This is a genomic window from Clostridium sp. MD294 (assembly GCF_000364165.2).
Lineage (GTDB): Bacteria > Bacillota > Clostridia > Lachnospirales > Anaerotignaceae > Coprocola.
Genome location: NZ_CP097810.1, coordinates 634,387 through 692,057, shown reverse-complemented (window position 1 = coordinate 692,057; position 57,671 = coordinate 634,387). Strand labels below are relative to the sequence as shown.

The window sequence follows — 57,671 nt, the reverse complement described above, 5'->3', positions numbered from 1 at the left end:
CATTTGGCTTTACAATAACAGGTATAGAACTATAATAAAGCATTTGTTCTGCAAGAGATAGCATTTGATGAGGGCCTAAACCACAGTTCATACCAATAGCATCTACTCCAAGCCCTTCCAATACACTTACTACACAAGCAATATCACTGCCTGTTAACAACTTTCCTTTTTCATCAAATACTACTGTTACAAATACAGGTAAATTTGTATTTTCTTTTGCAGCAAGTACAGCTGCCTTTGTTTCATAAATATCGCTCATCGTTTCTATTACAATGATGTCAGCACCTGCTTTTTCTCCAGCAACAGCCATTTGTTGAAATGCTTCATAAGCAGCTTCAAATGTTAAATCGCCTAAAGGCTGTAACAATTTTCCTGTAGGGCCAATATCTAATGCAACATAGCCTTTTTTATTATGGCAGACTTGTTTTGCTGCTTGTTTAGCATTTTCTACTGCTGCTGTAATAATTTGTTCTATGGTGTATGGTATATCTTGTAATTTAATACAGTTTGCACCGAATGTATTTGTTAGTACAATATCACTGCCTGCTTCAAAATAATTTTTGTGTATATCAATAAGTGCTTGTTTTTTTTCTATATTCCAAAGTTCTGGCAATTCTCCTGCCTGTAATCCTTTTTCCTGTAAAAGTGTGCCAGTACCACCATCAAAAAAAATAATGCGATTTTTTAATAATTCCAATATGCTCAAATAGTATCATCCTCTCCGAAATGTACAGTTTGTTTTTGTACAGACTTCGCAGCCTTTTTTATTACAGTGCCTGTTTTGATTAGAAATTCCCATAACAGCCGTTACTGATTTGCAGGGAGCAAGCAACAAACTGTCTGTCAATGTTAAACCAATTTTTCTATTGCAGTCTAATAGTGCTATAATGTCTTTTTGATGTTTTAAATCAAAATCGCCATAGCCAGGACTAAAACGAGGTCTTAAAAAAAGGTTTTTGTTTTCAAGTTGTTGTTCAATATCATATTGACATTGGTCACAATATTGCTCTATTATTGCTGCAGCAGCTGCCTGCATTACAACAGCTTTACTCATATCCAAATGAGTATATTTTTGTATTAACATATCTGCTTGTATGCCTAGTGTTGCTGCAAAAAGTATCAATTCATTACATTCTGCTAAATTTTTAGAAAGATTTTTACTTTGTATTATAATTCTATTATCAATTACAATTTTTCCATTTTCTACAGTACAGCAAAATATTTTATAAGTATAATTCATGCGACAATTATTTAATAGTTCTGTAGTACAGTCTATAGCAATATTTTGTATAGTTTCATCTACTGTATTATTTTTATAGCCTAAATAACGAAATACTTCTTTTTGTGAAATATCTTTTAATTCCATAGCAGTTACCTTATAATTTCTGAAAGATTTTCCATTATTTTTGCTGCAACGTCTGGCTTATTCATAGAATATACATGAATACCTTTTACACCATTTGCAATTAAATCAATAATTTGGTCTGTGGCGTAGGCAATACCTGCTTGTTTCATTGCTTCAGGTTTATTGCCAAATTTATCTACAATAGAACGAAATCTTTGAGGAAGTATTGTACCAGAAAGCTGACAAATTCTTGCGATTTGTTTTCCATTTGTAACAGGCATAATACCAGCAAGCACTGGTGTAGTGATGCCAGCTTCTCTAATATGATATAAATAATTGTATAATATATTGTTGTCAAAAAACATTTGTGTTGTCAAGAAATCACAACCCATATCTGCTTTTATTTTTAAATGAGTAATGTCTTCTGTCCTTGTAGCAGACTCAGTATGTCCTTCTGGATAACAAGCACCACCAACACAAAGTTCGCTACTTTTTTTAATATGTTCTACTAATTCACTAGCATAATGATATTGATTTGGCTGAGGAAAATTACTTCCTTCTGGTATATCTCCTCTCAGTGCTAATACATTTTCAATGCTGCTTTGTTTGATTTGTTGTAGTACTGTTTCGACTTCGTCTTTTGTAGAAGAAGCACAAGTTAAATGTGCTAGTGCAGTAACACCTAATTGTTGTATATAAGAAGCAATTTTGATAGTATTGCTACTTGTACCACCTCCTGCACCATATGTTACACTAATAAAATCTGGTTTTAATTTTGCAATTTCTTCTGCGGCTTTTTTAACAGGTTCAAAGTCTGCACCAGGTTTAGGAGGAAAAATTTCAAATGACAATGTAGGTCTTTGTTTGCATATAATATCTTTTATTTTCATAGAGTAAAAACACCTTTCCTATTGTAAATTTATGTTACTTCATTATAGCAATATTAGCATAAAAATACAATAAATCAAATAAAGAAGTTGTTTTATGATTGCTTAATAGATAGACAATAATTGTTTATTATTTTATAATAGATATGATATGTATATAAATAGATAAGGAGATACCATATGGAAAAAAGAATACTTTATATAGCAAAACAAAAAGATTTAATACCTCAAAATGTTTTTTGTTTGATAGAAAAACATTTATATAATATAGAAGCTATAAAAAATCAAAATGTATATTATTGGCAGGGAACTATGGATACATTAGTGTCTGCTGTATCAACACTAGGAATAGAAAAGGCAATAAAAATACTTGATATATTGTTAGAAGGTATTGTAGCGGAAATAGAAAATAACCATTTGAATTATTATACTTGTAACGCTGTAGTGATGTACTGTTGTGTAGGGGCATATATTCGTATTGTGAATAAAAAAAGTATATAAAAACCTTCTTGCATGTCAATTTATACAAGAAGGTTTTTTAATTATTTTTGTAATACTCTATCTGCAATAGCTTGTCCTGTTGGTGTTGCTGCCAAACCACCTAAAGCAGTTTCTTTTATTTTATAGGACATTTCATGTCCAATTTCTCCCATAGCGTCTATTACATCGTCAGGAGGGATAACGCTTTCGATACCAGCTAATACCATATCTGCTGCTGCAACAGCGTTAATAGCACCAATTACATTTCTTTTGACACAAGGTACTTCTACTAAGCCAGCAACAGGGTCACAAGCCAATCCCAAAAGATTTTTTAATGCAATAGCTAAAGCATCTCCTATTTGTTTAGAAGTACCGCCATGCAATGCTGCTAAAGCTCCTGCTGTCATAGCGGAAGCAGTACCTACTTCTGCCTGACACCCTCCAGATGCTCCTGCAATAGATGCTCTTTCTGCAACGACTTTACCAATACCAGAAGCAACATATAATGCTTGTATAATTTGTTCTTTTGTTGCTTTTTCTTCTTTGTATAATGTTACAAATACTGCTGGCATAACACCACAAGAACCAGCAGTTGGTGCTGCGACAATTCTTTTCATACAAGCGTTGGACTCACTAACTTGTACTGCTCTTGTCATTACTTTATTTATAAAATCACCACAAAGTGTATTTCCTTTTTTACCATAGTCTTCTAATTTTTGTCCGTCTGTTCCTACAAGACCACTATTGGAACGCAATGTTCCGTCATATTGCTCTGAAGATAAAAGCATAGCGTCCCATATTTTTTCCATTTCTTTTAAAGAGTCTTCTCTTGAAACTGCTCTTTCTGACATATCATCTTCTAATACAACTTCCCATAAAGGCAATTTTTTTTGTTCTGCTATACTTATCCATTCTTTTATTGCATGATAGGACATATCAATCGACCTCCCTATTAAAATATGTTACTTTTATAATTCCTTCTACTCTTTTAAGCCAATCTAATCCAGACTGAGGCATTTGCTGGTCAATTTCAATTACCATACAAGCATATCCGCCACGTCTATCACGATACAAGTGCATATTTGCAACATTTACACCTTTATGTGCTAAAAGAGATGTTACTTCTGCAACATGACCTGGTTGGTCTACATTATGTATAATTAATGTATTGTATTCGCCACTGAAATTTACGTCAATATCATCAATTTTATTTACCATAATTCTTCCGCCGCCTAATGAAGAAGCTTGTATTTTTAATGTTCTTCCTTGTTCTCCTTCAATTTCAATGAGTGCTGTATTTGGGTGAGCTTCTTTTAAATTTTTGTTTTGTATGGAGAAAGCTAAGCCTTCTTCTTTTGCTACTTCAAAACTATGAGGTATTCTCATATCATCTGCTTGCATACCTAATATACCTGCAATAAGTGCTTTATCTGTACCATGTCCTACACCAGTAGCAGCAAAAGAGCCATGTAAATAAATATCTGCTTTAATAGGTTTTTCAGCAAGTAACTTTCTTGCAGTTAAGCCAATTTTAGTCGCACCAGCAGTATGAGAACTAGATGGACCAACCATAACTGGGCCTAAAATATCAAATATATTCATAATAATTACCCTCCTGTCTATTATTATAATAAAAATATAATAAATTCCTTCTATTATCATATTTGAAACTGTATAAAATGTCAATGTCTTGATGGTAAAATAGTATATATTATTCTATTTTATAGTAAAAATAGACAAAAAATGTCAAACAATACTATAATAATCATATATATAATGTATTTTTATGTTATAAAATTGGAATACATAATTCACAATAATGTTTATCTACTAATTTTTTAACATATCTTTCTATTATTGGTTTTGAAATATCTAATAAATAACCTAATTTTTCTAATTCAAAAAAACATTCTTGCCATGCTTTTTTAATTGCTTCATTTGTATGTTCTATTAAAAATATAACATATTTTCCTCCAGTAATTTTTCTCATTTTGACATTCTCAGAACTGATTTTATCACTACCAGAATAAATCATACAAACATCATATCTACATTGCTCAGCTTTTATGATATTAGGATTGTCTAATGGAATAGCTAAAATAACAGTGTTATCATCAAATAATTTATTTTCTTTTAACCATTTTTTAAAATTTTCCATCAATATAACATTCTCATGACCATAAGCACCTACTCTCCTACTATATAATACTGTTGCTGTATTTATATTTTCTTTATATATTTTGTTATAAAAGCACATAGTACCACTCCTTATAGTATGATGTAATAAAATAGTAAATCTAATTAAAATGATTTTCAAGTATTTTTTTATATATAAAAAAATAAGTGATGAATGAATTTTATTCATACATCACCTATATTTTTACAATACTATTTATTATATAGTATTTTATATTTCTTTACTTAAATTTATCATTTCAATAGCAGATAATGCACAATCATACCCTTTATTGCCTGCTTTTGTACCTGCTCTTTCAATAGCCTGTTCAATAGTATCTGTTGTAAGTACACCAAACAATACAGGTATACCAGTTTCTAATGAAACATGAGCAACACCTTTCGATACTTCATTACAAACATAATCATAGTGAGAAGTTGCACCTCTTATTACTGCACCTAAACAAATAACTGCATCATATTTTCCAGATTTTGCTAATTTAGAAGCAATCAAAGGAATTTCAAATGCACCAGGTACCCAAGCAAGTGTAATATCGTCATCACAAACATTGTGACGTTTTAAGCCATCAACAGCACCACTAATCAGTTTAGAAACAATAAATTCGTTAAATCTAGATGCTACTAATGCAACTTTGATATTTTGTGCTATTAAATTACCTTCTAAAATTTTCATAATAATATTTCCTCCTTAATAAGTTAATAAATGTCCCATTTTTTGTTGTTTTGTTTTTAAATAGGCTGCATCTTGTTCTCTCAATTCCATTTGTATAGGTACTCTTTCCACAATTTCTAAATTATAATTTGCTAATCCCTCTATTTTTTTAGGATTATTTGTCATCAAACGCATTTTTCTAATACCTAAATCAGCTAATATTTGTGTACCAATAGTATAATCTCTCATATCTGCAGGAAATCCCAATTTAATATTTGCTTCTATAGTATCATAGCCTTCATCTTGCAAAGCATATGCTTTGATTTTGTTAATTAAACCAATACCACGACCTTCTTGCCTCATATAAAGCAATACACCTCTGCCTTCTTGTGCAATTTTTTTCATAGCAGCATCATATTGCTGACCGCAATCACAACGAGCAGAACCAAGTGCATCACCTGTAAGACATTCAGAATGTACCCTACACAATACTGGTTTGCCATCTGAAATATCTCCCATAGTTAAAGCGACGTGATGTTCTCCATTTAATTTATTGATATAGCCATGTATTGTAAAATCGCCGTATATAGTGGGCATTTTTGCCTTTGCAACACATTCCACTAATTTTTCGTGATTTTTTCTATAAGTGATTAAATCAGCAACAGTAATCAATTTTAAATGATGTTTTTGTGCAAATTCTATTAAATAAGGCAGTCTTGCCATATAACCATCATCTCTCATAATTTCACAACAGAGTCCACAAGGCTTTAATCCTGCTAACTTCATTAAATCAACAGTTGCTTCTGTGTGTCCATTTCTTTCAAACACTCCCATAGGTTTTGAAACAAGAGGAAACATATGTCCAGGACGTCTAAAATCTTCTGGTTTTACATCATCTTCCACTACTTTTCTGGCTGTAATACCTCTTTCATATGCTGAAATACCTGTTGTAGTATCTATATGGTCTATAGAAACAGTAAATGCTGTTTCATGATTGTCTGTATTTTTTTTCACCATAGGGTGAAAATTTAATTTTCCAGCTATTTCTTCTGTCATAGGCATACAGATTAAGCCTTTGGCATAGCTTGCCATAAAATTAACTGCTTCTGTGGTAGCAAATTCTGCTGCGACAATAATATCTCCTTCATTTTCTCTATCTTCATCATCTACTACTACTATCCATTTACCTTCTCTTAAATCTTGAAGTGCTTCTTCTATGGTATTAAATACAAATTCACTCATGTTATTACGCTCCTTTTAATATCCATTATTTTGTAAAAATTCTAATGTAATCCCTTTTTGTGTTTTGTGTTCTGTTTGCTCTTGTTGTGTATGAAAAAGTAGTTTTTCAACATATTTTGCTAATATATCACATTCTAAATTGACACTGTCGCCTATTTTTTTATGCAAAAGTATTGTTTGTTCTGCTGTATGAGGAATGATAGAAACTTTGAAACAACTATTATCTATATAAGCAACTGTTAAGCTAATACCATCTATAGTAATAGAACCTTTTTCCACCACGTATTTTAGTATGCTTTGATTTGCTTTTATACTTACCCAAACTGCATTTTCTTCTCTTTTTAAATTACTTATGATACCTGTACCGTCTACGTGTCCTGAAACAATGTGACCACCAAAGCGACCATTTGCAGGCATTGCTCTTTCTAAATTTACAATACTACCTTTTTGTAAATTACCTAAATTACTGCGGTGCATTGTTTCTACCATAACATCTGCTGTAAAATGATTTTGTGTGATATGGCAAGCAGTTAAACAAATACCATTTACTGCTATACTATCCCCTAAATGAATATCTTGCAGTATTTTATTTGCAGAAATGGTGATTTTTGCAGATTGATTGTTTTTTTGTATAGAAACAATTTGTCCTATTTCTTCTATAATACCTGTGAACATATTATTCACCTGCCTTTTTGACATCATATTCTAATAAAATATCTTGTCCTATTGTTTTAAACTCTTTTAAACACAAGCCATATGCTTCATTTGCCATAGCAACGCCTTTGCCTGCTACAGGAGATTTTGATTGACTTCCTCCAAATATTTTAGGTGCAATATACACCAACAATTTATTTACAATACCACACTGTAATGCACATTCATTTAATATTGCACCGCCTTCTAATAATATACTGTCAATACCTTGTTTTCCTAATTCCGTCATAAGTGCAATTAAATCTACTTTATTTTGCTCATTTGGTAAATACAATAACTGTATGCCAGCTTTTTGTAATGTTATCTGTTTTTGTTCGTCTTTTTGTGCAAAAGCAATAATTGTTTTAATTTCATTTGCTGTTTTTACAATTTGACTATCTAAAGGTGTTTTTAATGTGCTATCACAAATAATACGAGTAGGATTTTTTCCACCCTCTATACGACAGTTTAATAGCGGATTGTCTGCTAATACTGTACCAATACCTACCATAATGCCAGAAACAGCATTTCTGATGTGATGTACCTGTTCTCTTGACTGTTCTGATGTAATCCATTTGCTATCACCTGTATGAGTGGCAATTTTGCCATCTGCCGTCATAGCGTATTTCATAACAACATAAGGCGTTTTTGTTTTGATATAATGAAAAAATATTGTATTTAATTCATCACATTGTGCTTTTAATATTCCTGTGTATACTTCTATACCATTTTGCTTTAATTTTTCTATACCCTTTCCTGCTACAAGAGGATTAGGGTCATCAGAGCCTACAAATACTCTTTTAATATTTTTTTCTATAATAATGTCAGTACAAGGAGGTGTTTTACCATAATGACAGCAAGGCTCTAATGTAACATATAAATCAGCACCAGAGGGATCTTCTACACAATTGGCAAAAGCATCTCTTTCTGCATGGAGTCCTCCATAATATTGATGATATCCTGCTCCTATTATTTTGTTATTTTTGACAATAACAGCACCTACCATAGGATTGGGATTTGTGTGTCCCCTGCCAAGCTGTGCAAGCTGTATTGCTTTTTTCATATATTTTTCACATATAAAAACCATAATATATACCTCCGAATAAAAAAGCCCTGCATATTTAATATACAGGGCAAAAAAATACAATATATTATCGTTAAAATTATAACAAAATAACAGCATATCAAAAAATATATTGACACACTTTTTATGTTTATAACGATAATAAAAAACCCTGAAACACACAATGTATTTCAGGGCAAATTTACAATATAATTTATTCTATGCTACACAAATAAAACATAGAACTATGGTATTGTTTTTCTTCTTCCTTCCAGACTATACTGTCGGTCATGGAATTACACCATGTCAGCAAATATCTATTCGCTCGCGGACTATACCGCCGGTCGGGAATTACACCCTGCCCTGAAGAAAATCATATTTAATTTTTTTATTATGATACACCTATTTTAAAAATTTGTAAATAGTTTTTTGAAAAAAATTTAACAGATTTTTTGTTTTAACAATATAATAAAAAATATAGAATGTATTTTTATACAATACTATTGTATAGCATCACAAATCAATTTTCCCATTTGTTTCGTGCCAACTGCTTTCATGCCTTCGCTCATAATGTCCGCTGTTCTATAACCAGCTTCTAATACAGAAGTAACTGCTTTTTCTATTGCTTCTGCCTCTTTGTCCAATTTAAAAGAATATTTTAACATCATAGCAGTAGAAAGTATTGCTGCAATAGGATTTGCCATATCTTTTCCTGCAATATCTGGTGCAGAACCATGTATTGGCTCATACATACCTGCTCCAGTTTCTCCCAAGCTCGCAGATGGTAATAATCCAATAGAGCCTGTAATCATACTTGCTTCATCAGAAAGAATGTCACCAAATATATTAGAAGTTACAATGACATCAAATTGTTTTGGATTTCTAACTAACTGCATAGCAGCATTGTCTACATACATATGATTTAGTTCTACTTCTGGATACGCTTTTGCTACTTCTGTTACAATTTTTCTCCAGTAACGAGAACTTTCCAAAACATTCGCTTTGTCTACGCTGGTTACTTTTTTGTTTCTCTGCATAGCAACGTCAAAAGCATTTTTTGCAATTCTTCTGATTTCCATTTCACTGTATGCTTCTACATCAAATGCTTCTTGTCCATATTTTCCTTCTCTATAACCTTTTTCACCAAAATAAATACCGCCTGTCAATTCTCTTACAATTAATATGTCAAGACTATCTCCTGTAATTTCTGCTTTGAGGGGACAAGCATTAGAAAGTGCTTTGTGTATAATGGCTGGGCGTAAATTTGCATAAAGTCCTAATCCTTCTCTTAAACCAAGTAATGCTTTTTCTGGTCTTTGGTCACCTGCTACAGTGTCCCATTTAGGCCCTCCTACTGCACCTAATAATACAGAATCTGCTTTTCTGCACTGTTCTAATGTTTCATCAGGAAGACATTTTCCTACTTCATCAATAGCACAGCCTCCTGCCAATACTTTGTTAAAATGAAATGTATGATGAAATTGTTCTCCAATTTTATTTAATGCTGCCATAGCTTGCTCTGTTACTTCTGGGCCTATACCATCACCAGCTACTACAGCAATATGAAATTCTGCCATAATGTTCTCCTTTCTAAAAAAGACATTAATAATAAATATATTTTTATTTTTCTAATCTCTTTTTAGTTTGTTGTACAAGTCCGTCGGCTTCCATAATTTTTTTAATAAATTCTGGAAAAGCCTGAGCTTGATATGTTTTATTTTTCGTAATATTTGTAATGACACCTGTATCAAAATTGATAGATACTTCATTTCCATTTTCAATATCATTTGCTGCTTCTTCACATTCTAATATAGGCATACCAATATTGATAGCATTTCTATAAAATATTCTTGCAAATGTGCTTGCAATAACACAAGAAACTCCTGCACATTTTATAGCAAGAGGTGCATGTTCTCTAGAAGAACCACAACCGAAATTTTTTGTTGCTACAATAATATCTCCTTTGTTCATATTATTTACAAAATCAGGGTCAATATCAATCATACAATATTTTGCTAGTTCTTCGCCACTGGATACATTTAAATAACGTGCTGGTATAATGACATCAGTGTCTACATTGTCGCCATATTTGAATACTTTTCCTTTTGCTTCCACAACTCAACCCTCCAATTCTTCTGGACTTGCAATTTTTCCTGCAATAGCAGATGCTGCAGCAACTGCTGGACTTGCAAGATATACTTCACTTTCTACGTGTCCCATACGTCCTACAAAATTTCTGTTAGTTGTAGAAACACATCTTTCTCCTGCTGCCATAATGCCCATATGACCGCCAAGACATGGTCCACAAGTTGGTGTGGAAAATATTGCTCCAGCATTTATAAAATCTTCAACATAGCCTGCTTTTACACAATCTAAATAAATTTTTTGTGTAGCAGGAATAATAATTGTTCTAACACCTTTTGCTACTTTTTTGCCCCTTAATATATCTGCGGCAATTTTCATATCTGAAAATCTGCCGTTTGTACAAGAACCAATAACAACTTGGTCAATTTTTACTTCTCCAGCCTCATCAACTGTTTTAGTGTTTTCTGGCAAATGAGGAAATGCTATAGTAGGACGAAGTGTACTCAAATCAATGGTATATTCTTCATCATATACTGCATCGGCATCTGCTTCATATACTGTATATGGTTTTGTGGAATGCTCTTTTGTATAAGCAATGGTTAATTCATCTACTGGGAAAATACCATTTTTTGCACCTGCTTCAATCGCCATATTTGCAATGGTAAATCTATCATCCATAGAAAGCTCTTTAATACCTTCTCCTGTAAATTCCATTGATTTATATAATGCACCATCTACACCAATCATTCCTATAATATGCAATATCACATCTTTCCCACTAACATATTTAGAAGGTTTACCAACAATATTAAATTTAATAGCAGAAGGCACTTTAAACCAACATTCTCCTGTTGCCATACCAATTGCCATATCTGTGCTGCCTATACCTGTTGAAAAAGCACCTAATGCACCATAAGTACAAGTGTGGCTATCTGCACCAATAATTACATCACCAGGTACAACAATACCTTTTTCTGGAAGCAATGCGTGTTCAATACCTACTTCTCCTACATCAAAAAAGTTTTTAATATTGGTATCATAAGCAAATTGACGACAGCTTTTGCACTGTTCTGCTGCTTTAATGTCTTTATTTGGTGTAAAATGGTCTAATACTACTACAACTTTGTCTTTATCAAATACTTCTTTTGCACCTGTTTTTTTAAATTCTGGTATTGCTACAGCAGTTGTAATATCATTTCCCATAACAATATCTAATTTTGATTGTATTAACTGTCCTGCACTTACACAGTCCATACCAGCGTGTGCAGCAAGTATTTTCTGTGTCATTGTCATTCCCATTATAATATACCTCCTTTGTTATTATAAATGTTTCAATTTATAAATTGCTATATTCGTTTCATATATAAAAGAGGATAGGGATTTCCTTGTTCATCATAATTACTTCTTTTATATACTTGAAATCCCATATGTTCGTAAAAGCTTTTGGCGAATGGATTTTGTTCATTTACAGCCAGTTCGTTAATAAAATGAATTTCAATGCCATATTCTATTAGCCTTTTACCAATTCCTTTTCCTCTTTGTCCATTTGAAACAAACAACATTTCTAATTTTTGCCCATCAATCCCCATAAAAGCAATAGGAGTTTCATTCTCATTTTCTGCAATGATTAAATAAGGTACTTCTTTTAATGCTTGAGGGACATATTTTTTAATATTTTCTATTTCATCATCTGATAAAAATAAATGTGTTGCTTTTACAGAACTTTCCCATATTTCTAATAGTTGCTGTAATAATAACAATGTTATTTGTTTTATTTCAACAATTTTCATATTACCTCCAAAACTATAGTGATATAGTATGAAATATTGTTTGTTTTAAAAATTTTTGAAATGATTAGGGCAATGCCCTAATCATTAAGCTTCAGCAGCCGTTAACATTTTATTTACTGTGCTGACTACGGCACGCAATGAAGATTTTCCTACACTGCTTGAAGTACCTGCACCATAATATTTTTTACCATCTTTTCCTCTTGCTTCAATATAAGAAATAGCTCTTGCTTTTGTACCATATTCCATAGAATGTCCTCTATAGTCCAATATATCTACTGGTATGCCAATAATTTCTTCTATTGCATGACAAAAGGCAGATACAACACCATTGCCTTCTCCTTCAATATAATATTTTTTGCCTTTGAATTCAATTTCTGCTGCAATAGAAACTAAATCCCAATCTTGGTCAACACTTTGTGTTTTATAATAATTTAATTGTAATGGTGTTCTAATATCAATATATTCTTTTTGGAATACATCATAAATTTGTTCTGGTGTTAATTCAGACTGTAATTCATCTGAAACACCTGTAATAACATCTCCTGCATTTCTTTGGAATGCCTTTGGAAGATACAAACCATAATTTTGTTCTAATATAAATGTTACGCCACCTTTGCCAGACTGACTATTAATTCTGATAATAGGGTCATAACTTCTGCCAACATCTTTAGGGTCAAGAGGTAAATAAGGTACTTCCCAATGCTCTGGGTGTGTTTTCATTGCTGTCATACCTTTTCTAATAGCATCTTGATGAGAACCAGAAAAAGCAGTAAATACCAATTCTCCAGCATAAGGATGACGAGGATGTACATTCATTTGTGTGGAGTCTTCATAAATGCTTACAATATCATTCATATGTGTAAAGTCTAATTCTGGGTCAACACCTTGTGTAAACATATTCATACCTATTGTTAAAATATCAGCATTACCTGTTCTTTCACCATTTCCAAATAATGTACCTTCTACTCTGTCTGCACCAGCCATCAATCCTAATTCAGATGCAGCAACAGCACAGCCTCTATCATTATGTGCATGAAGACTTACTAAAATGCTTTCTCTATTTTTTAAATTGCGACACATATACTCAATTTGGTCAGCATAAACATTTGGAGATGTCATTTCTACTGTAGAAGGCAAATTGATAATTGCTTTATGTTCTGGTGTTGGTTTCCACACATCTATTACAGCATTACAAATTTCTGCGGCAAAATCCATTTCTGTTCCTGTAAAACTTTCTGGAGAATACTCAAATGTAAAATTTGTTTCTGTATACTGTCCAGCAATGTCATTCATCATTTTTGCACCAAATACAGCTAAATCAATAGTTTCTTGTTTGGAATTGCCGAAAACAACTTCTCTTTGCAATGTAGAAGTAGAATTATATAAATGCACAATGGCATTTTTAGCACCTGTTAAAGCAGAAAATGTTTTTTCAATAATTTTTGCCCTGGATTGTGTCAAAACCTGTATTGTAACATCGTCAGGAATTAAATTTTGGTCAATCAGTGCTCTTGTAAATTCATATTCTGTTTCAGAAGCAGCAGGAAAACCAATTTCTATCGTTTTAAATCCCATGTCTACCAAAAATTGAAAAAATTGCAGTTTTTGATTTAATCCCATAGGGGTAATCAATGCTTGATTGCCATCACGCAAGTCAACACTACACCACATAGGTGCTTTTGTAATTTTTTGATTTGGCCATGTTCTGTCTTTTAAATTTACTGTGGGATACACTTGGTATCTGTTATAATTTTTCATATTATATTACTCTCCTTTAGTGAAATAAAATGCTATATTATAAAATATATTAAAAAAGCCTTTCATCTTCTTATATTAAAGAAGATGAAAGGCATATTCCTTCCACGGTACCACTTCTAATTTATCCCCTAAAAAGGGATACCCTCATACAGATACTGGTATAACCTAATATCCTGTTCCTGTAACGGGGAACATACGTTATCGCCTACTACTGTTCAGCGAACCACTCCAAGACCAGTTCAGTTTTATCCATCTTGTTATCTCACACCAACCGATAACTCTCTGTATCGTTTCAAAAACCTACTACTTCTTATCACTGTGTTTTTATTTATATACTTTTTGTTGAAAATAAATGTAACACAAAATAAATTATCTGTCAACGACTTTTTTTTATTTTTTATTAAAAATTAGCATTTACATTTTTTCAAAAGCCTGTTCTAAATCTGCAATAATATCATCAATATGTTCTGTACCAATAGAAAGACGTATTGTTGTTGGAGAAATACCTGAAGCTGCTAATTCCTCATCTGTCATTTGAGAATGTGTTGTACCTGCTGGATTGATAACAAGAGATTTTACGTCTGCAACATTTGCTAAAAGAGAAAACAGTTTTAAATTATCCACAAAACGGTTTGCATCTTCTCTTGTGCCTTTTGTTTCTATGGTAAATATAGAAGCTCCACCCTTTGGTAAATATTTTTGATACAGTTCATGGTAAGGACTGTCAGGCAATGAAGGGTGATTTACTTTTGCAACTTTTGGGTGTTTTGAAAGATATTCCACAACTTTTAATGTATTTTCTACATGACGCTCTACACGTAAAGAAAGTGTTTCCAGTCCTTGCAAAAACAAAAAAGAATGAAAAGGACTTAAACAAGCACCTGTGTCACGAAGCAATACCACTCTTGCTCTTGTAATATAAGCAGCTTTTCCTGCAAATTGTGTAAAGCTAGTACCATGATAACAAGGGTCAGGCTCTACTAAGTGTTGAAATTTTCCGCTTGCTTCCCAATCAAAATTACCGCTATCTACTATCACACCACCTATAGAAGTGCCATGACCACCTATAAATTTTGTAGCAGAATGCACTACAATGTCTGCACCATACTCAAATGGCCTTAATAAATAAGGTGTGGCAAATGTACTGTCTACAATAAGAGGAATATTGTGTGAATGAGCAATCTCAGCAACTTTTTCAATATCAATCATACTAGCATTAGGATTTCCTATTGCTTCGATATATACTAATTTTGTATTTGATTGTATTGCCTTTTCAAAATTAGAAACATCATCTGGATTAACAAAAGTAGTTGTAACACCATATTTAGGTAATGTGTGAGCAAAAAGATTGTATGTACCACCATAGAGCGTATTTGCAGAAACAATGTGGTCACCTAATTTTGTTATGTTTTGTATTGCACAAGTAACAGCAGCAGAACCAGAAGATAAAGCAAGTGCACCAACACCACCTTCTAAAGCATTGATACGAGCTTCAAAAACATCTGTAGTAGGGTTCATCATACGGCTATATATATTACCCTCTTGTTTTAAAGCAAATAAATCAGCACCATGTTGACAGTTGTCAAATACATAAGAAGTTGTTTGATAAATTGGTACAGCACGGGAATGTGTTGTAGGGTCAGCAGTTTCTTGTCCTGCATGAAGTTGTAATGTTTCAAAACGATATTGATTTTGCATAATAGTCCTCCTTTTATATTAAAAAATAATTTTATTTGCTGTTTTAATCATACTAATTTTATATAATTTTTTTAAAACAGTAGTATTTTTATATTTATATATTAATAACAGTCTACCACAAATATATAAAAAATAAAAAATTTCTTTTTTAAAAAATAAAAAAGTGATAAAATAAATTACAACATAGTATACAGTGTATTTTTATATTGGTTGATAAAAGGAGGTAATGATATGAACTTTGGTTTTATAGGTGCAGGCAATATGGTAAGTGCTATTGTAAAAGGTATGACAATAGGTACAAAAAGTTATAATGGAAATTGTATTTATATTACAAGCAAATCCGGCGTTACAGCAGAAAAGTTAGCAGAACAATGTGGTGCACAGTATTGCAAAACAGCACAAGAAGTAATACAACATTCAGATGTGTTAGTATTGGGGGTAAAGCCGAATGTATTAGCAGAAATTTTGCCTGATATAAAACAATATATAAAAAATAAAAAAACTCTTGTAATATCCATTGCAGCAGGGAAAAAATTAGAATATATTGCTTCTTTTTTGGGAGAAGATACAGCTATTGTGAGAGTAATGCCAAATATCAACGGCAAAATTGGGGCATCTACAACAGGCATATGTAAAAATGATGTAGTAACAGAACAGCAGTTTCAAACAGCAAAAGATATGTTTGCTACAATAGGCACTGTATTGGAAATTGCAGAACAACAGTTTTCTATGTTTAGTGTAATAGGGGGAGCTTCTGTTGCATTTGCTTATTTGTATATAGATGCTTTATCAACAGCAGCATTAAAAGCGGGTATGCCTAAAAAGCAAGCATTAGAAATTACAGCACAAACTGTTTTAGGTAGTGCAAAAATGATATTAGAAAGTGGAGAACACCCTTGGGAATTAATAGATCAAGTATGTTCTCCAGGTGGTACAACAATAGAAGGCATTTGTGCTTTACAAGAAAATGGTTTTGAAAGTACGCTTGTAAAAGCATTTGATGCTGTACTGGAAAAAGATAAATGGATTGCTAGAAGAAAATAATTAATTTAAAGTAGTTGCACATTACAGAAAAAAGAAATCATTTCATATAATAATATGTTTTATGACTTCTTTTTTTGTATTTGAAAGAATAGGAGGAATAATATGGCGTCATCATTAGAATATGTAAAATTTATAGCAGAACAATTATCAGAACTAGAAGAAATTTCTTATAAAAAAATGTTTGGAGAATATGCTTTTTATTATAAAGGTAAAGTATTTGGAGGAGTATATAACAATCGTTTTTTAATAAAAATTACAAATGCAGGCAAACAACTTTGTAAGGATTTTGAGGAACAACTGCCTTATGAAGGAGCAAAAATGATGTTATTTATAAGTGAATTAGATGACAAAAATTTTTTGAAAAATTTGGTAGAAGCTACATGGAAAGAATTACCTTTCCCTAAAAAGAAAAAATAATTTATTGTGGATATAAACAAATAAAAAGCATTTTTAAAATATTAATTGGATTTTTAGTATATAAAGTTGTCAGTATGTTTTTGTAAAGTATTGTCTTTTATACACTTTCAATTTTGTCATCAATATTATTTAAAACAATATACAAAATATTGGTAATAAAGTTATGCAGTTTCGCTAAATATTGTTTGTTTTTGTATACATAAAATTATAATAGTAAGTATATGCCTATAAAACATATTATTTTTTTCACAAAAATACTTTTAAATTTTTATGAAAAGATTTCATTCTTTAAAAATGTCACTAATTATTCTAGACAAATATGGAATATGAATTAGTTGAAAGTATGCTTATTTTATAGCATAATAATAACATCGAAAGGTTGGTTTTTAAAAATGTCACCATCAAATGAAAATGTAAATAAAAAAACAAATTTGACTGCAAGACAAAAAGCCATCATTGAGATTTTAACAAAATTTACAGCAACAAATCCTGTTACGATTTCAACCATTTCAGAAAAATTAAAATTAAGTTCTCGTACTATATTAAGAGAAATGCCTGAAATTGAACGCTGGCTTTCTGAAAATGAATTTAAGTTCATCAGAAAACCGGGAGTAGGGCTAGTATTAGACGAAAGCCTTGAAAATCAAAAAAAGATATTAAAACTTTTAGATGTAGAAGTTGTACAGAAGGTATATTCTAAGGAACAAAGACGCAAATTTCTTTTAGGGGAACTTCTTGCTTCAAAAGAACCAAGAAAATCATTTTATTTTACATCAAAGTTTAAAATATCAGATGGAACACTCAGTAATGATTTAGATATATTAGGAAAATGGCTTTCTACTTATCAAATCAAAATTATACGTAAACAAGGCTTAGGTATTTATCTGGAAGGAACAGAAGAAAATTATAGACAGGCAATAGCAAATGTAGTTTATGATTTTATGGAAGAAAAAGAAATACTCAGTTTATTAAGTGGGTGTCAAGCTGCCGAAGATACTCCTAAAATAGAAATATATTCTCACAATAAACTGCTTCATTTCTTAGATGAAAAAATTGTAAAAGTAGTAGAACAGCTTTTAAGTGAAACAGAACAGAAACTGAAAATTAAATATACAGATAGTGCATATATTGGTTTAGTTGTTCATATTTCTCTTGCAATAAAGAGAATACAAAATTTAGAAAAAATAGAAATGGAACAACAAAAATTACAAAAGCTTTTGCTCACACCAGAATGTTCTGTTGCAGAAGAAATTGCACAAGGACTTTCAGAGCAGCTAGATGTAGAAATTCCTGTTGATGAAATTGGATTTATTACAATGCACTTATTGAGTGCTAAAATTTGGTTTTCAGATGATAATGCATTACTTTTTGACAAAAAAAGCAGTGTCAAAGAACTTGTAAAGAATATGATTGTAATTGTAGAGCAGATATTGGGGTTTTCGTTAAAAGAGAACGAAGAGCTTTATGAGGACTTAGTACAGCATATTCTTCCTGCTATAAGCCGTTTATCTATGAATGTGTATATTAAAAATACACAATTACAAATCATAAAAGAAAACTATAAAGACATTTTTGATGCAACAGAAAAAGCCTGCGTATTGTTAAAAGAATTTACTTCTGTAAAAGAAATACCAGAAACAGAAATTGCTTTTATTGCTATGCACTTTGGTGCAGCAGTAGAAAAATTGCGTTCTAAACAAAAACAGTTTTGTATTGCTGTTGTTTGCCCAACAGGCATGGGTACTTCTCGTATGTTGGCAGCAAATTTAGCAAAAGAATTTCATAATTTAGAAATTTGTTGTATTTTATCTGCATTACATATTGATACAAAAAAGCTTGCTGAAGAAGAAATTGATTTTATTGTTTCTACTGTAGAGCTTGATGTAAATTATACTTATGCTCATGTTAGTCCTATATTAACAGAGCAAGACAAATTGCTTTTGACAGAAATTATGAAAAAAGTACAAAAAACAAAAGCAAAAAAGCCAACAGCTGTAAAATATACAAATACCACAAAATATGCAACAAGACAAGATATTATATACATAACAGATATAGGAACAGAAATAATACAATTATTAAATAATTTGCGGTTTTTGGTGATACAGCAAATAGCTGATATTTGGGATATTATTCCTTTAGCAGGCAGAATGTTTACAAAAGAAAAAAAAATGGCAGACGCAGTTATAATGGCACTAAAAAGCAGAGAAATGAAATCAGAAACTTATATTTCTAGTTTAGAAATCATGCTTTTTCATTGTAAAACAGATGTAGTCAATCATTGTCGCTTTGGTTACATTGGTTTGAGAAAACCTTTCTGCCGAAAAGATGGTACAGGGTGGGTAAAAGGTGCTGTAGTAATGCTGACACCTGAGTATGGAACAAAAGTTTGTTTGGAAGTTATAAGTACAATTAGTAGTGCTTTAATTGAAAATGAAAAATTGATTACTTATTTACATAGTATTCACCAAGAAGCTTTTGTTATTACATTAGAACAGTATTTAGGACAGTATTATCAAAAGTGTATTGACACATTGCATCAACCTAAAAAAATATTATAAAAGAGGAGAGATATTATGAAAACTGCAGTCCAAAAATTTGGTAAGTTTTTAAGTGCAATGGTTATGCCTAACATTGGTGCTTTCATTGCTTGGGGTCTTATTACTGCATTATTTATTGAAGCTGGTTGGCTTCCTAATGAACAACTTGCAAGTATACAAGGTCCTATGCTTACCTATATGCTGCCTATATTGATAGCATATCAAGGCGGTAGAATGGTAGGAGGCGACAGAGGTGCTGTTATGGCAGCAATTGCAACTGTCGGTGTTATATGTGGTACAGATGCAAAAATGCTTATTGGTGGTATGTTAATGGGTCCTTTTGCTGGTTTGATAATTAAACAATTTGATAAAGCAGTAGAAGGAAAAATACCAGCAGGATTTGAAATGCTTGTAAATAACTTTTCTGTTGGTATTATTGGTATGATATTAGCAATATTTGGTTACTATGTAATTGGTCCAGTTATGGCAGGTGTATTAGCATTCCTTTCTGGTGGTGTAGGTTTCTTAATTGACCATAAATTACTTCCTTTGGTTGGTATATTTATTGAACCTGCAAAAGTATTGTTCTTAAACAATGCTATCAATCATGGTATATTTACACCAATTGGTACAGAGCAGGCATTGGAAACAGGAAAATCTATTATGTATATGATTGAAGCAAATCCTGGACCTGGTTTAGGTGTTTTGTTAGCATATTGGTTATTCTCAAAAGACAAAACAACAAAATCTTCTGCACCTGGTGCAATCATTATTCACTTCTTGGGTGGTATTCATGAAATCTATTTCCCATATGTTCTCATGAACCCAGTTGTATTGATTGCTCCTATCTGTGCATCAGTTGTAGCAATATTGTTCTATTCTATGATGGGTGCAGGTTTAGTAGGTCCATCTTCTCCAGGTTCTATTATTGCCTTTATGGCAGTAGCACCAAAAGGAGAACAAATTACAGTATTACTTGGCGTTTTAATTGCAGCAGTCGTATCTTTCTTGGTAGCTTCTCCTATTATTAAAATGTCTGGTGCAAAAAATTTGGAAGAAGCAACATCTCAAATGCAAAATATGAAAGCAGAAGCAAAAGGTACAGCAGCACCTTCTGCTCCAATCAATACAGGTGCTATTCCTGCTGTAGTAAAGAAAATTGTATTTTCTTGTGATGCTGGTATGGGTTCTAGTGCTATGGGTGCTACAAAATTTAGAAACAGAATTAAATCTTTAAATTTAGGTATTACAGTTATCAATACATCAGTTGACAACGTACCTGCTGATGCAGATATTGTTGTATGTCAGGAAGTATTACAAGAAAGAGCAAAAGCTTCAGGACCACAAGCACATATTATTACAATAGGAAACTTCTTAGCTGACCCTAATTTAGATGCTCTTTACAAAACATTAGAAGAAAGAGCAAATGGCGGAGGAGCAGCTCCAGTAGCATCAGCTCCAGAACCTGCTCCAGTAGCAGAAGCTGCAACACCAGCAAAATCAGACGTAATTATAAAAGAAGGTATCAAAACAGGTTTGTCTAGTGTAACAAAAGAAGAAGCTATTCAAGCAGCAGGAGAATTGTTACATAAATTAGGCTATGTAAATGAAAGCTATATTCCAGCAATGCAAGAAAGAGAAAGAACAGTTAGCACTTATATGGGACTTGGCGTAGCAATACCACACGGCACAGCAGAAGCAAAGGGCGAAGTAAAGAAAACAGGTATAGTTATGCTGCAATATCCAGATGGTGTATCTTTTGGAGAGGAAAAAGCATATCTTGTATTTGGTATAGCAGGCATTGGTGATGAACATCTTGATCTTTTAGCAAAAATTGGCGGTATTATAGAAGAAGAAGCACAATTAGAAAAATTAAAAACAGTAACAAGTCCAGAAGAAGTTTTGGCTATGTTCCAATAAATGTAGTTATCCCACTTTCTTTTGAGGAAGTGGGATTTTTAAATGATATATTATATAAAAGAGGAGGAAACACATATGAAAAAAGCAATACAGTTTGGTGCAGGTAATATTGGTAGGGGCTTTATTGGTGCATTATTATCACAGGCAGGTTATCATGTAGTATTTGCAGATGTAAACAAAGATATGATAAATAAAATCAATGAAGATAAAACATATACTGTTCACATTATGGACGTAGAATGTGTTGATTTGAAAATTGAAAACATTTCTGGTGTAGACTCTACAACAGATGCTGTTTTAGATGAAATCAAAGAGGCAGAAATAATTACAACAGCAGTTGGTTTAACAATATTACCACGTATTGCACCAACTATTGCAAAAGGTATTACAATGAGACAGCAAGCAGGTTCTGAAAGTTATTTAAACATTATTGCTTGTGAAAACGCAATTAAAGCAAGTTCTCAGTTAAAAGAACACGTATATAGTCAATTAGATGATGCTGCAAAAGCATATGCTGATAAATATGTAGGTTTCCCAGATTGTTCTGTTGATAGAATTGTACCACCTGTAAGAAGCGAAAATCCTGTTGATGTTGTAGTAGAAAATTACTATGAGTGGAATGTAGAACAAGCTTCTTTTAAAGGAGAAATTCCAGAAATTAAAGGTATGAATTTAGCAGATAATTTAATGGCTTACATTGAAAGAAAATTGTTTACATTAAATACAGGTCATTGTATTACATCTTATTTAGGATATTTAAAAAAATATAGTACAATAGACGAAAGTATTGCAGACGAAAAAATATATAGCATAGTAAAAGCTGCTATGACAGAAAGTGGAAATGGTTTAATTAAAAAACATGGTTTTGATGCAGAAGCACATATGAAATATATTGACAAAATTATAGGACGTTTTAAAAATCCATATTTAAAAGATGATGTAGCAAGAGTAGGCAGAGAGCCACTAAGAAAACTAAGTGAAACAGACAGACTTGTAAAACCTCTTATGACAGCAGTTGGTTATGGACTTCCAGTAGACCACATTATTACAGGAATTGGTGCAGCATTACACTATGATAATAAAGAAGATAAACAAAGTGTAGAATTGCAAGAAAAGATTTCAAAATTGGGTGTAAAGGAAGCTATGGCAGAAATTTCTGGCATATCTGACAAAGATTTATTAGATAAAATAGAGAAATCTTATCAAGATGTTATAAATTTATAAAATAAATAGAAATCTTTCCCTTTTTTCTTTTCAAAATCATATAGAATGGTGTATAATATGTATATGTGTAACATAGACACAAAATAATAATTTTAACAAGAGAAGGAGAGAAAAAAATTATGGTATCTAAAAAAGTAACATTAACAAACAAAACAGGTTTACATGCTCGTCCAGCTTCCAATTTGGTAGCATTTGTAAAAAAATACCAGAGCACAGTAACTATTATCAATGGTGAAAAGAAAGCAAACGCTGCAAGTATTATTAATGTTTTGACATTGGGAGCAAAACAAGGCACAGAATTGGAAATCGTTGCTGATGGCGCTGATGAAGCAGTAGCAGTAGAAGAAATTGCAAAATACATTGCTGATTTAAAAGAATGATAAAATGTGCTACTAACTCATGAATTTTTCATGAGTTAGTAGTAATTAATACGTAGGTTTCAAAAGTGGTTCTCACAAAAGAAAGGAGAAGGCTTATAAATGAAAACAATTTCTGTGACAAAAGCTGCTTCAAAAGGTATTGTTATGGGGAAAGCATTCCTTGTAGTACAGCAAAATTTGGAAGCAGATAAGAAATTAATACGTGATAGCGAAAAAGAAATCGAAGTAAAAAAATTTGAAAAAGCAGTAAAAGATACTGTAGCAGATTTGCAGATATTGGCAAAAGATAATGAAATATTTGCAGCACATATGGACGTAGCCAGTGACCCTGACCTTCATGACTCTGCTGTAGATAAAATCAATAGTGAATTAAAAAATGCACAGTTAGCTTTAGAAGAATATATTGACGCAACTGTTGAAATGTTTGAAAATCTTGATGATGAATATTTGAGAGAACGTGCTGCTGATATGAAAGATGTTGGCAAAAGAATTATGTGTCATCTCAAAGGCATCAGAAGCAATCCATTTGAAGGCATTAATGAAGAAACTATTGTTGTAGCAGAAGATTTAGCACCATCTGATACTGCAAATATGGATTTTAAATTTGTAAGAGGATTTATTACAGAAGGCGGCGGTGTAACAAGCCACGTTGCTATTATGGCAAGAAATAGAGAAATTCCTGCAATTGTTGATGTGGCTGGATTTAGAAGCGAAGTAACAAACAGCGACTATATCATATTAGATGCACTAGGAGCAAAAATTATTATTAATCCAGATGAAAAAACAAAACAAGAGTACATCAAAAAAGCAGAAGAATATAAAGAAATGAAAGCAAAATTAGAAAGCATGAATGGTTTGCCTGCTACTACAGTAGATGGCAGAACAGTAGAATTGTTTGCTAACATTGGTAATATTCCAGATGCTGAAAATGCTGTTGCAAAAGGTGCAGAAGGCGTTGGCTTGTTTAGAAGTGAATTTTTGTATATGGAAAATACAAAATTCCCAACAGAAGAAGAACAATTTACAACATATAAAGCTGCTGTTGAAACACTTAAAAAACCTGTTATCATCAGAACACTTGATATTGGTGGTGACAAAGAACTTTCTTATTACAAATTTGATGTAGAAGAAAATCCATTTTTGGGTTGGAGAGCAATTCGTATTTCATTGGATTTAAAAGATGTATTTAAAACACAGCTGAGAGCATTGCTTCGTGCAAGTGCTTATGGTGACATCAGAATAATGTATCCAATGATTATTTCTGTAGAAGAATTTTTAGCAGCAAATGAAATATTGGAAGAATGTAAACAAGAACTGAGAAGGGACTCTATACCATTTAACAACAGTATACAAACAGGTATTATGATTGAAACACCTGCAAGTGTAATGTGTTCTGATGATTTGGCAAAAGAAGTTGACTTTTTCAGTATTGGTACAAATGACTTGACACAGTATTTGTTAGCTGTTGACAGAGGAAATCAGAAAATTGCTAAAATGTATAATTCATTCCACCCTGCAGTAATGCGTGCTATTAATAAAGTAATTGAGTCTGGACATAAATATGGTAAAATGGTAGGTATGTGCGGTGAATTTGCAAGTGACGAAAAAGCATTACCAGTACTTTTGGGTATGGGATTAGACGAATTTAGTATGACAGCAACAGAAATTGCTTCTACAAGATATAATGTTCGTAATTTGAATTACAAAGAATGTCAAAAATTGGCAAAAGAAATTTGTATTCAAAGTACAGTAGCAGAAGTAATGGATTTGATAAATAACTTCATGAATAAAGATAAATAATAGTAAAAAAGACGTCGAGTAATCGACGTCTTTTTTTGTGCTCTACTTTAGACAATATATCAACAAATATTACAATATTATTGTAATATTTTACATATTGACTATTGTTTTGTATAGTAGTATAATATAAAAGTAGTAAAAATTGGTAGAAAAACCAAAATAATATAAAAATTTGATATAATGTAATAAAAAGGAGTGTGATATTTTTTGAATAAATTTAAAACAATGACATTTATAGTTTATATTGTATTTTTAGCAATGTTTTATTTTTTAATACGATTGTTTATTATAGATGCTGGTTCATTTGTAAAAAATATATATAGTTTTCATAATACTTATAGTATAGAAATGTTTAATTTTGTACCTCTTAAAAATATTATTTATTATAGTTTAAATACTGGCAGAAAAGTAGGAAATTATGAATATTTATTTCAAAATGTTATATTTTATATTATTTTATGGCTTCCTATGGGATATTTTTTTGCAGATAGTAAAGCAAATTTTAAAAAAAGTTTGCTGTTTATATTTTTAGTTGTTACAGTAATTTCATTTATTAGAGTAGTACTTTTAATTGGATTTTTTGATATAGATAAAATATTGTTATCTTGTATAGGTTTTAGTTTAGGATATTATATTACAAAAAAACTACATAAAATAATATATATAAAAGATGTCGAGTAATCGGCATCTTTTTAAGTCTTTAAAATTTAGTAATTGCTATGTTCTTTTAAAAGCATATCTAATTTGTTTTTTACTGCTTGCTTTGCAATTTTGTCCATTTGTGTTACTGTTTTCGCACCACCAGATGCAGCTAAAGCATAAGGGTCATTTAATGCTACATGAGTATCTGTTAACATAGCATAAAGTTGATGATGTGTCCATTGTCTTTCTTTTTCTGGTATACTTGGGTCAAAATAATCTGACCAACTACATAAATATTTGCCAGAAATAAAGGATAAGCTATCAATAGTACTAGAAACCGCTTCATTGTAGGCATCAGCATAGTAATTTTTAATGCTATCTTCTTGTTTTATTAACTGTCCTATATAAGTTTCAAAATAGGTTTTACGAGCAATAGAACCATCAGGGTCAACTGTTCTATAGGGGTCTACTTTTAATTGATTTTTACTTTGTAATTGTTTTATTTGTTCCATAAAATCCTCTTTTGTTATAGTGCCGATTTGTGCTGCTACTTTATCTGCTAAAGTTTCAATATTGCTATTTGCAGCTTCTTGTCCTTTTGAAGAAAAAGTGACACGGTCGCTATTTGTAGTTGAGGCAGTTTTACCTTCCGTTTGTTTTGATGAAGCAAAATGAGCAGTGTGTAGTGTAGATATTTGTTTAGCAAGCGGATTTAGTTTAATGTTCATAAATTCCCTCTCCTTTCCCTTTGTTTGATTTTATTATCGACAATTTCAATAGAAAATTAATATAAAAAAGGAAGATTAAAAAACCTTCCTATTTTCTTTTTTATTCTGTTTTAATTGCAGATAATGCACTTAATTTCATAGCTCTTTTTGCAGGCAAATATCCTGCAGCAATGCCTATAAATGTAGCAAATACAAGAGAAGCACCACACAACCAAATAGGAATGGAGGAAAGCATATTACTATTAGTTCTGATGGCAAAAATATTGACAATTTTGGATGCTCCCAAGCTGACCAATATACCAGCAAGACCGCCAGCAAAACCTATAAATGCGGCTTCTGTCAAAAACAATTTTTTAATATCTGCCAAAGAAGCACCTATTACTTTCATAACTCCTATTTCTCTTGTTCTTTCATATATTGCCATAACCATAGTATTCGTAATGCCTATTGCTGCAACAATAAGTGAAATTGCTCCTATTGCTCCCAACATCATACGAAGCATTTTGGTTGTTTCTTTCATTGTTTCTAATTCATCTGTTAAGCTGGAAGCTCTAAACCCCATATTTTTAATACTTTCTTGTACCTCTTTTACATTATCCATATTGTCTACTTTTACCATAGCACTTTGATAAACGCCTTTTTTGATTTTTTCTGCATTTCTATTGTTATATTTTTTGGCTTCATATTCTGATTGTGCTATTTTAATTTTTTCTAATTCTTTAATGGGCATGAACACATTATATCCGTCAGAGCCTCCGCTGCTTACTGTTCCTACTACATCTACTTTAATGGGTTTAATTGCTTTGTCGGCGTGCTTTGTGCCATAATTCCAATCTGTTGTTATCATCACTTTATCATTTAATATATCTATTTCTGGAGAAGGAGAGTCATATCTCATTCTCCAGCTTAATTTGGGATTATAGAAATTACTTACAACATCACCGCCAAATACAAGTGTTTTGCTGTCACCTTCCTGCAATACTCGCCCTTGTTCTGCTTTATATCCCATAGCTTCCATACTTGCTGGGTCTATGCCCTGTACAGAAGCATCTGCTACATATTTTCCTGCAACAAAATATAGATATTCATTCATAACAGGCGTTGCTGCTTCTACATGGGGTATTTTTTTAAATTCTTCTATGGTATTTACTGTAATTTCTGTTGCTTTTTTATCATTTTTGCTGCTTGTGCTTTCGCTATCATCATAATAATAACTGTTATTGCCTGCAGTATAAACATTAATTACTTGTAAACTACCCCACTCTTCTACTTGTTTTTGAAAACTTTCATTCATACCAATACCAATAGAAACCATAACAACAATAGATGCTGTACCAATGATAACGCCAAGTATTGTTAAAAATGTTCTGAGTTTTCTTTTCCATAAATTTCGCAGTGCCATTTTTACCATATCAGAAACGCTCATTGTTATCACGTCCTTGTGTATCCTTATTTGGCATTTGTTCATAATAATCTACATCTTCTGGTGCAAAATCGTCATATTCTTCTTCCTCTGCTGCTAAAAATGCCTCTTCTGCTTTTTTCTTTTTGTGTTTTACTATCATTACTATTGCAATAATAAGTATGATTATTAATATACCAACTACAATACTAATTATAATAGGTTTTGATATGCCACTTTTACCTTCCATATCTTCCATACCCATCATGTCCTCCATAGGCATAGGCTCTATTACATTTAATATAAAATCTCTTTTTTCTTCTATGGTTTCTCCACTAGCATCGTCATAGCTTACCACAATACTTACAGGAACTTTTCCCATAGATGTAGGAGTAAAACTTGCTTCATAGTAATCACTAGAACCGGATTCCAAATTACCAATATATGTATTTCTGTTTTCTGTTTCCACATCTCCCTCAATACGTATCATTAAATTGTTGAGTGTGACTTTTCCAGTATTGTAATAGCTGAAATTTACTGTAACAGGCATACCCATTTCAATTTGCTGTGGAAGTGTATAATCGTCTATATCTAATTGTGTTACTTGTTTTACATTGATGCCTAAAAGTTCCTGAGAAGTATATTCATTTCCGTCTTGGTCTTCGTATTCAAAATTGACTGTTAATGTATATGTTTTAGGCTGAGCGTCTGGCACAACATATAATCGAAGTGCTTTGTCTACTTTTCCTTTTGGTACAATATCATCAAAATAAAATGTGTTGCTGCTATCTACTGGCGTAAATATATTTCCTGTTTTTGCAGTATCAGAAGTGGTTTCTTCTGCCATAGTTAAAAACATTTTGATATTGTGAACAGATTTATATTTATGGCTGTTCATGAGTGTCATAGTTAAATCAAATTCATTACCTGCCATAACAATAAGAGGGTCACAAATATAGTCACTTACAATAATTTTAGGTTTGCTTTTTTTCTCGTCTTCTTCGTCTTTTTCGTCTTCTTTGTCTTTTTTAGGATTAGAAACATTCACACCTGCATACTGTTTAAATGTTGTTGCAGTACCTGCTTCATTTTCATATTCTATAGTAAACTCTATAGGGTAATTTTGTGTAGAAGCAGAAGAAGTTCCTGCAAATGTAAATGAAAAATGGCTTGTTTCATTAGGAGTTAATACTTTTACATTTTTAATGCTTGTAGATTTTGGTACAACAGCACCACTTTCTCCCATACCTGAAGCACTTACTTTTATATTTTTGGCTTCTCCTTCTCCAATATTTACTAAATCAAAAGAAATTTCAAAGTTTTGGTTTACTGCATAAGTATCTGTAGGTTCTGTCATATTTCTAATTTCTAAACTAGGTTTTTCTGTGCTACTACTCCCTCCTACATTTATGTAATAATTTTGGGATTTGTCATAGGAACGTCCTGCATCATCTTTATATGATATTTTTAATGTAATAGGATAAGTACCCCCAGCGATTTCTTTTCCTGCAATGAGGGGAAATGAAAATTGCTGTGTAGCACCTGCTGCAATGCGAGAAAAATTTTGACTGTCTAAACTGTTGTTTACACTAATACCATCGCTGGAAAGTCCCTCTAATGTCAAATTAACTTCGTGCATAGTAATAAAATTGTTATTTACAATTTCACCAGATATTGTAGTGGTTTCTCCTGCTTCTATTTCAGAAGGTGTAACGACTACATTTTCAAATTTAAAATCTGGCTCTCCTGATAAATTATTTACTTTTAAATATATTGTATCTTTTCCTGTAAACTTAATATTATAAGTATTAAAATAGCTGTAGTTTAATGTTACAGGATAATTTTTAGTTGCTGCAGTTCTTTCTACGTCCACTGTTAATTCGATTTCTGTTTCACTTCTAGGAGCTAATGAAGAAATTCTATTTTCTTCTCCCGCAAAACCTACTGTAAAAGGAGTGTTGTCAATATCTGTAAATGTAGGTTGTATTACAATAGCTTTTGCACCATAAGCACTGCCATTCCTTAATTTAATTTTAATGGTGTTTGTTTTACCAGGTGTTACCTCATACACAGGGCCATTTATTAGTATAATTTCTGGTTGTGCTGCATTAGGGTTTATAATTTCGTCATCATCTTCAGCAAAAACAGTAGCAGGTAATGTTATCATTTGTAATAAAATAAACAATGTTAAAAAAATACTTGTAATTTTTTTTGTCATTTTATATGTTCTCCTTTCTCTTGATGAGGTTTTGACTGTCTTCTGTTTTTATTATGTTCTATTTTTTCAATTTTTCCATCAGAAAGATGTATAATTCTATCTGCATATTCTGAAATTTCTAAATCATGTGTAACAATAACAAGTGTCTGTTTATTTTTTTGTGCTAAATCGGTTATTAAATCCATCATTTCATATGTTGTTTTGGTATCTAAATTTCCAGTAGGTTCGTCGGCAAAAACAACTTGAGGGCTGTTTATAAAAGCTCTTGCAATACTTACTCTTTGTTGTTGCCCTCCACTCATTTCAGAAGGTTTGTGATTGGCACGTTCTGAAAGTCCTACCGCATTGAGCATTTCCATAGCTCTTTTGTTCCTTTCTGCTGTGGGTACTTTTCGAAATATCAATGGTAATGTTACATTTTCCAGTGCTGTTAATGTAGAAAGAAGATTGTAAGACTGAAATACAAAGCCAACATATTGCTGTCTGAATTTTGCTAATTGGTCTTCATTCATACGCTCCATATGGCATTTATTAAATATGATACTACCTTTTGTAGGTTTTTCTAGACCTGCAATCAAATTAAGAAGTGTAGACTTTCCTGAACCAGATTTTCCTAAAAGACAACAGATTTCACCATGTGAAATATCTAAACTTAAATTGTTTATTGCTGGTATTTTTTCATTGCCCATACGATATATTTTTTTAACATTTCTGATTTTGATAACTGTTTCTGCCACAAAAGTACCTCCTTACTAATACATAAGACGAGTAAAACCATAAAAATGTTTCAAAAAATTTGAATATTATAATGATTGTAAATACAAAAAATTACTATCATTATAAATCAATTTTGTTACATAATTATTAAAGCAGAGAAATAATATATTACATTTTTCTTAAAATTTCTATGGCATACTTATAAATATTGTTTTTATAAAAATAGTGATAAACATATTTCATTTTTTTACGTAAAATTTGTATAGATATATGTTGTGAAAATACTATAATAGAATTGACAGAAAAACAGTTTTATTATAAAATAATGTTTGTTTTTTATAATATATATATAAAAGGGGTATGCACATGAAAAGGGACTTGTCCCAAGATTTAGCCAAAAAAATGCTTGATTTCCAAATACAATGGGGACAATGGAATAAAAATGTGATAAATCAAGTATTTAATATTAATGGTAAAGGAGATAATAATTTAACATTACAACAGTTTATTATATTAATGCTAATACATAAAATGGACATTACATCTGTTTCACAAATGGCGTGTTTATTAAATTTGAGTAAAAGTAGTCTTTCTTTGACGCTTTCTAAAATGGAAAAAGAGGATTTATTACAAAAAACACCTGCTCCAAAAGGAGATGATGGCAGAAAAGTTTATTTATGTGTTACACAGAAGGGAATTTCTGCTTTAGAAGAAAGAGAACAAAAAACATTGCAATTTTTTGTAGAGTATTGTGACAGCCTTTCTCAACAACAAAGGAACGATTTAAGTATAGGTATAGAAAAACTAAGTCATGTTTTAAGTAAAGATAGTTAAAGGAGGAGCTATTGTTATGAAGAAAAATTATACAGCGTTATTACTAGCATTGGTAGTTACAATGTCAGTAGTTGGCTGCGGCAAAAAAGAAGTACCAGAAATGCCAGAACCAGAGCAGGCGGCACGTGCGGTAGAAGTAATGACACTTTCCAATGATACTATTGCAAGTGAATATACATATTCTGGAAAGGTTGCACCAAATCAGCAAGCAAATGTACTTAGTATTGTGGGAGGAAAGGTAGCACAAGCAAATTATGATATAGGACAAAATGTTTCAAAAGGTGCAGTAATGTTTCGTATGGATACAGCTGATGTAGAAAATCAAATTAATGTACTAAGAGCTTCTTTGACAGCAGTAGAAGCAGGTATCACTTCAGCAAAAACAAATTTAGAATTAGTAAATGGTGCATCTATGCAGTCACAAATAGAAAATGCAAAAACTGCTTTAGAAAATGCAAAATTGAATTTTGACAATATTAAAACAAATTATGAAAATAATAAAGTGCTTTTTGAGGCAGGTATATTATCAGAAACAGAAATGAACCAAATACAATTAAGTTATGATAGTGCAGAAGTAGCTTATAATCAAGCAGAACAAAATTATGATTTAGTGGCAAATAAAATGCCAGCTGAAAATCAAAGAAAAGCAGAAGATGCCTATAATTCTGCAGTAGCACAGCAAGCATCTATTAATGCACAGATTAAAAGTGCACAAAAAACAATATCAGATGCTACAGTAACAGCACCTATTTCTGGTGTTGTTACAACAAAAAATATTGTGTCAGGCACAGTACTTTCTCAAGCAAGTCCTGCTTATGTCATTACAGATATGAGCAAAGTAAAAATTAATGTTGCAGTAACACAACAAGTTATAAATACATTGTCTGTAGGGCAAGAAGTAGATGTAGTACTTTCTGCTATATCACAAGAACCTTTTAAAGCAACTATTACTACAATCAATCCTGTAGCAAATACACAAGGAACATATGATGTACAGGTAGAATTGAATAACTCAGATGGTATATTGAAAGTAGGTATGTTGGCAGAAGTATCTTTTACAAAAGAGAGTGCAGAAAATACCATTGTATTACCAAGAAGCTGTGTGATAGAAAAAGATAATGAAATTTATGTTTACATAGAAGAAAATGGAAAAGCAAAAAAAGTTTTAGTAACAACAGGCATTGATACAGGAGAAAATATACAGATTACAAGTGGATTAGAGGAAGGTATGAATGTCGTAACAAAGGGACAAACGTACTTAAATGATGGTGATGTAGTACAAATTGCTTCAGATAACAATACTGAAAGTAGTACCAAAACAGATACAACAGATGATGCTACAGACAGCACAATAGACACAGAACAACAAAATACAATTACTCAAAAAGAGAATTCTGCTGACAGTGCTTCTCTAAAGGAGGAATAATGAATGGGTTCTTTATCAAAAATATCAATACTCCGTCCTGTTACAACAGTAATGATATTACTTATGGTAGTATTAGGAGGAATATTGGGATATAGTGGGCTAAGTTTAGCGTTGATGCCCACAATAGATATACCGATTGCATTGGTTAGTACAACGTATATAGGTGCAGGTCCCAATGAAATTGAAACATTGATTTCAAAGCCAATAGAAGAAGCATTGTCTTCTATTAGTAATGTAGACACTGTTACATCAATATCTTCTTCTAATAGTTCTATTGTATTAGTACAATTTCAAGATGGTACAGATATTGATATGGCAGCAATAGACATGAGAGAAAAAATAGATATGGTGAAGGGCTCTTTGCCTGAAGATGCTAATGACCCTATGGTATTGAAAATGGACATTAATGCACAACCAATCTATGTAGGTGTTACAAGTGAAAATTTAGACTTGGCACAATTAAATGATTTATTAGAAGAAAATATTGTAAACCGTTTGGAAAGAATAGAAGGTGTATCTGCTGTTAATCTTTCTGGTGGTGATGAGAATGAAATACAAATTACGTTAAATCCAGATAAAATGGAAGGATATGGATTAACTGCACCACAATTAGCACAAGCATTATCTGCTGAAAACTTAAATTTACCTTCTGGAAGTATTTCACAAGGTGACAGTAAATTACAAGTTAGAACAATAGGAGAATTTAAGTCACTAGATGATATTAAAAATGTTATGATTACCACAGGAACAGGAGCAGTAATGCCATTGAGTGATATTGCACAAGTAGAAGAAGTGGTAAAAGAAAGAAGTTCTTACACATTAGTTAATGGTAAACAAGGTATATTAGTATCCATTGATAAAAATTCTACAGCAAATGTAGTAAAAGTCAGTGATTTGATTACAGAAACATTAAATAAAATTGAAAAAGAATATCCAGAAATTGATATATTGATGTTAACAGATACTGCAGAATATATCAAACTATCTATTAATAATGTTACACAGACTGCATTTCAAAGTGCGATTATAGCAGTAATTGTATTGTTTTTATTTTTGAGAAATCCGACAACATCATTGATTATAGGTGTATCTATACCAACATCTATATTAGCAACATTTGCATTGATGTATTTATCAGGTATGTCATTAAATGTTATATCAATGGGTGGTATTACTATAGGTATTGGTATGCTTGTAGATAACTCTGTTGTTGTTATGGACAATGTATTTAAGTATTGGAATAAAGGATATTCTGCAAAAGAAGCAGCAATGATAGGTTCAAAAGAAATCGGTATGGCAGTTGCAGCATCTACATTAACAACAGTAGCAGTATTTTTGCCTTTGACATTTGTAGAAGGAACAATAGGGCAGATGTTTAAAGATTTATCATTTACAATCTGTTTTGCACTTTTGGCATCATTGATTGTATCATTAACATTTGTTCCTATGGCTTGTGCACAGCTTTTAAATAGGAGAGAAAAAAATAAAAAGAAAAGAAAAGGCTTTATTACAAAAATATTAGATGTTTGGGGAAAAGGTCTTGAAAAATTAGACAATTTTTATAGAAAATTGCTTGTGTGGGTGCTTCGCCATAAAAAAAGAACAATTATTGTTGTAGTAGCTTGTTTTATAGCAACATTGGCTTGTGCACCTCTTGCAGGATTTGACTTTATGCCAGAAACAGACGAAGGTTCTGCATCTATTTCTATAGAACTGCCTAAAGGTTCTAAATTGGAACAAACACAAAATATTACAAATGAAGTTGTAGACAGAATAAAAACAATACCAGAAATTGATTATTATTATGGTATGGTAGGCTCTGGTATGGTTTCAAGTGGAACAGACTCCTCTACTGTTATGATTAGTTTGGTAGAATTGGAACAAAGAAAAAGAAGCACAGATGAAGTTTGTGATGAAATAAAAGAATTAATTTCTGACATTGCAGGAGCAGATATTACAGTAAGTGCTTCCAGCAGTGCTATGGGTTCTTTCGGTGGTTCTGATATTTCATTTAATATTACAGGATATGACTCTGATACATTGCGTCAAGTAGAAAATGAAATAGTAGATTTGCTTTCTACAGTACCAGGTCTGGTTGATGTAGAAGGTTCTTCAGAAGATGTTGTGCCAGAAGCACGTGTTGTATTGGATAGAAAAAAAGCATCACAATATGGCATTACTACATCTTCTCTAGCAAATACATTAAATACAGCAGTATCTGGTTCTGTTGCAACACAATATAAAGTAGATGATGACGAAATTGATGTTAGAATACGATATGACCAACAAAAAATGAATTACATTACAGATTTGAGAAATATTACAATACGTTCTAACACAGGTGCATCTATACCATTAACAGAAGTAGCAAATGTTGAAATTACAGATGGTGCATTACAAATTCATAGAGAAAATCAAAAAAATTATGTGAGTGTTAGTGCAAATACAAAAGATATTGATACTAGTACAGCACAAAAACTTATTGATGAAAAACTGTCAAGTTATGCTTTCCCTGAAGGCTATGAATATGAATATGGTGGTACAACGGAACAAATGATAGAAGCATTTACAAAACTAGGTATTGCATTGCTTGTAGCGATACTTTTGGTATATATGATTATGGCATCACAGTTTGAGTCATTAATATATCCTACTATTGTTATGTTTTCAATGCCATTAGCTTTAACAGGTGGTATATTTGGCCTTTTGATAACAGGAAATACTATTACAACAACGGCATTTATGGGATTTATTATGCTAGTTGGTATGGTTGTTAATAATGCTATTGTATTGGTAGATTATACTAATCAATTAAGAGAAAGAGGTATGGAATGTTTTGACGCATTAGTAGAAGCAGGACCAAGCCGTTTAAGACCAATATTAATGACAACATTGACAACAATAATCGGTATGCTTCCTATGGCATTGGGTGCAGGAGAAGGTACAGAAACACAAAAACCTATGGCGATTGCTATTATATTTGGTATGGCAATATCTACAATCGTTACATTGGTATTGATACCTGTATTGTATTTAGGAATTACAAATTTTAGAAATAAATTAAAAAGGAAAAAACCTCCTAAAGATATATATCAAGAAGAAGAACAAGACTATAGCAAATTTAATACTTCTGTCAAAATACCAGAAGATAAAGTTAGACCAGATACGAGAGAAAAGAAAAAAGACAAAAAAAGTAAAAAGTCTAAAAATAATGAGGGATATGAAGTATGAAAAAAATTGAAATCATTATTCGCCGTGAAAAAGTAGACGAAGTAAAAACAAAATTGTATGAAATGGGTGCAACAGGTATTATGCTTTCTAATATTGCAGGATATGGTCAAGATGAGGGCTATATACAAAAATATAGAGGAAAAGAATGTAAATTTCAAACAGTACAGAAAATAAAATTAGAAATGGTAGTAAAAGATGAACAAGTAGGTGCGATTGTGCAGGTAGCCATGGATTTAGCACGTACAGGTAAGCCTGGCGATGGTAGAATATATGTATATGATGTTTGTGAAGTTATTCGTATACGCACAGGAGAAAGAGGAACAGAAGCACTATAAAAATAAAAACACAGTCAATATAAATGATTGGCTGTGTTTTTGTTTTACTTGTAATAAATTTATTTATTATACTATAGATTGTTTTATTTGTTTTATATAGTCTTCTACATATGTTATACAGTTCTTTCCATACTTTTCACAAATTTTAACAATTTCAAAATCTACTATAAAACCATCTGCTTTATTTGCTATTTGTTTGATTTGTTCTGAAGTAGAAGTGTTAAAATTTATAGCACAAGGAATATCTTTCACTTTTTTTACAAGTTCTATCATGGCAGAAATATCTGATGCAATTTTAGAATGTATTTCTGTTACTCCCATAGAACAAATACAATATATAAAGCCATCTGCTTCTTTGGCTATCATAGATATTCTTTCATGAGAAGTAGGTGCAATAATTGAAATTAAATCTATATCATATTGTTTACATAAAGGTAGAAATTCTAATTTTTCCTCAAAAGGTAAATCAGGTAGTATTAATCCATCAATACCTAATTGTGCTGCTCTAGAAATAAATTTTTCAGCACCATAGCTAAATACAACATTGGCATATGTCATAAAAGCAAGTGGAATATTTGTATTTTGTCTTATTTTTTCTACCATATCAAATATTTTATCTGTTGTGACGCCACCTGTTAATGCTCTTAAATTTGCTGCTTGTATTACATCACCTTCTGCAGTAGGGTCAGAAAAAGGTATTCCTAATTCTATGAAATCTGCTCCTGCTTTTTCCATAGCATATACAATTTGTTCTGTTACTTCAATAGAAGGGTCACCACAAGTAATAAATGGTATAAATGCTTTTCCTTTTTCAAATGCTTTTTTGATATTACTCATTGATATTCTCCCCCCTAAATTTTGCAACAGATACACAATCTTTGTCGCCACGTCCAGACATATTTATTACAATAATATTATCTTTTTTCATATTTGGAGCAATTTTCATAGCATAAGCTACAGCATGGGCACTCTCTAAAGCCGGAATAATGCCTTCTACACGAGAAAGATATTCAAATGCTTCTACTGCTTGCTCATCTGTAATAGGAACATATTCTGCTCTGCCTGTATCATATAACCAAGCGTGTTCTGGGCCAATGCCTGGATAATCCAGTCCAGCAGAAATAGAATATACTGGAGCAATTTGGCCATAATTATCTTGACAGAAATAAGATTTCATACCATGAAATATACCTAATCTACCTGTTGCGATTGTTGCAGCAGTTTCTGCAGTATTTACACCTCTTCCAGCTGCTTCACAGCCTATTAGTTTTACAGAAGTATCTTCTATAAAGTGATAAAAAGCACCTATAGCATTTGAGCCGCCACCTACACAAGCTAATACTACATCAGGAAGTCTACCTTCTTTTTCAAGTATTTGTTGTTTGATTTCTTTTGAAATAACGGACTGGAAATCTCTTACAATAGTAGGAAAGGGGTGAGGACCCATTACAGAACCTAATACATAATGTGTGTCATTAATGCGGTTTGTCCATTCTCTCATTGTTGCTGAAACAGCATCTTTTAATGTAGCTGTACCAGAAGTAACAGCATGAACTTTTGCTCCCAAAAGACGCATTTTGTATACATTAAGTGCTTGGCGTTGTGTATCTTCTTTCCCCATAAATACTTCACATTCCATACCCATAAGTGCTGCAGCAGTTGCTGTTGCGACACCATGCTGTCCTGCACCTGTTTCTGCTATCACACGAGTTTTACCCATTTTTTTGGCTAAAAGTGTTTGTCCTAATACATTATTAATTTTGTGAGAACCTGTATGGTTTAAATCTTCTCTTTTAAAATAAATTTTTGCACCACCTAATTTTTCTGTAAGGTGTTGAGCATAATATAATGAAGAAGGCCTTCCTGTGTAATTGTGAAATAAATCTGACAATTCTTTTTGAAATTGTGTATCATTTTTGTAATGATTATAAGCCTCCTCTAGTTCTATAATGGCATTCATGAGTGTTTCAGGGATATATTGACCACCATGTACACCAAAGCGTCCTTTAGACATTGTATTCTCTCTCCTTTTTATGTTGGTGTGATAGTTTGTTTTGCTAAAAATTTTCTATTGTTATGTATTACTTTATCTGTTATTATGCTTCGCCACGCAATAATTTTAATGTTTGTTCTTTGTTTTCCGCTTTCATGAGTACTTCGCCTACTAATACAGCATTTGTACCAATTTGTTTGAGTTTTATAACATCTTCAGGTGTTTGTATACCACTTTCTGAAACAAATATACAGCTATCTGGTACAAGATTTCTAAGTTGCTGACTTTGTGTCATATCAATACGAAAAGACTCTAAATCTCTGTTGTTTATACCTATTATTTTAGCACCAACTTCTACAGCTTTTTTCACTTCTTCTGCTGTACGAGCTTCTACCAATGCAGAAAGGCCTAAACTATGTGCTAATTCTAAATATTCCTGAAGTTGTCCCTCTTTTAATATAGAGCAGACCAAAAGTATAGCAGAAGCACCTAACAATTTTGCTTGATATATCATATATTCAGATACTGTAAAGTCTTTTCTAAGTATAGGAATAGACACATTTTCAGAAATTTGTTTTAAATGTTCATCTCTACCTAAAAAGTAATAAGGCTCTGTCAAACAAGAAATAGCATTTGCTCCTGCTTTTTCATATTGTTTTGCAATATTTATAAAGTCAAATTCTTCTGAAATAATACCTTTGGAAGGAGAAGCTTTTTTTACTTCGCATATAAAAGCCATATTTTTTGACTGTAATGCTTTGTAAAATGGAAAACCTGTGTTAGCATTCATAGCTTCAGCTTTTTGTTTTAATTCTACAAGAGGACAAATTCTCTGTTCCTCTGTAATTCTGGTTCTAGTTGTTTTTACAATAACTTCTAAAATATTTTCCATAATTATCACCTCATGTTATTTTTTATTGATTGGTATATTTTATAAATCATTACTATTGTAATTTTGTTTTTGTACTGTCTATAAACTCCTTTCTAATATTTATTTGAAAAATAAAAAAACGCCCAAGACAATAAAAAATATTGTCAAGGGCGGGCAAATCTGTCCGTGGTACCACCTTGTTTTACAGCAATAAAAACATTACTAAAATACTATTTATGGAAAAAAATGTCAATGTTTTATAAAAGCTGTACACTCTTAGAAATACTATCATATTTCCGACAACTAACGTATGTCTTACGTTGCAGAATACTCAACAGCAAAAAACTGTTTTTGGCTGCACCCTCAGCGACCCATTTAACAAACTGCATACTATTTGGTTTCCAGCAACCCAAACTCTCTGCAAGTGCAAATTTTGTTTTTATTTTCGCATCAACGGTTTTACTTATATTATTGGGTATTATTATAGCACTGGTAAAAAGTTGTGTCAATAAAAATATAGTTTGCATAATAAAAAATTAATTGTAATAGATGGTGTTTTATGCTATTTTTATACTAGAAAATGAAAGGCTGTGAACAAAATGACAAAAGAAATAATAAAAAATAATATTGAGAAATTGTTGTCAAAACAATATTGTTGTAGTTTAGAAGAATTACAGGGAGATAAAATAGTATATACTGTTCATGATAGTATAGAAAAACCATATATTAAAATATTAGCTTATCAAAATTGTGTAGTGGTCTGTACATCAAAAAATTTACATTATAAAATACAAAAACTTTTAAAAGGAAAAAATAGAGATGAAATTTTTGAAAATCCATTTGTATATGGTCAGACAATACATTATGTTGCAAATACAAATAATATGTGTGATATATCACCATTACTAGAGTGTGAACAGGAATATCTTTTTGATAAAAATATTTTATTATTGAATGGTTTGACAGGTTTTGAAAATTCTTTAACTTTTGATAGTAATGGTTTTACATCAACAAAAGCAACTTATATTGCAAAACATAATAATACTATTATTGGAATTGCAGGTGCATCTCATTCTTCTATAGCAACTGTATGGGAAATAGGTGTAGATGTCATAAAGGAATATAGAAATGCTAGAATAGCAAGTTGCTTAGTAAGTAAATTAACAAAAGAATTGTTAACACGAAATATTGTTCCATTTTATTCTGCTTCTGTTACAAATATTGCTTCACAAATGGTAGCAAACAAATGTAATTATGTGCCTTTTTGGGTAGATACGTTTGGAACAATACTTGATGGAAGTTCTGTATATCATGATGTTGTTCAAAATTTAATATTATAATATGTTAGGTAGTTATAAAAAAATAAATGACTGCCTTATTTTTATTTTATAAAAAAATAAACGAAAAACTACTTGACAAAAAATTTTTAATATACTAGCTTTTGGTCAGTAAAAATTGATGTTTAAAATAAGGAGGAAAAGTTATGAGTATATGGAAAGGAAATCGTTATCAAGCTGCTTTAGAATATGGTAGTCATATTGTTAAAAATGATATTTTAAATATGATGTTAAGTGATGAAAAAAAGGCATTTACAAAAAATTGTATACCATTATATCAAGAGTATTATCCTGAAATATTAGAGGAGATAAAAGGAACTGCAAAAGGAATGTCTGTTGATTGGGAAAATATTGCTACATTTTTATTTAGTATGTATTGTTTTGATGTACAGAATAGGTGTTCTAGTTTTGCCTTTTACGATAACGGTAAAACAGTACTTGGTAAAAACAGTGATTTTTTGACATTTATAGAAAATATATGGGATAGTGTATATTATGATATAGAAGGAGGCTATCGTTTTGTAGGAAATACTACAGCATGGACAGAAATAGAAGATGGTATGAATGAATGGGGACTTGGTGTAGCTTTGACATTTGTATATCCTACTAAAATAGATTATGGACTAAATGGAGGTATGCTTTTACGTTATATTTTGGAAAAATGCCAAAATACACAACAGGCAATACAAGCAATACAAAAATTACCTATTGCTTCAGCACAAACAATTACAATAGCAGATAAAAAAGGAGAAATTGCACTTGTAGAATGTAATTGTGAAAAAGTGATTGTAACAATACCACCAAAAAATAAAAAAGCTGTTTTTGCAACAAATCACTTTGTTTCAAAAGAAATGTACTCTTATCAATATAAAGGAGAAGATGATTGTTATTCTCATAGAAGATGGCAGACACTACAAAAAGCATTTGAATATGAAAATAAATATACTATACAATATGCAATGGATTTGCTTTCAGGAAAAAAGGGATTTTTATGTCAATATGACAGACAAAAAGGTATGGATACAATATGGTCTGTAATATATGATTTAACAGAAAATAAAATGTATAGAACAAAAGGAAATCCTTCTAAAAAAGATTTTGAACAGTATAATTGTTTTTGAATAAAATTGCGAATATATGTTTCTAATATATTTGTTTTATGTTATACTAAATATTATAAATATTTTTCACTATTGTAAGGGGGGCAATATTAATGAAAAGAATAATTACATTTACTATAGCATTTGCAACGCTTTTAAATATACCAACTTATGCACAAATACCACAAGCATATTGGCAATATCAGCAACCATTTCAAAATGCAGTAGCATCAAACAACAAAGAAGAAATATTAAAAACATCAAATGCTATAATAGATATATTTAACAATTTGCCTATGGATAATGACAAAGCTGGCATACTTTTTATAACATATGAAGCATTGTATCCTATTTATGAGAGTATGGGACAATATGATAAGGCAATAGAATGTTTGAAAGAATATGTGAAATATGGGCAATATCTCAATTTTACAGATGCTGTAAAAATTGGTACAAAAAGAATAGAAAAAATAAATCCAAATGTAGAGGTATATGCACTTACAAAAGATACTTCAAAAACACCTTATTATGGTATGAAAAATGAACCAAAAAGCGGTACTTATTGGGGAAGAGTACATTCTGAAGTATCTGATGAGCCTATGAATGAAGAGAGTGCTGTTAGTTTTTATGTAGAATGTTTGCAGGAAAATATAGCAGATTATGATTATATGATAAGGCCATATGATGATGGAAAAAGAATAATACATATTGCATTGAATATGCCAAATGAAAATAGTACATTAAATAGTGTGCTACAATCTTCTTCTGATGATTATATTAAAAGCACTATGAAATATCTTTCTACATTAAAAAGCCCTGTGCTGCTTAGAATTGGTGGTGAAATGAATGTTTGGACAAATTTAGCTGACCCACAAACATTTAAAAATGCCTATATTAAAATTGCAAATATAGCAAGAGATATTGCTCCAAATGTAGCACTTGTATTTTCACCAAATGATGTTTCAAATTGGAATACAGAAATACAAAATTATTACCCTGGAGATAGCTATGTAGATTGGGTAGGTGTATCACTTTATACAAATAAATATCAAAGTGCAAATAGTGCTAAAGCAAATGAGGATTTTAGCGAAATGTTTTATGGAAATGGAGCATATTCTAATCCTATTGCAAAATTAAGAGAAATTGTAACACTTTATGGAAATAAAAAACCAATTATTATTACAGAAGGTGGCTCAGGACATACTATAAAAGGAGGAGAAAATTTAACAGACTTCGCTAAAAATAGAATAAATATGCTTTATACTTATGTAAATATGGTATATCCTCAAGTAAAAGGTATTATTTATTTTGACCAAGATATGAGTAATTCACTTTATGACTATGCACTCAATCACAATCAAATAGTAAAACAACAATATATTACTTCTGGCACAAATAATAAGGCATTTATTTCAAATCACCAAGTAAATTATGCTTATGTCAAAGCAGAACAATATAAAGATAATTTGTCAGAAATCAATTTGTATACCTATTGTATATTGCCTGGAAGTATTATAGCTTGGACAAATTACTATTTAGATGGCAATATTATTGCTTCTCCTAGAACAATTCCATTTTATTGCACAATTTCTTCTACTTCTTTAAATGTAGGAGTACATGATTTAAAAGTAGAAATAAAAGGAGAAAATGGATTTTTAAAAGTAAAAGAATATACCATTGAAAAAAGTGCTGATGGTATGATAAATATTCATGCAAAATAAAATGTATAAATAATGTAATATTGTTTAAAGTATCAATACTTTATATAATATTGTAGTTAAAGAAAACACACTATTTTATTAAAAAATAGTGTGTTTTATATTTTACAAAAAAATAAAAATGGCTGTCACTCTTTTAAAACATGTACATATATTACAAGTATAATATATCTCTCAAAAGGAGGAAAAAAGGAATATGCAAAATTACAATGATAACAGATATCGTGTTAATACTTCTTGTGGTTGCTGTGGAAATCAAAATAATTGTCGTCCTAATTGTACAGGTGGTATTCCTTGTCCTGGACCACAAGGTCCGCAAGGCCCACAAGGTCCAGTAGGCCCAGCAGGGCCACAAGGTCCAAGAGGATTACAAGGCCCACAAGGGCCACAAGGCATTACAGGAAATACAGGCCCAGTAGGAGCAACAGGACCACAAGGTGTACAAGGTTTACAGGGAGCACAAGGCCCAGCAGGAGCAACGGGGCCAGCGGGAATATCGGGACCAACAGGACCAGCAGGAGCGACAGGAGCAACAGGAGCAACAGGACCATCAGGGCCAACAGGAGCAACAGGACCATCAGGACCAGTAGGACCAACGGGACCAGCAGGAGCAACAGGACCAACGGGACCAACAGGAGCAACAGGGTCAACAGGAGCAACAGGGCCAGCAGGAGCAACAGGGCCATCAGGACCAACAGGGCCATCAGGGCCAACAGGACCATCAGGGCCAACAGGGCCAGCGGGACCAACGGGACCAGCAGGAGCAACGGGAGCAATGGGACCTGGATTAACAGCTGCTACAAATTTTGTGGCAGGAACGTCATATGTACAAGGTGATTTATTATTTTATAATGGTTCTTTATATCGTGCTAATGTAAATAATCCTTCAGGTATACCAGACAGTTCAGCAGATTTTCAACTTGTTTCGGTGGCAGGAGCAACAGGGCCAGCGGGAGCAACGGGACCAACAGGAGCGACAGGACCAACAGGAGCAACGGGACCAACAGGAGAAATAGGACCAACAGGAGCAACAGGAGTAACAGGACCAACAGGAGAAATAGGGCCAACAGGAGCGACAGGGCCAGCAGGAGCGATAGGACCAACAGGAGCGACAGGACCAACAGGAGCGACAGGGCCAGTAGGAGCAACGGGACCAACAGGAGAAATAGGGCCAACAGGAGCGATAGGACCAACAGGAGCGACAGGGCCAACAGGAGCAACAGGACCACAGGGAGCAACAGCAACATATATTTATGCAAATTTTAAAAAAATGTAGTGAATTTATATTTGAATTTATACATTATCAGTAGTATAATATTATTAAAAAAGGAGTATGACAGATATGGATATAGAACAAAGAATAAACATAATTATGAAAAAAATAGACAAGCTTTCTGATAAAAAGCTACGATTTTCTGGCGGAAAATTTCCTCCAGTATGGGAAAAACCATTGACAGAAGAACAAGTTTCAGCATTTGAAAATATACATCATATTACACTACCTCAAGACTATAAAACATTTATTACAAAAATAGCGAGTAGTGGAACACAGCCATTTTATGGACTTTATAGTATTGTTTCGGAAATACAGCAAGATGTTGCTATAAATGAAAAGTTCAAATATACTGTGAGAAATCCTTTAAATATTGCAGCACTTTCTGATGAAGAGTATGATGAATTATTTTGTGATGAAGATGAAGAACTGTCTGAACAAGAAAACGAACAACAAATTACTTTTGATGCAGGATATATTTATTTATGTCATGAAGGTTGTGGTATGTACAGCATATTAATTGTGAATACAGAGGACAAAAATACTTATGGTACCGTTTGGTATTTTGATATGGCAAATGATGCGGGAATATTTCCTCTTATTGATCCTATCAAAAAAACAACAATGAATTTTTTGGATTGGTTGGAATATTATGCAGATAGAATACTTAAGTCAGAATATTCTGAATATTTTAGTTATGGACAATTAGCTGGAATGATAGAATAATCAGATGTAAACAATAAGGAAGTGAGTATTTATAATGTACTATAAATATATTGGTATAGCAGGTATATTACTTACTGCAATGCTGTTTTCGCTGGAACTTTATGGATTACAATTGATACAAGTAATAGATAAAAGTTCTGGTACAGATTTTCGCCCTGACCCATTTGGATATTTTTCAGAACCATGTATACGAATTGCATTTATTATTACAATAATTGTTATGATATGTAATATTATGCTCTATTTGTATGGTAAAGAAATCTGTACAAAAAAACAGCAATGTGAAAAGGAGAAAGAGTTATGAAAAAAATAGCTATAATGATATTATGTTTTAATATAATGTGTATGAATGTTGTTACAACATTTGCACTAACAAAACAAAATGACATAGAATACCAAAAAATAATACAACAATTAGAAACTATGCCAGAATTATATAGTGGAGTATATATTGAAAATGATATTTTACATATTATTCCATTCAACACTGAAAAAAGTATCAAGACAGTAACAGATATAAAACAAAATGCAAATGTTGATATTGTAATAGATGAAGCAAAAGTGTATTCTTCAGAAGAATTAAATATTGCTTTTGAAATATTAAGAGAAAATAGAGAAAGTTTGGACATTACAGCATATTCTATAGACACTATAAACAATGGATTAAAAGTAATGGCAAAACAATGGACAGACGAAAAAAAGAAAAATATTATGGAAATTACAAATATTAAAAATATTCAATATATTACAGATTTAGGGTCAAGAGATACTATACTGGAAAAACAAGTACATTTTGAAAATAACCAGCCATATCACATTGTGCAGTATACTGTAAATAAACAAATGTCATATCATTTTAAAAGAGAAGAATTATATATTATTGCAGATTATATCAAAAATAATATTGATGAAAAATTTGATAGAAATCAATATGCTGCAAGGCTAGTAAAGAAACAACAAAACACCATAATACTTAGTTTCAAAGACAAACAAAAAGAACAAATAACAACACAAGGTTATTATATTTTTATAGAAAATGAAGAAGTAATTCATATTTATGCTGTTACTGAAGTAGTATAATTAAGTAGACAAATCGAAAGTCATATAAGGAGGCTATCATGCTTGATATAATACCTAATACAGAACAAATGATAACTTTAGTTGGAAAACCTTTATATGAAATATGGAATAAATTATGTGCTTTAATTGATGAAAAATATGATATGGATTGTTTGTGGAATAAAGGTGGTAAAGCCTGGACATATGAATATAAATATCGTAGAGGCGGTAAAACGTTATGTGCATTATATGCAAGAGAAAACTGTATAGGCTTTATGATTATATTAGGAAAAGATGAACAATTGAAATTTGAAAAAGATAGAGAAAATTACTCAAATGAAGTTCAAAGAATTTATGATGAAACTCAAATTTATCATGATGGAAAATGGATAATGTTTGAGCCAATAGATACTTCTTTGTTTGGTGATTTTATCAGGTTATTGAGAATTAAAAGAAAACCAAATAGAAAATAGAAAAAGTGCTGTTATACTTTAGGAGATTTTGAATGTTTATTTTATAAGGGTTTTAGTATATAAAAAATAATGATTGCTGTATTTTATGTCAGTAATGCGTTACATAATAAAAATGACTATATGTCTTATTGTTATTGTAATGATTATATGGTACTAGTACTATTTTGATAGGCTAAACAAATGAAAAGGCACGACTCTATTTGGCTTTAAAAATCTTGATTGACAAAAAACGAGAGTGGATTTTAAAGAATAGTATAATAAATCTATTAGAAATCATAGAAAATAGCCAGCTTAAGTTATTTGCTAAGGAATAAGTGCAACGAAAAATAGAAAAGAGTAAAATATGACAACAAAAAAACGTTATAAATTTATATTTTTAATAATTGCATTATTATGTATTGTAATCATAATGTATTTAAAATATATAAAAAGTCATTATAATGGAGATAATGAAGAAAATATTAAAAATACTATTTATATCATGAAGGAAAATATTGAAAAAGAAGATATTGAAATAGTAAATACTACAATAATAGAAAATTATAAAATTGTGGGATTTTGTGAAAATGAGTATATGGGAATAATTACTTTTCAAAAACAACAAAACCATTATCAATTTTATACCATACAATATCATAAACGTTATAAAAAATATGCAATATTTTCTTTTTGCTATTTTGATAAATATGATAAACAACATGATTATGATATTCTATTTAATTGCAATAAACAATTAGCTTATTTTTACAGAAGTAAAAACAATGAAAAACCACAAAAATTTGTAATAGAAAAATGTCCTGATATTATTTTTATAGATAATGGAGAGGCTAAAAATGGTGATCATGTATCGTACCAGTTTTATGATAATATGAATAAAGAATTATAAAAAAGCGGAAAATAATTTGTTTTCCGCTTTTGATATTATAAACATAATGTATCATTGCCTGTATAGTTTTTCCAAGCAGTTACAAAATCTTTTACTGCATAATCTGTATTTTTATTGTGTATTAGTTTTTCCATTAAATCTACACTAACTGTTACAGCATCAATGCCATTTATCATAAGTTCTTTTACTTGCATCATATTTTTAAAGCTTGCAGCAAGTACTTTACAATCTGTGTTATTTGTTCTGAATGTTTTTTGTATTTCCAAAGCTGCTTTTACGCCGTCTATTTCTAAATCACATATTCTATTGACATAAGGCGCTACATATGCTGCACCACAGTTTGCTGCCATAATTGCCTGCTGTACAGAATAAATACCTGTAGCAAGTGTTTTAATGCCTTCGTCTTTTAATAATTTAATTGCTTTTAGTCCATTTGGAGAGGCAGGAATTTTTACAATAATATTATTTGATAATGACATCAATTTTTTAGTTTCTGTTATAATACCTTCTACTTCATCTGATATAACTTGTACAAAAAGGTCTTTGTGTTTTGGTACAATTTCCACTAATTTCAATATATCTGCTTTGTCTTTTACGATAATAGTAGGATTGCTTGTAACCCCTTTTATGTTGTATGCTTCTACATATTCTGTAATTTTTTCATAATTTGCACTATCTAAATAAATATCCATAGTATAGCCTCCTATAATCATAATTAAATTTTATTAATACTTTCTGCTGTAATGCTGTCTGTAATTAATACATTTATAATGCCTGTAGAAATTGCTGTTTGTATAGCTTTTACTTTTTGTTCTCCAAAAGCAACACCTACTCTAACAGGTATTTTTTTTGCTTCTTCTAATGTGAGCCCTATTATTCTGTCATTTAATTCGCTTTGTATGGTATTGCCATATTTGTCAAACACTCTGCCTAATATTTCGCCTATACCGCTTTGTTCAGATAATTTTAAAAGTATATTTTTAGCATCGCTTTCTAATGCAGCAATAGAAGAATTTTCTGTTAAAGCACCTATACCAAATATACCAATATGACAACTTTTTGCTTTTTGAAGTACTGCTTTAATTTGTGGTTCTTTTAAAAGCATATTTTTGACTGTAATATCTTTAACATATAAAGGAGCTGCAAAATGATAACTGATACCGTTTACCATTTCTGCCAATTTAGAAGATAATAAACTTGCATAACTTAATCGTAAATCGTTTTTGTATGCAGTTTCTGGTATCATTGTTCCTAGTAATGGTACAACTTCTATATTTTTTGATGTTATTTGACTTCCTATTTTATATCGTTCAAAAGCATCAACAACTTTTTTCATAGTATGTCCCCAAGCAATACCTAGCGTCATATCACTTTTTAATATTCTAGCAATATAGTTTGCAGCTTGTTTTGCTACTAAAATATCTATGTCTTTTATATTGTTTACTTTTACAGCAATGACTTCTTTTAGATGATATTTTGTTTCTAGTTCTTTTTCTAACTCAATTGCGTTTTCTGCTGGAAAGTCTATAATGATTTTGATATATCCTTCTTTTTTTGCTTTTGTTAATGCTCTAGAAACTGTAGTGCGAGATACATTTAATTTTTTAGCAATTTCATCTTGAAGCATTTCTTGTTGGTAGTACATATCTGCTATTCTTAATAAAAATCTTTCGTCATTTTTTGCCATAACATACCCTCTTATTTTGCACATATAACACATATTGTAATTATGTTCATAATTTTATTATATTTAAAAAAGTATTTTTGTCAATAGCTATTTTTTATTTATCATAACAAAAAGTGATTTTACATATTTTTAATAATAACAATAATAAGAGATATAGGGAGAAGTAGTCATAATAGAAAGAGGAGAAAAATATGGCACGTATTAGAAAACAGAAGCAACAAAAACAACATTGTAATATAGGAGTATATATTAGAATTTCTAAAGAAGATGGAAATGAGCAGAGTTTAAGTGTAATTAATCAAAAAAAAATTATATTAGAATATTTAGAAAATAATTTTAGAGAAGAATATAAAATAGTAGATATTTATATTGATGATGGTATAACAGGCACAGATTATTATCGTCCAGAATTTCAAAGAATGATACAAGATATGGAAAAAGGAAATATTAATTGTATTATTTGCAAAAATTTATCTAGAATGTTCCGTAATTATTCCGACCAAGGGTATTTTTTAGAAAAAGTATTTCCTTTTCATGGTGTTAGATTTATTACAATAAGCGAACCTAAAATAGATAGTTTTTTGTATCCAGATGTTTTAAATGGCTTAGAAATTCCTATAAATGGTTTAATGAATGACCGTTTTGCAGCAAAAACTTCTCGTGATATTAGAGATACTTTTGACACAAAAAGAAGAAAAGGTGAATTTATAGGTGCATTTGCTCCTTATGGCTATCAAAAAGATGTAAAAGATAAAAATAAACTTGTCATTGATGAACAAGTGGCAGATATTGTAAAAAATATTTATAAATGGTTTGTTTATGATGGTATGAGTAAACAGGGTATTGCAAAATATCTCAATGAACAAGGAGTGTTAAATCCATCAGCATATAAAAGAAATAAAGGTTTTCATTACTATAATCCTAAAAAAGAGATGTGTGATATTTATTGGAGTGCTTCTACTGTTTCTGCTATATTAAAAAATGAAGTGTATATTGGTACTATGGTACAAGGAAAACAAAAAGTAATAAGTTATAAAGTACACAATGTAGTTTCTGTACCAGAAAAAGACTGGTATATTGTACCACATACACATCAAGCAATTATTGAAAAAGAACTCTTTCAAAAAGCACAGCATTTGCAGCTGAGAGATACAAGAGTTGCTCCAAAAAATAAAAAAGTACATATTCTGGCAGGACTAATATATTGTGCAGATTGTAAAAGAGCAATGACAAGACAAAAAACGAAACAAAATGTGTATTATTATTGTAGAACGTACAAAGAAAAATCAAAAAGCTTGTGTACAAAACACAGTATAAAAGAACAGATGATACTAAAAATTGTTTTAACAGTACTTCAAAAGCAAATTTCATTATTTTGTAATATAGATGAAATTGTAGAAGTAATAGCTACTACAGAAAAATATAATACAATGTATACTCAGAATATAATAGAAATTAAAAAAAAGGATATTCAAAAATACAATTATGCCATTGATATACTTTATGAAGATTGGAAAAAGAAATATATAGATTTTGAACAATATAATAGATTAAAATTAAAATATGAAATGCAAATAAAACAAATGGAACAGAGTATACAAAATGCTTTGAAAAATAGTAGTACTGTTCAAAAAGAAATAGAAAAACAAAAACAATATAAAAAAACATTTTTAAAATATCAAAATATTACTAATTTAAATAGAGGAATATTAGTAGAACTAATTAAAAAAATTTTGATATATGAAAACAATAAAATAGAAATTGTATTTTGCTTTACTAATCCTTATATTACAAAAGTAGAGTAAAATGTTTTGCATAAATAAATGTTTCAACAGGGGCAACGGGGGCAACAGGTGTTATCTCAACAAATGTATTAAATGCTATAAATAATGCAGAACAGACACCAACAGCAGCAAATACTGCTTTAATATTTGACACAAATAGAGCAGAAGCAGGTACGGGCATACAACATACTGCAGGTACAGGAGATTTTGTGTTAAATGAAACAGGAATTTATGTAATACACTATGATACTACAACAAGTGATGCAGCAGGAGTAACACCACCTATTACAGCAACACTGCATTTAGAACAAGATGGCGTTAAAATACAAGGAAGTTCTTCTTCTGCAACAATTACTGAATTAAACCAAGCAACAACATTAGCAAGTAATGCAATTGTTACTGTAGTAACCCCTCCTTCTACTATTAGGTTAATTGCAAGCAATACGAGTGCAGATTATGCAGAAGCAAATATAACAATCATGAAATTAGACTAAACAATAATACTCCTTATAAAAATAAATAAATGCCATATTATATGCTATAAAAACCTCCTATTATATAAACAATAGAAAAGAGATACAACGAATTTGTTGTATCTCTTTTTGACTTAGTTAGAATACTATATTTATTTTAATTTGTGAAGATATTTTTCTTTTGTGGCTAAACCACCTCTGATATGTCTTTCTGCTTTATTAACTTCTAATACTCTACGTACATCTTTTGCTAGGTCAGGGTTAATTTTTTCTACTCTATCTGTAATATCTTTGTGTACAGTACTTTTGCTAATACCAAATTTTTTAGCTGTTTCTCTTACTGTAGCATTAGAATGTATCATAAAATTTGCAATTTCAACAGCCCTTTCTTCTATATATGTTTTCAAAAATCAGCACTCCTCTATACTTTATCATAATTATGTATATGCCTGAAATAAATGGAATATGAAAATATATGATTTTGTGATATGTTATTGAAAAGAATAGAAAAATGTGTTTTAATAATATTATGTATAAATATTATATTTTGAGGAGGAAATATACATGAAAAAAAGAGTATGTAGTTTATTACTTACAACAGTGCTTGCACTTTCTGGCACTGTAAGTGCATTTGCCTGTACAGGTACTATTATAGGCAAAAATATGTCTGAAGACGGCACAACGCTTGTAGCAAGAACAGAAGACATAGGAGGGGGACACACAAAACGTTATTTAGTACAGCCAGCAATGCAGTATGCACAAGGTGCAGTATTTCAAGACAGAAACACAGGATTTACTTATCCTCAACCAGCAAATGCTTATAAATATACATATGTACCAGATGCAGATGTAGAAGGTGATGGCATTTATGGTGAAATTGGTTTTAATGAATTTGGTGTATATGTAGATGCTACAATTTCTGCTTCTCCAAATGAGCAGGCGGAAAATGCAGACCCATTTGTAGAAGATGGATTTAGAGAGGCAAATATGGTTTCAATATTGTTGCCAAGAGTAAAAACAGCAAAAGAAGGTGTAGAATTAGTTGCTTCTATTGTAGAAGAAAAAGGTGCGGCAGAGGGAAATATACTTGTTATAGGTGACAGTAATGAAGTATGGTATATTGAAATTTATACAGGACATAGATATGCAGCGATAAAAGTGCCTGATGATGCTTGTATGGTATTTCCAAACTGTTTTATGCTGGGAGAGGTAAATTTAGAAGATAAAGAAAATGTTATGGCTTCTGAAGATTTGATTACATTTGCACAACAAAATGGTTTTTATAAGGAATATAATGGAAAATTTCATGCAGCACTTTCTTATGGAGAAGAACTGACAGAAGGAAATAGGCAAAGACTTTGGGGAGGCCAAAACTTTTTAGCACCTAGCAAAAATATTTCCTATAATACAGAGGTATTTGATTTGTTTATGACACCAGATGATAAAGTATCATTACAAGATGTTATGGAATTACAAAAATATCGTTATGAAGGAACTGAATATAATGCAAATTTAGAAAAAAATGCAGAAGTAAGAGAAATTGGTACAGAAAGACAAGCAGAGTGTCATGTATTACAAATAAAACCAAATTATCCATCAGAATTAGGTGGCATTATGTGGCTTGCTATGGGAAATGCAGAACATTCTGTTTATTTGCCAACATACGGAAATATTACAGACACTCATGAAGCATATAAATCAAGTTCATTGAACTATAGCCCAGATTGTGCTTATTGGATATTCCGTAGTGTTGCCACATTGGCAGAATTAGATAGAGAAAAATTCGGTTCTTCTGTAAGAGAATACTGGACAGAGTATCAGCAGAATTTAATAAATAATCAACAAGAAGTAGACAAAAAAGTATTAGAATTGTATGCACAAAGTCCACAACAAGCAGCACAATATACTACAAAACAAGGTATTGCTATAGCAGAAGATGCTATGCAAAAAGCAAAAACAATATATGAAGAATTAATGACATATGTTGCGGCAGAAGGCGGCAGACCAAATAAAGAGGCATTTGTACCTTCTATAGCAAAATAAAATAATAACAAAATATAAAAAAGCCAAACATTGAGGACAATACCTTTTAGAGAGAACATTGTCCTCAATGCTTTTTTATTTATGGTATATTTTTGTAGTCATCAGTATTGGTAGAAAGTTCTTTTTTCTGCAATGCTTTGTTTACAGCTTGAGAAATAAGATGATATGCTACAGCGAAGAAGGGAACGCCTATTATCATACCAAAAAATCCCATTAAACCGCCAAAAAACAATATAGAGAACAATACCCAAAAACTACTTAATCCTGTAGAGTCACCCAATATTTTAGGGCCTAAAATGTTACCATCAAATTGCTGCAAAACAAATATAAATATTATAAAATAAAGGCTTTGCATAGGAGAAACTAATAAAAGCAATATAAAACTGGGTACAGCACCAATAAAAGGACCAAAAAATGGTATAATGTTTGTAATACCAATAATAACGCTGATTAACATAGTATAAGGCATTTTCATTAATGTTAGACAAATATAACAAATGATACCTATAATTAAAGAGTCAATTAATTTGCCTATAATAAAGCCGCCAAATACTTGATGAACAAAGCGAATTTCGTGTATTATGGCACTGCCGAGTTTTTTATTAAATATACTGTATATTATTTTTTTTGCTTGTGAAGCAAATGTTGTTTTGCAATTGAGTACATAAACTGCAACAATAATGCCTATTAAAAAATTTTTCAAAAAAGAAAATATCCTATAAACACCTGTGGAAACATTAGAAACAAGTGTCTGTATTGTTTGTATAGTTGGTATCAAAGAAGTATCAAACCATTGCTGTAAATTTTGGCTAGCTTGATTGTAATAATCAGAGAAAATTTTTCGTGCTTGAGGGTTATTTTCAAAAATTGTATCTAGCCAAGAATATACTTTATCAATACTTTCTGGAACTAAGTCCACAATACCTAATATACTTTTGTAAAGCTGTGGTACAACCATCCAAAAAAAACCCGTTAGTACAGCTATCATAAGAAGTAGTGTAATAAATGTACTGAGTGCTTTTGCAAGAGATTTTCCTTTTTTGATTGTCATTTTTTGTATTAAAAAAGGCTCTATTCTTTTTTCAATTTTGTTATATACAGGCGTCAAAAGGTAAGCCAATATAAGGCCATAACTAATAGGTGATAATATATTCAATATAATTTTGATACCATAAAAAATATTTTGGAGTTTAAAAAGGAAAAAGAAAAACAATATAGAAGCAGAAATTGCACCAAATAATGTAACACCTTTCCAAAAATAACTCATCTTTTCGTCATTATGCAATAGAAATACCTCCTATGAAAAATATTTGTATTATTCTACCAAAATAAAAACAAATATGCAATAAAAAAGCTATACTGGAACCACAGTCTGGAAGTTTTTTCAGTGCCTCCAGACTGGGTAAAAAAAAAGCCAGTAGAGGCAGAGAAAAATGATATATTTTATTTTATTACATTATTTTAAATAGTGATTTGTAAAAAAATAAAAATCTCTCATAGCTTGTTTATAAATACCCACAGTTAACAATATAATGTAATCTGTTTCCAGTTCTTCATAAACAAAAAATGCCTCATTAGACTGTAACTGCTCAGCAATAGCTGCTTTTTTAGCAATTAAGTCTTTATTCTGTTGACGAATTTGATGTATTTTCTCTGCTATGTACTCATTTACAAATTTTTCTAATTTTTGCTCGAATTCCCTTTCTACCAAAATATCAATTCCCTTCTAATATTTGTATTGCGTAATATTGTCATGTAACTATGCTGCCCTCCTTTCTTTTTTTGTGCTACACAAATATTTAGCACGGCATTCAAAAAAGTTTTCACCTCCTTTATATAGCTACCATGTACATAGGGAAAGATAAAAATAGTGTTACTGTAAAAAAACAAGGCTTTTGCTAATAAATGCAAAAGCCTTGTTGGTGTCAATTTTTGTCTGTTTGCTTTATTTCGACACGAGGTTTTATAAATTTAATTAAAGACAATATAAAAAGAATTTCGTCTTCCGTAGAATTATACAAATAGGCATTTAGGGCATCTAAAGCAGAATTATTTTGTTTTTGGGGCGATGTGTTAATGTCTTGACTGCCTTTGATGAGGTAATCTGTAGATACATGAAAAATTTCAGAAAGACGATATAATTTTTCAATACTTATGCCGCTTGTACCACGCTCTACCAAACCAATAAAGGAAGGAGAAACATCTAAAAGCTCGCAAAGTTTTTCTATAGTTAATTTATTTTTAAGTCTTTGATCACGTATTCTTTTGCCTATTTCTTTTTGACTGAATGAAAATGACATAATATAATTCACCCCCATTGTGAACATTTTATTAAAAAAAGGGGTCGTTCACCATATAGTAAAACAATTAAAAAAAATAATAGTAAAACTATTAAGTTTTAAAATAGTGAGCCGATATAATAAGCAAGAGGGAAAAAAATAGTAAAATTTAAGTAATTTTTTTTACCCTTTAACAATAGTAACACTATTATTTCAAATTCAAGGAGGACTATTCATGTTATCAGTAGGAAGGAATCCCGGAGAGTACATTGTCATAGGAGATAACATTATTGTAGAAGTTGTTTCTATAGACAACTGCTTGCGATTAGCGATAGATGCACCAAAAGAAATGAGTATTGAACGTGGTGAGAATTATGAAAAGACGCACGACGTACCAGAATGTATTAAAAGAACAAGGGCATTAGGAGGAGCGAAACGCAAGCGTTAAAAAGTGATTTTAATCTATGTAGGAGAGAGGGCCCCTTTACTACAGAGATTGAAATATAACGTGGGACAGTGTCCCACAATCAAATAGAAAACGAAAATAAAAAAATAAAAACAATGGGGGAGAAAGGATACTCCCCGTCAAATTCAAGGAGGTCGTATTTATGATTATTCAACATAATATTCCAGCTTTAAATTCTTATAACAGATTAGGTGCAAACAATGCAGCAGTAGCTAAAAACTTGAAAAAATTGTCATCTGGTTACAAAATCAATAGTGCAGCTGACAACGCAGCAGGTTTGGCAATTTCTGAAAAAATGAGAGCTCAAATCACAGGTTTGGAAGCTTGCCAACAGAACTCTAAAGATGGTATTTCTTTAGTACAAACAGCTGAAGGTGCTTTGACAGAAGTTCACTCTATGTTAAACAGAATGGTAGAACTTTCTACATTGGCATCAAACGGAACATACTCTGACAGTAACAGAGAAAAATTACAAGACGAAATCGTTGAACTTCAAAGTGAAATCGATAGAATTGCAGACTCCACAAATTTCAACGGTATTGATTTGTTAAATGGTAACTTATCTGACACAGCTGTAACAAGCTCAAAAGGTGCTACTGATGTAACAACAAAATTCCATACAAGTATATCTGTAGAAGATTTTGATGCTACAAGAGGACAGTACAAAACAGCAGCTGTTACTCCAGCTCCTACTACAGGTGGTAGTGGTACAGGTGGTGCTTTAGCAAGTGGCGATAAAATTACTTACAATTTTGA

The 57,671-nt window shown here is 31.2% G+C and carries 57 protein-coding genes, 1 riboswitch and 1 other annotated feature (2 of these 59 only partly in view); of the genes, 27 read left to right on the top strand and 30 right to left on the bottom strand.

The genetic code is table 11. The features are described 5' to 3' along the window. The 3 genes in view from C820_RS03370 to metF are tightly spaced (at most 6 nt apart) and all read right to left on the bottom strand, a layout consistent with a single transcriptional unit that may run on beyond the window. Positions 1–706: the 5' end (the start) of a homocysteine S-methyltransferase family protein gene (locus C820_RS03370; RefSeq protein ID WP_004035283.1), read on the bottom strand. Its footprint begins 1,685 nt before the window's first position; only the first 706 of its 2,391 coding nucleotides appear in the window; its start codon is at positions 704–706; the stop codon falls past the left edge of the window. 6 nt (positions 707–712) lie between these two features. Further along, complete coding sequence (locus tag C820_RS03365; protein WP_004035285.1) at positions 713–1,366, bottom strand: vitamin B12 dependent-methionine synthase activation domain-containing protein; 654 nt, start codon at positions 1,364–1,366, stop codon at positions 713–715. A gap of 5 nt (positions 1,367–1,371) precedes the next feature. After that, positions 1,372–2,235: a methylenetetrahydrofolate reductase [NAD(P)H] gene (gene metF, locus C820_RS03360; RefSeq protein ID WP_004035287.1), complete on the bottom strand. Its 864-nt coding sequence runs from the start codon at positions 2,233–2,235 to the stop codon at positions 1,372–1,374. A 177-nt stretch (positions 2,236–2,412) separates the two neighbouring features. On the opposite strand from metF, the gene C820_RS03355 reads away from it, so the two are divergent. Next, positions 2,413–2,733, top strand: a complete 321-nt coding sequence (locus tag C820_RS03355) for a hypothetical protein (RefSeq protein WP_004035295.1) — start codon at positions 2,413–2,415, stop codon at positions 2,731–2,733. A gap of 41 nt (positions 2,734–2,774) precedes the next feature. Here the strand turns inward: C820_RS03355 and sdaAA are convergent, their stop codons facing one another. The 13 genes from sdaAA to C820_RS03290 all read right to left on the bottom strand — a co-directional run bounded on the left by sdaAA (position 2,775) and on the right by C820_RS03290 (position 15,889). Next, positions 2,775–3,647, bottom strand: coding sequence for an L-serine ammonia-lyase, iron-sulfur-dependent, subunit alpha (gene sdaAA, locus C820_RS03350; RefSeq protein ID WP_004035297.1), 873 nt, complete (start codon positions 3,645–3,647; stop codon positions 2,775–2,777). Between the two features lies 1 nt (position 3,648). Next, the gene (gene sdaAB / locus C820_RS03345) at positions 3,649–4,314 is read right to left on the bottom strand and encodes an L-serine ammonia-lyase, iron-sulfur-dependent subunit beta (RefSeq protein WP_004035298.1); all 666 of its coding nucleotides are present in this window, start codon (positions 4,312–4,314) and stop codon (positions 3,649–3,651) included. A 187-nt stretch (positions 4,315–4,501) separates the two neighbouring features. Next, entirely contained in the window at positions 4,502–4,969 is a 468-nt protein-coding gene (locus tag C820_RS03340; RefSeq protein WP_004035301.1) for an AraC family transcriptional regulator, read from the bottom strand. Between the two features lie 150 nt (positions 4,970–5,119). Then, on the bottom strand, positions 5,120–5,581 hold the full coding sequence (ribH, locus tag C820_RS03335; RefSeq protein ID WP_004035303.1) for a 6,7-dimethyl-8-ribityllumazine synthase: 462 nt from the start codon (positions 5,579–5,581) through the stop codon (positions 5,120–5,122). A gap of 15 nt (positions 5,582–5,596) precedes the next feature. After that, complete coding sequence (locus C820_RS03330; protein WP_004035305.1) at positions 5,597–6,802, bottom strand: bifunctional 3,4-dihydroxy-2-butanone-4-phosphate synthase/GTP cyclohydrolase II; 1,206 nt, start codon at positions 6,800–6,802, stop codon at positions 5,597–5,599. A gap of 15 nt (positions 6,803–6,817) precedes the next feature. After that, positions 6,818–7,477 carry a riboflavin synthase gene (ribE, locus tag C820_RS03325; protein WP_004035306.1) on the bottom strand — a complete coding sequence of 220 codons (660 nt, stop codon included), beginning with the start codon at positions 7,475–7,477 and terminating at the stop codon, positions 6,818–6,820. A gap of 1 nt (position 7,478) precedes the next feature. Beyond that, positions 7,479–8,582, bottom strand: coding sequence for a bifunctional diaminohydroxyphosphoribosylaminopyrimidine deaminase/5-amino-6-(5-phosphoribosylamino)uracil reductase RibD (gene ribD / locus C820_RS03320; protein ID WP_004035308.1), 1,104 nt, complete (start codon positions 8,580–8,582; stop codon positions 7,479–7,481). Between the two features lie 231 nt (positions 8,583–8,813). Continuing rightward, positions 8,814–8,933: riboswitch (FMN riboswitch) on the bottom strand. A 125-nt stretch (positions 8,934–9,058) separates the two neighbouring features. After that, positions 9,059–10,135, bottom strand: coding sequence for a 3-isopropylmalate dehydrogenase (leuB, locus tag C820_RS03315; RefSeq protein ID WP_004035310.1), 1,077 nt, complete (start codon positions 10,133–10,135; stop codon positions 9,059–9,061). Positions 10,136–10,178: 43 nt separating this feature from the next. Continuing rightward, positions 10,179–10,673, bottom strand: a complete 495-nt coding sequence (gene leuD, locus C820_RS03310) for a 3-isopropylmalate dehydratase small subunit (protein ID WP_004035312.1) — start codon at positions 10,671–10,673, stop codon at positions 10,179–10,181. A 3-nt stretch (positions 10,674–10,676) separates the two neighbouring features. After that, positions 10,677–11,942: a 3-isopropylmalate dehydratase large subunit gene (gene leuC / locus C820_RS03305; protein ID WP_004035314.1), complete on the bottom strand. Its 1,266-nt coding sequence runs from the start codon at positions 11,940–11,942 to the stop codon at positions 10,677–10,679. Positions 11,943–11,989: 47 nt separating this feature from the next. Then, a complete protein-coding gene (locus C820_RS03300; protein WP_004035316.1) occupies positions 11,990–12,433 on the bottom strand; it encodes a GNAT family N-acetyltransferase in 444 nt (147 codons plus the stop codon). 84 nt (positions 12,434–12,517) lie between these two features. Beyond that, complete coding sequence (leuA, locus tag C820_RS03295) at positions 12,518–14,191, bottom strand: 2-isopropylmalate synthase (RefSeq protein ID WP_004035318.1); 1,674 nt, start codon at positions 14,189–14,191, stop codon at positions 12,518–12,520. A 77-nt stretch (positions 14,192–14,268) separates the two neighbouring features. Further along, positions 14,269–14,517 (bottom strand) — a binding site (T-box leader). An 88-nt stretch (positions 14,518–14,605) separates the two neighbouring features. Further along, positions 14,606–15,889: an O-acetylhomoserine aminocarboxypropyltransferase/cysteine synthase family protein gene (locus C820_RS03290; RefSeq protein ID WP_004035320.1), complete on the bottom strand. Its 1,284-nt coding sequence runs from the start codon at positions 15,887–15,889 to the stop codon at positions 14,606–14,608. Between the two features lie 231 nt (positions 15,890–16,120). Here C820_RS03290 and proC point away from each other — a divergent pair, with 231 nt between their 5' ends. The 8 genes from proC to C820_RS03250 all read left to right on the top strand — a co-directional run bounded on the left by proC (position 16,121) and on the right by C820_RS03250 (position 25,895). Continuing rightward, positions 16,121–16,933, top strand: coding sequence for a pyrroline-5-carboxylate reductase (gene proC, locus C820_RS03285; protein ID WP_004035322.1), 813 nt, complete (start codon positions 16,121–16,123; stop codon positions 16,931–16,933). 102 nt (positions 16,934–17,035) lie between these two features. Continuing rightward, positions 17,036–17,350, top strand: a complete 315-nt coding sequence (locus tag C820_RS03280; RefSeq protein WP_004035324.1) for a TfoX/Sxy family protein — start codon at positions 17,036–17,038, stop codon at positions 17,348–17,350. A 392-nt stretch (positions 17,351–17,742) separates the two neighbouring features. Continuing rightward, complete coding sequence (locus C820_RS03275; RefSeq protein WP_004035326.1) at positions 17,743–19,911, top strand: BglG family transcription antiterminator; 2,169 nt, start codon at positions 17,743–17,745, stop codon at positions 19,909–19,911. 15 nt (positions 19,912–19,926) lie between these two features. Further along, positions 19,927–21,810 carry a PTS mannitol transporter subunit IICBA gene (locus tag C820_RS03270; RefSeq protein ID WP_004035332.1) on the top strand — a complete coding sequence of 628 codons (1,884 nt, stop codon included), beginning with the start codon at positions 19,927–19,929 and terminating at the stop codon, positions 21,808–21,810. 75 nt (positions 21,811–21,885) lie between these two features. Then, positions 21,886–23,034 carry a mannitol-1-phosphate 5-dehydrogenase gene (locus C820_RS03265; RefSeq protein ID WP_004035334.1) on the top strand — a complete coding sequence of 383 codons (1,149 nt, stop codon included), beginning with the start codon at positions 21,886–21,888 and terminating at the stop codon, positions 23,032–23,034. Positions 23,035–23,153: 119 nt separating this feature from the next. Continuing rightward, entirely contained in the window at positions 23,154–23,414 is a 261-nt protein-coding gene (locus tag C820_RS03260; protein ID WP_004035335.1) for an HPr family phosphocarrier protein, read from the top strand. A gap of 99 nt (positions 23,415–23,513) precedes the next feature. Then, complete coding sequence (gene ptsP / locus C820_RS03255) at positions 23,514–25,214, top strand: phosphoenolpyruvate--protein phosphotransferase (RefSeq protein ID WP_004035337.1); 1,701 nt, start codon at positions 23,514–23,516, stop codon at positions 25,212–25,214. 207 nt (positions 25,215–25,421) lie between these two features. Continuing rightward, positions 25,422–25,895 carry a VanZ family protein gene (locus tag C820_RS03250; protein WP_004035339.1) on the top strand — a complete coding sequence of 158 codons (474 nt, stop codon included), beginning with the start codon at positions 25,422–25,424 and terminating at the stop codon, positions 25,893–25,895. Positions 25,896–25,921: 26 nt separating this feature from the next. On the opposite strand, the gene C820_RS03245 is transcribed toward C820_RS03250, so the two are convergent. From C820_RS03245 to C820_RS03230, 4 genes are all read right to left on the bottom strand, one after another. Then, a complete protein-coding gene (locus C820_RS03245; RefSeq protein WP_004035341.1) occupies positions 25,922–26,584 on the bottom strand; it encodes a hypothetical protein in 663 nt (220 codons plus the stop codon). A gap of 100 nt (positions 26,585–26,684) precedes the next feature. Then, entirely contained in the window at positions 26,685–28,010 is a 1,326-nt protein-coding gene (locus tag C820_RS03240; RefSeq protein ID WP_004035343.1) for an ABC transporter permease, read from the bottom strand. Beyond that, positions 27,997–30,204, bottom strand: coding sequence for a COG1361 S-layer family protein (locus tag C820_RS03235; RefSeq protein WP_004035345.1), 2,208 nt, complete (start codon positions 30,202–30,204; stop codon positions 27,997–27,999). Before C820_RS03235 ends, C820_RS03240 begins: the two co-directional genes overlap by 14 nt. Then, positions 30,201–30,941 carry an ABC transporter ATP-binding protein gene (locus tag C820_RS03230; RefSeq protein WP_004035347.1) on the bottom strand — a complete coding sequence of 247 codons (741 nt, stop codon included), beginning with the start codon at positions 30,939–30,941 and terminating at the stop codon, positions 30,201–30,203. The genes C820_RS03235 and C820_RS03230 overlap by 4 nt, the downstream gene beginning before the upstream one ends. A 346-nt stretch (positions 30,942–31,287) precedes the next feature. Between C820_RS03230 and C820_RS03225 the strand changes: the two genes are divergently transcribed. Genes C820_RS03225 through C820_RS03210 form a run of 4 tightly spaced genes read left to right on the top strand, consistent with a single transcriptional unit; the run spans position 31,288 to position 36,747 of the window. After that, positions 31,288–31,755, top strand: a complete 468-nt coding sequence (locus C820_RS03225; protein ID WP_004035349.1) for a MarR family winged helix-turn-helix transcriptional regulator — start codon at positions 31,288–31,290, stop codon at positions 31,753–31,755. 16 nt (positions 31,756–31,771) lie between these two features. Further along, positions 31,772–33,181, top strand: coding sequence for an efflux RND transporter periplasmic adaptor subunit (locus C820_RS03220; RefSeq protein ID WP_004035352.1), 1,410 nt, complete (start codon positions 31,772–31,774; stop codon positions 33,179–33,181). Between the two features lie 3 nt (positions 33,182–33,184). Beyond that, a complete protein-coding gene (locus C820_RS03215; protein ID WP_004035353.1) occupies positions 33,185–36,412 on the top strand; it encodes an efflux RND transporter permease subunit in 3,228 nt (1,075 codons plus the stop codon). Further along, a complete protein-coding gene (locus tag C820_RS03210) occupies positions 36,409–36,747 on the top strand; it encodes a P-II family nitrogen regulator (RefSeq protein ID WP_004035355.1) in 339 nt (112 codons plus the stop codon). Before C820_RS03215 ends, C820_RS03210 begins: the two co-directional genes overlap by 4 nt. A 66-nt stretch (positions 36,748–36,813) precedes the next feature. Here the strand turns inward: C820_RS03210 and trpA are convergent, their stop codons facing one another. The 3 genes from trpA to trpC form a co-directional block, all read right to left on the bottom strand. Beyond that, on the bottom strand, positions 36,814–37,584 hold the full coding sequence (gene trpA, locus C820_RS03205; RefSeq protein ID WP_004035357.1) for a tryptophan synthase subunit alpha: 771 nt from the start codon (positions 37,582–37,584) through the stop codon (positions 36,814–36,816). Then, entirely contained in the window at positions 37,577–38,761 is a 1,185-nt protein-coding gene (gene trpB, locus C820_RS03200; protein ID WP_004035359.1) for a tryptophan synthase subunit beta, read from the bottom strand. Before trpB ends, trpA begins: the two co-directional genes overlap by 8 nt. Positions 38,762–38,843: 82 nt before the next feature. Further along, the gene (gene trpC / locus C820_RS03195; protein WP_004035361.1) at positions 38,844–39,632 is read right to left on the bottom strand and encodes an indole-3-glycerol phosphate synthase TrpC; all 789 of its coding nucleotides are present in this window, start codon (positions 39,630–39,632) and stop codon (positions 38,844–38,846) included. A 578-nt stretch (positions 39,633–40,210) separates the two neighbouring features. Between trpC and C820_RS03190 the strand changes: the two genes are divergently transcribed. The 9 genes from C820_RS03190 (at position 40,211) to C820_RS03145 (ending at position 48,183) form a co-directional block, all read left to right on the top strand. Continuing rightward, positions 40,211–40,951, top strand: coding sequence for a GNAT family N-acetyltransferase (locus C820_RS03190; protein WP_004035363.1), 741 nt, complete (start codon positions 40,211–40,213; stop codon positions 40,949–40,951). A 143-nt stretch (positions 40,952–41,094) separates the two neighbouring features. Next, complete coding sequence (locus C820_RS03185) at positions 41,095–42,069, top strand: C45 family autoproteolytic acyltransferase/hydrolase (RefSeq protein WP_004035365.1); 975 nt, start codon at positions 41,095–41,097, stop codon at positions 42,067–42,069. Between the two features lie 92 nt (positions 42,070–42,161). Beyond that, positions 42,162–43,769 (top strand): glycoside hydrolase family 26 protein, encoded by a 1,608-nt coding sequence (locus C820_RS03180; RefSeq protein WP_004035367.1) that lies wholly within the window; start codon positions 42,162–42,164, stop codon positions 43,767–43,769. A gap of 193 nt (positions 43,770–43,962) precedes the next feature. Next, complete coding sequence (locus tag C820_RS14470; protein WP_004035369.1) at positions 43,963–45,042, top strand: collagen-like domain-containing protein; 1,080 nt, start codon at positions 43,963–43,965, stop codon at positions 45,040–45,042. 66 nt (positions 45,043–45,108) lie between these two features. Next, positions 45,109–45,765 (top strand): SMI1/KNR4 family protein, encoded by a 657-nt coding sequence (locus tag C820_RS03165; RefSeq protein WP_004035372.1) that lies wholly within the window; start codon positions 45,109–45,111, stop codon positions 45,763–45,765. A 34-nt stretch (positions 45,766–45,799) separates the two neighbouring features. Beyond that, complete coding sequence (locus C820_RS03160; RefSeq protein ID WP_004035374.1) at positions 45,800–46,069, top strand: hypothetical protein; 270 nt, start codon at positions 45,800–45,802, stop codon at positions 46,067–46,069. Continuing rightward, positions 46,066–46,845 (top strand): hypothetical protein, encoded by a 780-nt coding sequence (locus C820_RS03155; protein WP_004035376.1) that lies wholly within the window; start codon positions 46,066–46,068, stop codon positions 46,843–46,845. The genes C820_RS03160 and C820_RS03155 overlap by 4 nt, the downstream gene beginning before the upstream one ends. A 38-nt stretch (positions 46,846–46,883) precedes the next feature. Next, positions 46,884–47,297 carry a DUF3788 domain-containing protein gene (locus tag C820_RS03150; protein ID WP_004035378.1) on the top strand — a complete coding sequence of 138 codons (414 nt, stop codon included), beginning with the start codon at positions 46,884–46,886 and terminating at the stop codon, positions 47,295–47,297. 343 nt (positions 47,298–47,640) lie between these two features. Continuing rightward, a complete protein-coding gene (locus C820_RS03145) occupies positions 47,641–48,183 on the top strand; it encodes a hypothetical protein (protein WP_004035379.1) in 543 nt (180 codons plus the stop codon). A gap of 35 nt (positions 48,184–48,218) precedes the next feature. On the opposite strand, the gene C820_RS03140 is transcribed toward C820_RS03145, so the two are convergent. Continuing rightward, a complete protein-coding gene (locus C820_RS03140) occupies positions 48,219–48,875 on the bottom strand; it encodes a transaldolase family protein (protein ID WP_004035380.1) in 657 nt (218 codons plus the stop codon). Between the two features lie 23 nt (positions 48,876–48,898). Beyond that, a complete protein-coding gene (locus C820_RS03135) occupies positions 48,899–49,870 on the bottom strand; it encodes a sugar-binding transcriptional regulator (protein ID WP_004035382.1) in 972 nt (323 codons plus the stop codon). A gap of 191 nt (positions 49,871–50,061) precedes the next feature. On the opposite strand from C820_RS03135, the gene C820_RS03130 reads away from it, so the two are divergent. After that, entirely contained in the window at positions 50,062–51,675 is a 1,614-nt protein-coding gene (locus C820_RS03130) for a recombinase family protein (protein WP_004035384.1), read from the top strand. On the opposite strand, the gene C820_RS03125 is transcribed toward C820_RS03130, so the two are convergent. After that, on the bottom strand, positions 51,659–51,835 hold the full coding sequence (locus tag C820_RS03125) for a hypothetical protein (protein ID WP_156801410.1): 177 nt from the start codon (positions 51,833–51,835) through the stop codon (positions 51,659–51,661). The two genes, C820_RS03130 and C820_RS03125, sit on opposite strands and share 17 nt — an antisense overlap. A 28-nt stretch (positions 51,836–51,863) precedes the next feature. On the opposite strand from C820_RS03125, the gene C820_RS03120 reads away from it, so the two are divergent. Then, positions 51,864–52,148, top strand: a complete 285-nt coding sequence (locus C820_RS03120) for a hypothetical protein (RefSeq protein ID WP_004035386.1) — start codon at positions 51,864–51,866, stop codon at positions 52,146–52,148. 131 nt (positions 52,149–52,279) lie between these two features. Here the strand turns inward: C820_RS03120 and spoIIID are convergent, their stop codons facing one another. After that, complete coding sequence (spoIIID, locus tag C820_RS03115; RefSeq protein WP_004035388.1) at positions 52,280–52,534, bottom strand: sporulation transcriptional regulator SpoIIID; 255 nt, start codon at positions 52,532–52,534, stop codon at positions 52,280–52,282. Between the two features lie 157 nt (positions 52,535–52,691). On the opposite strand from spoIIID, the gene C820_RS03110 reads away from it, so the two are divergent. Continuing rightward, positions 52,692–54,170: a C69 family dipeptidase gene (locus tag C820_RS03110; protein ID WP_004035390.1), complete on the top strand. Its 1,479-nt coding sequence runs from the start codon at positions 52,692–52,694 to the stop codon at positions 54,168–54,170. A 79-nt stretch (positions 54,171–54,249) separates the two neighbouring features. Here C820_RS03110 and C820_RS03105 read toward each other — a convergent pair whose 3' ends face one another. The 3 genes from C820_RS03105 to C820_RS03095 all read right to left on the bottom strand — a co-directional run bounded on the left by C820_RS03105 (position 54,250) and on the right by C820_RS03095 (position 56,470). Beyond that, positions 54,250–55,455 carry an AI-2E family transporter gene (locus C820_RS03105; RefSeq protein ID WP_004035392.1) on the bottom strand — a complete coding sequence of 402 codons (1,206 nt, stop codon included), beginning with the start codon at positions 55,453–55,455 and terminating at the stop codon, positions 54,250–54,252. A 171-nt stretch (positions 55,456–55,626) separates the two neighbouring features. Beyond that, a complete protein-coding gene (locus C820_RS03100) occupies positions 55,627–55,881 on the bottom strand; it encodes a hypothetical protein (RefSeq protein WP_004035394.1) in 255 nt (84 codons plus the stop codon). 214 nt (positions 55,882–56,095) lie between these two features. Next, positions 56,096–56,470 (bottom strand): helix-turn-helix domain-containing protein, encoded by a 375-nt coding sequence (locus C820_RS03095; RefSeq protein ID WP_004035396.1) that lies wholly within the window; start codon positions 56,468–56,470, stop codon positions 56,096–56,098. A gap of 214 nt (positions 56,471–56,684) precedes the next feature. Between C820_RS03095 and C820_RS03090 the strand changes: the two genes are divergently transcribed. Beyond that, positions 56,685–56,897, top strand: a complete 213-nt coding sequence (locus C820_RS03090; RefSeq protein WP_004035398.1) for a carbon storage regulator — start codon at positions 56,685–56,687, stop codon at positions 56,895–56,897. A gap of 160 nt (positions 56,898–57,057) precedes the next feature. Next, positions 57,058–57,671, top strand: the start of a protein-coding gene (locus C820_RS03085) for a flagellin N-terminal helical domain-containing protein (RefSeq protein ID WP_004035402.1). It continues 1,153 nt past the right edge of the window; 614 of the gene's 1,767 nt are visible here — the first part of the coding sequence; the start codon lies at positions 57,058–57,060; the stop codon falls past the right edge of the window.

Bases quoted from the DNA above. Each gene is read 5' to 3' on its own strand.
- C820_RS03130 (WP_004035384.1), top strand. From the start codon at position 50,062: ATGGCACGTATTAGAAAACAGAAGCAACAAAAACAACATTGTAATATA.
- C820_RS03235 (WP_004035345.1), bottom strand. From the start codon at position 30,204: ATGACAAAAAAAATTACAAGTATTTTTTTAACATTGTTTATTTTATTA.
- C820_RS03365 (WP_004035285.1), bottom strand. From the start codon at position 1,366: ATGGAATTAAAAGATATTTCACAAAAAGAAGTATTTCGTTATTTAGGC.
- C820_RS14470 (WP_004035369.1), top strand. From the start codon at position 43,963: ATGCAAAATTACAATGATAACAGATATCGTGTTAATACTTCTTGTGGT.
- C820_RS03095 (WP_004035396.1), bottom strand. From the start codon at position 56,470: ATGTCATTTTCATTCAGTCAAAAAGAAATAGGCAAAAGAATACGTGAT.
- C820_RS03125 (WP_156801410.1), bottom strand. From the start codon at position 51,835: ATGCCCGTACCTGCTTCTGCTCTATTTGTGTCAAATATTAAAGCAGTA.
- C820_RS03140 (WP_004035380.1), bottom strand. From the start codon at position 48,875: ATGGATATTTATTTAGATAGTGCAAATTATGAAAAAATTACAGAATAT.
- C820_RS03160 (WP_004035374.1), top strand. From the start codon at position 45,800: ATGTACTATAAATATATTGGTATAGCAGGTATATTACTTACTGCAATG.
- ribE (WP_004035306.1), bottom strand. From the start codon at position 7,477: ATGTTCACAGGTATTATAGAAGAAATAGGACAAATTGTTTCTATACAA.
- C820_RS03280 (WP_004035324.1), top strand. From the start codon at position 17,036: ATGGCGTCATCATTAGAATATGTAAAATTTATAGCAGAACAATTATCA.
- C820_RS03165 (WP_004035372.1), top strand. From the start codon at position 45,109: ATGGATATAGAACAAAGAATAAACATAATTATGAAAAAAATAGACAAG.
- C820_RS03210 (WP_004035355.1), top strand. From the start codon at position 36,409: ATGAAAAAAATTGAAATCATTATTCGCCGTGAAAAAGTAGACGAAGTA.
- C820_RS03110 (WP_004035390.1), top strand. From the start codon at position 52,692: ATGAAAAAAAGAGTATGTAGTTTATTACTTACAACAGTGCTTGCACTT.
- C820_RS03240 (WP_004035343.1), bottom strand. From the start codon at position 28,010: ATGAGCGTTTCTGATATGGTAAAAATGGCACTGCGAAATTTATGGAAA.
- C820_RS03225 (WP_004035349.1), top strand. From the start codon at position 31,288: ATGAAAAGGGACTTGTCCCAAGATTTAGCCAAAAAAATGCTTGATTTC.
- C820_RS03220 (WP_004035352.1), top strand. From the start codon at position 31,772: ATGAAGAAAAATTATACAGCGTTATTACTAGCATTGGTAGTTACAATG.
- C820_RS03090 (WP_004035398.1), top strand. From the start codon at position 56,685: ATGTTATCAGTAGGAAGGAATCCCGGAGAGTACATTGTCATAGGAGAT.
- sdaAA (WP_004035297.1), bottom strand. From the start codon at position 3,647: ATGTCCTATCATGCAATAAAAGAATGGATAAGTATAGCAGAACAAAAA.
- C820_RS03190 (WP_004035363.1), top strand. From the start codon at position 40,211: ATGACAAAAGAAATAATAAAAAATAATATTGAGAAATTGTTGTCAAAA.
- C820_RS03340 (WP_004035301.1), bottom strand. From the start codon at position 4,969: ATGTGCTTTTATAACAAAATATATAAAGAAAATATAAATACAGCAACA.
- C820_RS03330 (WP_004035305.1), bottom strand. From the start codon at position 6,802: ATGAGTGAATTTGTATTTAATACCATAGAAGAAGCACTTCAAGATTTA.
- leuB (WP_004035310.1), bottom strand. From the start codon at position 10,135: ATGGCAGAATTTCATATTGCTGTAGTAGCTGGTGATGGTATAGGCCCA.
- C820_RS03355 (WP_004035295.1), top strand. From the start codon at position 2,413: ATGGAAAAAAGAATACTTTATATAGCAAAACAAAAAGATTTAATACCT.
- C820_RS03290 (WP_004035320.1), bottom strand. From the start codon at position 15,889: ATGCAAAATCAATATCGTTTTGAAACATTACAACTTCATGCAGGACAA.
- C820_RS03300 (WP_004035316.1), bottom strand. From the start codon at position 12,433: ATGAAAATTGTTGAAATAAAACAAATAACATTGTTATTATTACAGCAA.
- C820_RS03265 (WP_004035334.1), top strand. From the start codon at position 21,886: ATGAAAAAAGCAATACAGTTTGGTGCAGGTAATATTGGTAGGGGCTTT.
- C820_RS03155 (WP_004035376.1), top strand. From the start codon at position 46,066: ATGAAAAAAATAGCTATAATGATATTATGTTTTAATATAATGTGTATG.
- ribH (WP_004035303.1), bottom strand. From the start codon at position 5,581: ATGAAAATTTTAGAAGGTAATTTAATAGCACAAAATATCAAAGTTGCA.
- C820_RS03185 (WP_004035365.1), top strand. From the start codon at position 41,095: ATGAGTATATGGAAAGGAAATCGTTATCAAGCTGCTTTAGAATATGGT.
- C820_RS03275 (WP_004035326.1), top strand. From the start codon at position 17,743: ATGTCACCATCAAATGAAAATGTAAATAAAAAAACAAATTTGACTGCA.
- trpB (WP_004035359.1), bottom strand. From the start codon at position 38,761: ATGTCTAAAGGACGCTTTGGTGTACATGGTGGTCAATATATCCCTGAA.
- ribD (WP_004035308.1), bottom strand. From the start codon at position 8,582: ATGGTTTTTATATGTGAAAAATATATGAAAAAAGCAATACAGCTTGCA.
- trpA (WP_004035357.1), bottom strand. From the start codon at position 37,584: ATGAGTAATATCAAAAAAGCATTTGAAAAAGGAAAAGCATTTATACCA.
- proC (WP_004035322.1), top strand. From the start codon at position 16,121: ATGAACTTTGGTTTTATAGGTGCAGGCAATATGGTAAGTGCTATTGTA.
- C820_RS03150 (WP_004035378.1), top strand. From the start codon at position 46,884: ATGCTTGATATAATACCTAATACAGAACAAATGATAACTTTAGTTGGA.
- leuC (WP_004035314.1), bottom strand. From the start codon at position 11,942: ATGGGAATGACAATGACACAGAAAATACTTGCTGCACACGCTGGTATG.
- C820_RS03145 (WP_004035379.1), top strand. From the start codon at position 47,641: ATGACAACAAAAAAACGTTATAAATTTATATTTTTAATAATTGCATTA.
- trpC (WP_004035361.1), bottom strand. From the start codon at position 39,632: ATGGAAAATATTTTAGAAGTTATTGTAAAAACAACTAGAACCAGAATT.
- C820_RS03180 (WP_004035367.1), top strand. From the start codon at position 42,162: ATGAAAAGAATAATTACATTTACTATAGCATTTGCAACGCTTTTAAAT.
- ptsP (WP_004035337.1), top strand. From the start codon at position 23,514: ATGAAAACAATTTCTGTGACAAAAGCTGCTTCAAAAGGTATTGTTATG.
- metF (WP_004035287.1), bottom strand. From the start codon at position 2,235: ATGAAAATAAAAGATATTATATGCAAACAAAGACCTACATTGTCATTT.
- C820_RS03215 (WP_004035353.1), top strand. From the start codon at position 33,185: ATGGGTTCTTTATCAAAAATATCAATACTCCGTCCTGTTACAACAGTA.
- C820_RS03245 (WP_004035341.1), bottom strand. From the start codon at position 26,584: ATGAACATTAAACTAAATCCGCTTGCTAAACAAATATCTACACTACAC.
- C820_RS03260 (WP_004035335.1), top strand. From the start codon at position 23,154: ATGGTATCTAAAAAAGTAACATTAACAAACAAAACAGGTTTACATGCT.
- C820_RS03135 (WP_004035382.1), bottom strand. From the start codon at position 49,870: ATGGCAAAAAATGACGAAAGATTTTTATTAAGAATAGCAGATATGTAC.
- sdaAB (WP_004035298.1), bottom strand. From the start codon at position 4,314: ATGAATATATTTGATATTTTAGGCCCAGTTATGGTTGGTCCATCTAGT.
- leuA (WP_004035318.1), bottom strand. From the start codon at position 14,191: ATGAAAAATTATAACAGATACCAAGTGTATCCCACAGTAAATTTAAAA.
- C820_RS03270 (WP_004035332.1), top strand. From the start codon at position 19,927: ATGAAAACTGCAGTCCAAAAATTTGGTAAGTTTTTAAGTGCAATGGTT.